Here is a 54696-nt window from a genome sequence, read left to right as displayed (position 1 = left end):
AAAACACACACCCCCTACGACCAAGCAACCGCCTGGTCACACCGACAGAACGATTTTGCCGCTTGACAGCCCAGCTCCAGGGATGTCTGACCCGAACCGGACCCCGGCCTCACCGCCTGGTTCGAGTAGCGGCGAACGGTCGCATCCGCCTCTTCAGGCGCGGGGACCTCGTCCGGAACGGGTTTCCGAGCCGCCCATTTCCACCGGCCGCGGATACCTCGGCTCCCTGGGGGCATGACGGGTCTTATGGCGGGGAACAATGGCCTGCTCGTGGCCCTTACGACCCTGCGACGTCAGCTAGATCACGATCTGTTCCCCCTCGCGATCGGTGACGTCGCTTCGCACCGTCGTGCCCTCAAGGAGCTCAGAGGGCAGCTCGACGACTACCTCCTGCCGCGCGTCGCGGCCATGGACGCTCCGCTGCTGGCCGTCGTCGGAGGCTCGACGGGGGCGGGTAAGTCCACGCTGGTCAACTCCCTGGCCAGCGCGGACGTCACCGAGCCCGGAGTGCTGCGCCCGACGACGCTCGCCCCCACGCTCGTCGCCAACCCGGCCGACGAGGTGTGGTTCACCCGGCAGAACGTCCTTCCCGGCCTGGCCAGGACGACCGGGCGCGGTCGCGGCGAGCCGGGGACCCTGCGGATCGTCACGGCCACCACCCTGCCTCCGGGGCTCGCCCTGCTGGACGCCCCCGACATCGACTCCGTCGTCACGGCCAACCGCGAGATCGCGGCGCAGCTCCTCGCGGCGGCCGACCTCTGGCTGTTCGTCACCACGGCCTCCCGCTACGCCGACGAGGTCCCGTGGGGTTTCCTGCGCAGCGCCCGCGAGCGGAGCACGGCCCTCGCGGTGGTCCTCGACCGGGTGCCGCCGGAGGCGCTGGAGCCTGTTAGCGCGCACCTGCACCGCCTGCTCGACGCCAACGGCCTCGCCGGGACGCCCCTGTTCAGCGTGCCTGAGGTGGTGCTTCCCGAGGAGAACGCCCGCCTGCCCGAGGAGGCCGTACGGGGCGTGCGCGACTGGCTGGCCGCCATCGCGGCGGACGCCCAGGCGCGGGCGCAGGTCGTGCGCAGGACCCTCTCTGGAGCGCTGGAGAGCGTCACCCTCCGGGTGCCGGCGCTCGCGGACGAGGCCGACCGGCAGCGGGCCGGGCTCGCCGACCTGCGCGTCACCGTCGAGTCGGCCTACGGGGCCGCCATGGCGACCTTCGACGACGGAATACGCGACGGCTCGCTGCTGCGCGGCGAGGTGCTGGCCCGCTGGCAGGACTTCATCGGCACCGGTGATTTCATGCGCACGCTGGAGTCGCGCATCGGCTGGCTGCGCGAACGCATCGTCTCGGCGTTCACCGGGCGGCCCGCTCCCGACACCCAGCTCAGGGTGGCCCTGGAGACCGGGGTCGAGGCGCTGATCCGGTCATCGGCCGACGCCGCCGCCGAGCGCACGCTGGAGGCCTGGTCCGGCATGCCGGCGGGCCGCGACGTCATCGAGCGGGCCGGCGCGGTCTCGGCGGGGCGGCTCGGCCGCGCGTCCGCGACCCTTCCCGAACGCGCCTCCTCGGCCGTCCGGGCCTGGCAGGGGTACGTGCTCGACCTGGTCGCCAAGGAAGGGGCCGAGAAGCGCACCACCGCCAGGCTGGCCTCCTTCAGTGTGAACGGCGCCGGCCTGCTGCTCATGCTGATGGTCTTCTCCGCCACCGGGGGGCTCACCGGCATCGAGGTCGGCATCGCGGGAGGCACGAGCGTGCTGAGCCAGAAGCTCCTGGAGGCGGTCTTCGGCGACCAGGCCGTACGGACGCTCACCCAGGCGGCCCGCGAGGATCTCCGGCAACGGGTGCGCGAAGTGCTCGACGCGGAGGCGTCCCGGTTCACCTCGCTGCTCGAAGGCGTCGGACCTCCCGAGGACATGTCAGCCTCTCTCAGGCAGGCGGCGCGGACCGTACGGGACCACCGGGGTGAGATCGACGCCCCCGCCGTGGAAGCCGGGGTGGACGGGCAGTGAAGGTGCTGCGGCGGTCGGGCGCGGTGTCGCTGGACGACAGGCTCACCGCGCTGGCGGAGGCGGCGGACCTCGCCGAGGGCCGCCTCGACGAGGGGGCGGTCGCGGAGGTCCGCGCGGTGGTCGCCCGCGCGGGGGCGCGGCGGAGCCTGTCGGTCGACCACACGGTCGTGGCGCTCGCCGGGGCGACGGGCAGCGGGAAGTCGTCGCTGTTCAACGCGCTGTCGGGCACCACGCTCGCCGGGGTCGGGGTCACCCGGCCGACGACCTCGACGGCTCAGGCGGCGATGTGGGACCCCGAGGGGGCGGGGCCGCTTCTCGATTGGCTGGAGATCCCGCGCCGCCACATCGTCGACGGCGTCGACGGTTCGCTCTCCGGGCTGATCCTGCTGGACCTGCCTGACCACGACTCCATCGAGCTGGCCCATCGCCTGGAGGTCGACCGCCTGGTAGCCGTGGTCGACCTGCTGGTGTGGGTGCTCGACCCGCAGAAGTACGCCGACGCGGCCGTCCACGAGCGGTATCTGCGTGCCCTCGGCAGACACCAGGACGTCATGTTGGTCGTGCTGAACCAGACCGACCGCCTCACCCCGGCGGCGGCCGACCGCTGCGTGGGCGACCTGCGGCGGCTGCTGGACGAGGACGGGCTTTCCGGCGTGCCCGTCGTCGCCACCTCCGTGCCCAAGGACGTGGGGGTCGCCGACCTGCGCGCGACGCTGGCCAAGCGCGTCGCCGACCGGCGCGCATGGGCCGCGCGGCTCGCGGCGGACGCCGGCACGGCCGCCGACGTGCTCGCGGCGGCGTCGTCGGGCGGCCCGGCCGACGAGCCGTCCGCATCGGGGAGCCGCGCGGTGCCGTCCACGGTCGAGCTGGAGAAGCGGGCCCGTGCCGCCGGGGAGGCGCTGTCGGACGAGCTGGCCAGACCGCTGACGGCCGCGCTCGCGGAGGCGGCGGGCGTACCGCTCGTGGTGGAGGCGGTCGCCAAGGCGCACAGGCACCGGTCGGTCGCGGCCACCGGCTGGCCGGTGACCCGGTGGCTGCGGCGCTTCCGGCCCGACCCGCTGCGCCGCCTGCGCCTCGGCGTCCCGCCCGCGGACCGGACGGCGTCCGAAGAGGGCACGTCGCTCCAGCCCGGCGGCGCGGGGCGTACGTCCCTCCCGCCCGCGACGGCCGTCCAGCGGTCCCGGATGGGCACGGCGATCAGGGACGTCGGCTCCGCCGTCTCGGCCGGTCTGCCCGAGCCGTGGGCCGTGGCCGTACGACGCGCGGCGCGGTCGCGGGCGGACGACCTGGCCGAGAGCCTCGACCGCGCGGTGTCGGTGACGTCGGTGAGCAGCGGCAGGCGGCCCCGGTGGTGGCGGGCGGTCGGCCTGCTCCAGTGGCTGCTGTTCGCCACCCTGCTCGCCGGAGTGCTCTGGCTCTCGGGGCTGTTCCTGCTCGAATACCTCCGCTTCCCCGAGCTGCCGACGCCGACGCTCGGCGAGGTCCCCTGGCCCACCGTCCTGCTGGGTGGAGGGGCGCTGGCCGGGCTGCTCGTCGCCCTGTTGTCGCGGGCCGCGGCGGCCCTGGGCGCGAGGCGCAGGGCACGCAGGGCGCGGCGGGCGCTGTGGGCGAGCGTGGACACGGTGGGCAGGGAGATGGTGCTCGACCCGGTGCGGGACGAGCTGTCACGCGTACAGCGCTTCGCCGGCCTGCTCACCACCGGCCGAAGCTGACCTCAGGCTCCGGCGGCGGTCAGGCCCCGGCGGGTGGTCGGGCCCCAGCGGGTGGTCGGGCCCCAGCGGCGGTCAGGACTCGTCGGGGCGGGGCTCTCTCAGGGCCTCGGCGGTCTGGGGCCGCGCGTTTCCGAGCCCGGACAGAGGGTCGGGGACGGCGGTGCCGGGGCCGAGCCTGCGCGGGCCCGACTCCTCCGCGTCGGCGATCGCGTCCTCGGCGGCCTTGGCGGCGATGGCCGCCTCTTCCTTCGCCGAGCTGTGCGTCTCGACGACCTCGCGGGTGGCGGCGGACCGGGGCAGCGACTCGGTGAACGCCCGGGACACCCCTTGCAGCGCGGAGGTGACCTCGCTCGGGATGACCCAGAAGGTGTTGCCGGAGCCCTGGGCGAGCTGCGGGAGGACCTGGAGGTACTGGTAGGCGAGCAGCTGTGGGTCGGGGTCGTTGCGGTGGACCGCCTGGAACACCTCGTCGATGGCCTGCGACTGGCCCTCGGCCTTCAGGATCGCGGCGGTGCGGTCACCCTCGGCCCGGAGGATCGCGCTCTGCTTCTCGCCCTCGGCGGTGAGGATCTGCGACTGGCGGAAGCCCTCGGCGGTGAGGATCGCGGCGCGCTTGTCCCGCTCGGCGCGCATCTGCTTCTCCATCGCCTCCTTGATGCTCTTGGGCGGGTCGATGGCCTTGATCTCCACCCGGTTGACCCGGATGCCCCACTTGCCGGTGGCCTCGTCGAGCACCCCGCGCAACTGGCTGTTGATGGTGTCGCGGGAGGTCAGGGTCTTCTCCAGGTCCATGCCGCCGACGACGTTCCGGAGGGTCGTGACCGTGAGCTGTTCCACGCCCTGGATGAAGTTGGCGATCTCGTACGCCGCCGCGCGAGGGTCGGTGACCTGGAAGTACAGCACGGTGTCGATGTCGACGACGAGGTTGTCCTCGGTGATGACCGGCTGGGGCTTGAAGGACACCACCTGCTCGCGCAGGTCGATGAGCGGCTTCACGCGGTCGACCCACGGGATCAGGAAGTTCAGCCCGGGACCGAGCGTGCGGGAGTAGCGCCCGAGGCGCTCGACGTTTCCCGCCCGCGCCTGTGGGACGATCCGGATCGAGCGCAGGACGGTGAACACCACCAGCAGTGCGATCAGGATTCCGGCGATCAAAGCGGCGTCCATGCTTACTCCCGGGGATACACGAGGGCGGTCGCGCCCTCTATCTGAATGACGTCCACAGTCGCGCCCGCCGGGATCACCAGAGATTCGTCATAGGCGCGGGCCGACCACTCCTCTCCTCCGATGCGTACCCGGCCGTTCAGGCCCGTGACCTCCCGGGTGACGTAGGCGGACTTCCCGACCAGGGCGGCGACGCCGAACCGTTGCACGGGGGGGAGGGCGATATGTCGCTGGGCGATGGGTCGGAGGGCGGCGAGACCGGACACCGAGGCGAGGATGAACACCGCGAGCTGGATGCCGGTCGGCAGGCCGATCGCCGCGACCACAGCGGTCAGAAGCGCGGAGGCGCCGAGCAGTCCGAGCGCGGCGGTGAGCGTGAAAAGCTCCGCCACGCCGAGCACCGCCGCCAGTATCAACCAGAAGATCCATGAGTCCATTTGCCCCGGCCCTCCCTATTAGGAGAAACGCGTTCCAGGCGTCGGTGGTTCCTTGTTCTCCACCGTAGTCCTAAATTTTGGGGTACGGCAGGGCAAGCTCCCGTCGGCGTGAGGGCACCCGAGGGCATCCACACTGCCGTCACGTAGCGGTGCGGGCACACCGGGTGGCCGACCCGGCGGAGGCGGTCAGTCGCGTGAGGGAAGGATCGTGCCCGTCACCTCGCCCAGCGCGACGGAGGTGCCGCCGGGGCCAGGCGCGGTCGCGGTGATCCTCACCGTGTCGCCGTCTTCCAGGAAGGAGCGCGTCTGGCCGTCGGAGAGCTTGATCGTCTCGGTGCCGTTCCAGCTGATCTCGATGAGCGATCCCCGCTGTCCCGCCTCGGCCCCGGAGACCGTGCCGCTGGCGAACAGGTCGCCCGTGCGCAGGCGGGCGCCGTTGACGGTCATGTGGGCGAGCATCTGGTCGGGCGTCCAGTACATCTCCCGGTACGGCGGGCTGGAGATCGGCTCGCCGTTGAGCTCCACGTCGAGGGTGAGATCGAGGCCCCACGGCTCCCGCCTGGCCAGGTAGCTCAGGGGCTCGGGGTCCTGCGCCCTGCCGGGGACGCGGGCCTGTTCGAGGGCCTCCAGCGGCGTGATCCACGCGGAGATCGACGTGGCGAACGACTTCCCGAGGAACGGCCCGAGCGGGACGTACTCCCACGCCTGGATGTCGCGGGCGCTCCAGTCGTTCACCAGCGTCACCCCGAAGACGTGGTCGGCGAGGTCGCCGGCGCTCTCGCCGAACCGGGTCGGCGTCCCGACGACGAACCCCAGCTCGGCCTCGATGTCGAGCTTCACGGACGGCCCGAACACCGGCACGCCGCCGTTCGCGGGAGCCCGCTGGCCCCGGGGACGGGTGATCGGGGTGCCGGAGACGACGACCGTGCCCGACCGGCCGTGGTACCCGACCGGCAGGTGGCGCCAGTTGGGCTTGAGGGGGTTCTCGCCGGGCCGGAACATCTGGCCGAGGTTCGTCGCGTGCTCAAGCGAGCAGTAGAAGTCGACGTAGTCGCCGATCTCGATCGGCATGTGCAGCCGCACCTGCCGCAGGGGGATGAGGTGCGGCTCGGTGGCCGCGCGGTTCGCCGACGCCTCCCTGGCCTCCGCCGAGAGCAGGCGCTGGATGCGGCGCCGGGTGTCCCGCCAGGCCGTACGGCCCCGCGCCATGAAGGCGTTGAGGGTGCCGCCGGCGAACACCTCGTCGTGCAGGACGGGCGCGAGGTCGAGCACGTGGTCGCCGATGCGCGCGCAGGCGCGGGGAGACTCCCCGGGGCGGGAGAACACGCCGTAGGGGAGGTTCGCCACGGTGTAGGCGGACGCGTCGGCTCCGGGTACCCAGCTGGTCATCACGGTCTCCTCCTTGACGAACAGCGTCGGCCTGCGGTGATCGTCGAGGAGGCCGAGCGTGCGCAGGTCGTCGATGGGCGTGCGCGTGTTGCACGAGCCGTAGGAGACGAGCAGCTCCCTGGCCCGGCGCGCGGTCTCGTACGGCACGGCCCGCGCCAGGGCCACCAGCTCGCGCTTGTCCATGATCTCAAGCACCCGGGCCGGGTCACGGCCCTCGACGGCCGCGCACACGGCCATCAGGAGGTTGAGGAAGCCGTGCCGGTAGACGCCGAGGCCCGGGTCGGGGTGGCGGACCGCGTGGTGCAGGCCGGCGGTCGCCTTGAACGGCGTGCCCCGCTCGACGCAGGTGCGGATGAAGGCGCCCAGCTCGTGCGTGGAGGGAAAGAGCTCAGGGGTGAGCCCTCCGCAGCGGACCTTCAGCCCCACCCCGTCCGGCACCTCGTGGAGTTCGGTGGGCGGGACCTCGACGAAGAGCCGTGCGGCGGAGTTCTCCGGACGGACCCGGCCGGCCAGCTCCTGGATGCTCGACCCCGGTGGCAGAGCCGTCTCGACCAGCTCGACGTCGATGCCGGGGAGCTCGCCGAGCCGGTCGAGGCCGGGGAAGCCGGGCGTGTCGATGATGAGCCCCACCCTGATGGGACGGGTCAGCGTCGCGCGCAGCTCGTGCAGGCGGCTCGCCGGGCAGAGAAAGCGGTGGGACAGCACCGGGCTTCCCGCGTCCTCGTCGGTGTAGTGCCGGGCGACCCCGTCGGACATGGGCAGGAGCGCCGGCGGGAACAGCCCGGCGTCGTCGACGAGAGCGGCGAACAGCGGGCTCGGGGCGGGATGGGTCATCGGGCCCACGTCCAGGCGTACCCCGGGTCCTCGCAGGACAGCGCGGCGTCGCCGAGATCGAGCGGCCGGAAGGTGTCGACCATGACGGCCAGCTCGCTGGTGACCGTCACGCCCCGCCGCACGGCGTCGACGGCGGCCTCGACGGCGCCCGGCTGCGGGCCGTGCGTGAAGCCGGCCGGATGCAGGGAGATGGAGCCGACGTCGATGCCCGAGCCCTTGCGCGCGGTGTAGTCGCCGCCCGCGTAGAACATGAACTCGTCGGAGTCGACGTTGTGGTGGTTGTACGGGATCGGCACGGCGTCTGGATGGAAGTCCAGCGGCCGGGGGCAGAACGAGCAGATGACGAAGCCCGGCCCCTCGAAGGTCTGGTGCACCGGCGGCGGCGCGTGGGTGCGCTTCACGATCGGCTCGAAGTCGGCGATGTTGAAGGCGTACGGGTACAGGTAGCCGTCCCAGCCGACCACGTCGAACGGGTGGTGCGCGTAGGTCAGCCGGGTCAGGCCGCCTCGGGTCCTGACCAGGACGGGCGTCTCGGAGTCCTCCACGATCAGCGGCTCGGCGGGCGCCCGCAGGTCGCGCTCGGAGTACGGCGCGTGCTCAAGGAACTGGCCGTACTGCGACAGGTAGCGCTTGGGGGGCCGGATGTGGCCGGACGCCTCGATGGCCAGCGCCCTCACCGTGGTGCCGTCGAGCGGCACCCAGCGGTGGATCGTGCCGGTGGGGATCACGACGTAGTCGCCCTCCCCGGCCTCGATCACCCCGTACGTGGACTCGAAGCGCACCCGGCCGCTCGCGACGTAGACGCATTCGTCGCCCTTGGAGTCGCGGTAGAGCTCGCTCGGCCGGTCGGCCGAAGCGTACGACAATCGGACGTCCGCGTTGCCCGCCAGCGGCTGCCGGCCGGTCACCAGATCGCCTCCCGAGGGAAGATCCTGGGTGCGGAAATGGCGCGGGGACAGGGGGAGGTTCGGCGAGAGAGCGGCTCGCGCGCCCTCGGCGACGGCCTCCGCCTTGACGATCGCGGTGGGCAGGTGGCGGTGGTACAGCAGTGAGGAGTCAGAGGAGAAGCCCTCCTCGCCCATCAGCTCCTCCGCGTACAGCCCGCCATCGGGCTTCTTGAACTGGACATGCCGTTTGCGCGGCACCTCGCCGACCAGGCGGTAGTACGGCATCGGCCCTCCTGTGTACGCATATCGGACAGCACTGTCCTCTATACGTACGACGATCCGCCATCGGGGCAACGATGTCAATCTCACGCCCGCGCGCTCCTGAAGAGGAACGGCGCTCAGGGTGAGCGGGTCACTCCAGGGCCCGCCCCAGCTCGGCGGCGGCGGCGGAGACGCGGGGGCCGAGGATGGCGGCGTCGATGGCGCCGAACGTCACGATGCCCACGGAGGCCTCCAGCCAGGGCAGGCCGGACAGCGGGGCCGCGATGCCGCGCGCGCCCTCCTGGAGCTGTCCCTCGGTGACCAGGTAATCCGTACGTCCCTCGCGCAGGGCCAGGATCGCGAGCCCCGCCGCCCCGCGTGAGAGCGGGTGGCGGGAGCCCTCGCGGTAGGCCACGTGCATGTCGGTCCACGTCGGCTCCACCACGGCGATGGCCAGCCCCTCGTCGCCCTCGGCCGCCGTCAGGTGGGCCGTGGCCCCGGTCTCCTCGGCGAGACGGCGCAGGGCGGGGAGCGCGGCGGCCCGCAGCAGCGGCTGCACGGCTCTGGCCAGCGCGAGGACGCCGAAGCCGAGATGGGCGCGTCCCTCGGCGTCCCGCCGGGCGAAGCCCTCGTTCTGCAGCGTGGTGAGCAGCCGGTAGACGATCGGGCGGCTCAGCTCCAGCTCCTGCGCCAGCTCGGTGGGGGTGCGCCCGCGATGGCCGTCGGCGAGCAGCCGGAGCAGCCTGAGTCCCCGCTCCAGGGTCTGGGCCGACTCGGGGATCCCCTTGTGATCGCGCATCTCCCGATTATGCGAGGTGGCATCCCCTGCGGGAGGTCGCGGGTCGCCTCCCCGCACGGGTGCGGGCTCTGTAACGCCCGGTTGCGCGGGCCGTACGGGAGAAAGAACTTTCGCGTTCGCGCGGCGGTGTCCGGGAGGATCAGGCGAGGTGGAGACGGACAAAAGTGCATTTCTCGGTCAATGAATCCTGGAGAGCCACTGGTCGAGTAAAGATACGCCCGATACAGTCGTTTCGATCGTTTGCGGACGATCACTGATGATTTGGCACCGCCCAAGGAGACGCTTGATGCGAATCAGGAGAGCCCTCGCCCTCAGCGCCGCACTCACCGTGCTCGCGGTGGGCATTCCGGCCGCCTCGGCGTTCTCCGAGGACGGCGCCGACGACTGCAAGAACGTCACCAACGGTGGCTCGCAGTCCGACCCGCAGTGCTTCTGGATGGCTCCGACCCCCCAGGACGCTCTCGACATCGTGCGGTTCTGGGCCAAGGACGACGGAGCCAAGCTCAAGGAGGCCACCGAGTACCCGATCGGCTGGATCGACTGCACGGTGGAGGCCTGCAGCAAGGAGGGCGAGGGCGACGGCCAGGCCCACGGCGAGGGAGACCCCGCGCCCGAGGGCTACCAGGACGACAACACGCCGCCCACCTGTCAGACCGCCGGCGAGACCTGCTCGGTGACCCCCGAGGAGATCGCCGCCGCCGCGCAGACCGCCGCGGGGCAGGCGATCGCCGCCGCCACGGCGAGCGGCATGCGGGTGTGGGTCGACACCGAGCTCCTCGACGACTACAAGGCCGGCACCGCCGCCTTCGCCGCCGCCGTCAGGAAGGCCGGCGCCCTGGCCGCGCAGCCGGGCGTCGTCGGCATCCGGTTCACCTCGCAGCTCGGCTACAACGGCGCGGTGAAGACGCCTGAGGAGATGCGGTCGTTCGTCACGGCCGCCTCCGCCGCGCTGCACCAGGTCGCCCCGGGCAAGAAGCTCGGCGTCCACACCGTGGTACCGGAGTTCGGCTGCGGGAACAGCGACCTGTGCAAGGCCGAGATGACCAAGAAGTACCCGCTGCTCACGCCGCAGAACATCGAGCCGCTGCTCACCTCTGGGTCCGTGGACCAGCTCGCGCTCGACGCGGGCCTTCTCTCGACCGCCTACGCCACCTGGAAGATCACGCCGCAGCAGGCGCAGCGCAACCAGTGGAGCAAGGTCAAGGCCCTGGCGTGGGACACGCTCGCGCAGATCGCGGCCGAGGACGCCGGGCTGGCGGGCAAGGACGCCTCCACGCTCACCGCCGAGCAGGCGGCCACGGTGGCGCAGGAGCGGATCACCACCCCGCTGAAGGACGGCGCCGCGACGGTCAACCTCTGGACCCGCTGGCAGGACGGCACGGGCGCGACGTACCGCGTGATGGGCTCCAAGCTCGCCTCCACGCCCGCCTGGGAGCAACTCGGCAAGCTGGAGCCGCTCCAGCGTCGCCTGACCACCATGTTCAACCCGGCTTCGCCCGAGGTCGGCATCACCGAGGACGTCAAGAAGCTCTCCGAGGTCTTCAGCCAGGTCTACATCACCGACTGAACCTGGTTCGGGGGTACCGCGCTAGGGCTCGTTCCGGAGGACGGAAGGCGGGGCACGCTGTCGATGAGGCGGCGGGTGTAAGCGTGGCTGGGAGAGCCGAGCACGGCGGCGGTGTCGCCCTGCTCGACGATCCGGCCACGTTCCAGCACGGCCGTGTGGTGGCACAACGTCGCCACCACGGCGAGGTCGTGCGACACCATGACGACGGTCAGGCCACGTGTCTCCCGCAGCTCGGCGAGCAGGTCCACGATGCGCACCCGGGTGGAGACGTCCAGGGCGCTGACCGGCTCGTCCGCGAGCAGCACGCGCGGCTCGCAGACGATGGCCCGCGCGATGGCGATGCGCTGGCGCTGGCCGCCGGAGAACTCGTGCGGGTAGCGACGTGCGGCGTCCGCGGGGAGCCCCACAGCGTCCAGGGCGGCGGCGACACGCGCGTTCACGTCTTCCCGCCGGACGGCCTTCTCCCGGCGGGCGGCGTCCGCCAGGGAGCGCAGCGGTTCTGAGACGATCCTGCCCACGCGCTGCCGGGGGTCGAGTGAGGAGTACGGGTCCTGGAAGACGGTCTGCACGCTTCGCCGGAAGGCGCGCATCTGGGTTCGCCGACGAGGTGACAGCTCCGTGCCGTCGAACAGGATCTGCCCGCCGGTCGGCCGCGCCAGCCCGAGGAGCAGGCGCAACAGGGTGGTCTTGCCCGCGCCCGACTCGCCGACGAGCGCCACGCTCCGGCCGGGCGTGACCTCAAGGGAGACGTCCGACAGTACGGGCGCGGCGCCGCGGTAGGCGAAGGCCACGTCGCGCGCCGAAAGGATGGCCGAGGTCAACGTTGGCTCCAATCGAGCGCGCTGTCGAGTCGCCGCGCGCTGCCCACCAGATCACGGGTGTACGGGTGGCGCGGTGTGTTCACGATGTCGAGGACGCGGCCGGACTCCACGGCCACGCCGTCCTTGAGGACGAGCACGTGGTCGGTGACGGCCGACACGACCGCGAGATCGTGGCTGATGAACAGCAACGCCATCCCGCGCGCGGAGACCAGTCCGTCGAGCAGCGCCAGCACCTCGGCCTGGACCGTCACGTCGAGCGCCGTGGTGGGCTCGTCGGCGATCAGGAGAGCGGGTTCGCAGGCGAGGGCCATGGCGATGGCCACCCGCTGGCGCTGCCCGCCGGAGACCTCGTGCGGGAACGCCTTCGCGATGCGCCGCGGGTCGGTCAGACGCACCTCCTCCAGTGCCGTGATGACCGCCTTGCGAAGTGCGGCGCCGCGCAGCCCGCGTACGCGCCGGAGGGGCTCGGCGAGCTGGCGGCCCACCCTCATCAGCGGGTCCAGCGCGGTCAGGGGCTCCTGGAAGACGACGGTCGCGGCCCTGCCGCGCAGGCCGTTCAGGCGCCGCTCCGTCGCGCCCACGACCTCGGCCCGTACGAGCCCCGGAGCGTCGAGCACCGCACTGCCCGACACGGTCATCCCGGCCGGGACCAGTCCCATGATCGCGAGCGCGGTGAGCGACTTGCCCGAACCCGACTCCCCGATCAGGCCGAGGCGGGCGCCCGGCTCCATCGTGAACGACACGCCCGAGACGAGCGCACGCCCGTCCGCCGACCTCACGGTCAGCTCGCTGACGTCGAGAAGACTCATCGGACCCTCCGCCGGGTCGGGACGTACAGGCGCCGAAGGCTCATCGGGTCCTCCGCCGGGTCGGGTCGGCCACGTCTCTGAGGCCGTCGGCGACCAGGTTCACGCCGACGACCAGCACTACCAGGAGCACGCCAGGCGCGATGGCGCCGAGCGGCGCGGTCAGCACGGTGGCCTGGGCCTCCTGCAGCATCCGTCCCCACGAGGCGTTCGGCGGAGGCGCCCCGAGCCCGAGGTACGACAGGCTCGCCTCGGCCAGTACGGCGAGGCCGAGCTGCAGGGCGAGGTTCACCAGCAGGGTCGGCCAGATGTTGGGCAGGACGTGCTCCGCCACCACACGCGGCCACGAGGTTCCGGACGTACGCGATGCGGTGATGAAGTCTTGGGCGAGCACCCGCTTGACGAGCACCCGGGTCAGCCGCGCCACGATCGCCGACATCGCCAGCCCGATCGCCAGGATGGCCGAGCCGAGCGACGCTTCCCGCGCCGCCACCACCAGCATCGCGAGCAGCAGGGTGGGGAAGGCGATCAGGATGTCGAGCAGGGCCGAGATCGTGTCGTCCAGCCACCGGGTGGCGAATCCGGCGAGCAGACCGGCGACGACCCCGAGGAGCCCGCCGAGCGCCACCGAGCCGAGGCCGGCCGTCAGCGCCACCCTGGCGCCGATCATCAGCTGGGTCAGCAGGTCGCGGCCGAGCTTGTCCGTACCGAGCAGGTGGGGCGGGCCGGGAGGCGCGAGCCGTCCGCCCGAGGTGTCCTCCGGGGAGAACGGCACCCAGAACAGTGAGATGACCGCGACGGCGACGATCGTTCCGGCCAGAACGCACCCGGTCACCAGCGTCGCGGACCGGCGGCGCCGCCCGGCCGGCGCAGCGCCGCCGGAGTGCGGGGCTCCGCCAGGATCGGCCGTGTCGCTCGGGCCGGCGGGGTTCGCGTGGGTCATCGGGCGCTCCGTGACAGGGTGCCGCGCAGGCGCGGGTCGATGAGGCGCTGGACGAGGTCGGCGACGAAGCCGATCACCAGCACGCCGAAGGTGCTGACGAACAGGACACCCTGGACGACGGGGTAGTCGTGCTGGGCGATGGCCTTCGCGAGCATGCTGCCGAGCCCCGGCAGGGCGAAGACGCTCTCCACGACGACCGCGCCGAGGAACGTGGTGGCCAGCTCGATCCCCAGGATCGACACGACGGGTACGGCCGCGTTGCGCAGGCCGTGACTCCACATCGCCCTGGTGAACGACGAGCCGAGCGCTCGGAACGTCCGCAGGTAGTCGCTGTCCAGCACGTCCACGGTGGCGGAGCGCACGTACCGGATGAGCGAGGCGGACATGACGAGGGCGATGGTGACGACGGGCAGGGCGAGCGAGGTGAGCGCGTCGGCGGGGTTCGCCCAGTCGTCCTGCGGGAAGCCGCCCGCGGGAAGGATCTGGAAGTACAGCGCGAACGCCGTGATCAGCAGCATTCCCACCCAGAAGACCGGGACGGCGATGCCCAACTGCGACACTCCGTTGAGCAGCGGCCCGTACCAGCGGTTCGACCGGTGGGCCGCGACGAACCCGACCGGCACGGCCACGACGACGGCCAGGAGGAAGGCCAGCAGCGTCAGCGGGACGGTCACCACGAGGCGCGAGGCGATCTCGGGACCCACGGGAAGGGTGCTGATGAACGACGTGCCGAGGTCGAACGTCGCCATCTGCCCGAGCCAGGTGACGAACTGCTCGGGCAGCGGGCGGTCCGACCCGATCCGGTGACGCGCGGCCGCGATCTGCTCAGGGGAGGCCCCGACCGACAGCAGCGAGTTGGCCGGGTCGCCAGGAAGCAGGCGCAGCAGCAGGAACAGCACCGTGCTGGCGAGCAGCAGCGAGACGACCAGGAAGGCCATGCGCCGCAGCAGATAGGTGGTCATGACAAGCCGTTCGGGTCAGGAGAACACGCCCCGCGCCCCGGCGGGCCGTACGCGATGACGCGTCGGGCCCGGCCGGGGCGGGATGGTGCGTTCAGGCCTTCTTGATGCCGTACGCGTAGAACTGGGAGTTCAGGCCGTTCAGCGGGTAGCCGGACAGCTTCGACGACGCGACGACGATCTGCGGGTAGAGGTAGAGCCAGTCGCTGGCGGCGTCGGCGGCGATCCGCTGGTTGACCTTCTTCAGCAACTCGGTCTGCGCCTCGGCCGTGTCCGACTCCTCGGCCTGCTTCACCCACGCGGTGACCTGCGGGTTGTCGTAGCCCCAGTAGAAGTCGGGGTTGCCGTACCAGACGACGTCGCGGTCGTTGACGTGCTCCTGCATCGTGGCGGCGAAGTCGCGGTTCTTGTAGACCTTGGTGTACCACTCGTCGGCCGTGATGACGTTGATCTTCACGGTGATGCCGACCTTGGCCAGCTCCGACTTGATGAACGTCGCCGCCGTGGGGTGCGGGTCGTAGTTCGGGGTGTCGAGCGTGAAGCTGAACCCGCTGGGGTAGCCGGCGTCGGCGAGCTGCTTCTTGGCCAGGTTCACGTCGTACGGGTTGACCTTGGTGAGATCCTCGTACCACGGGTCGGTGGGCGGCACCATCGAGCCGATCAGCGTGCCGTACTCGCCCCAGATGGAGTTGAGCAGCTTCTTGTTGTCGATCGCCGAGGTCACGGCCTTGCGGACGAGCGGCTTGTCGAACGGGGCCTTGCGGTCGTTGAAGGCCAGCAGCAGCTTGGTCGTGGAGTGCCCGTTGGTGACCTTGTAGGCGTCGTTGCCGCTGAACTGCGCCAGCGCGTCAGGGCTTTGCTCGCTGGTCACGACGTCTACCGCGTTGGTAAGCAGGGCGTTGTTCAGCGCCGTGGCGTCGGTGAAGTAGTGGAACACCACCTGCTTGTTGGCGGCCGCCGTGCCCCAGTAGCCGGGGAACCGGTCGAGGCTCAGCGAGTCGCCGCGCTTCCACGTCCCGAGCTTGTACGGGCCGGTGCCGTCCTCGCTCGTCGCGAGGTCCTTCGCCTGGTCGTTGATGATCCAGATGTAGCTGAGGTTGTAGACGAACGAGATCGACTTGCTCGACAGCGTCACGGTGACCGTGTGGTCGTCCGGGGTCTCGATCTTCTTGATGACCGCGAAGCTGCTCTTGCGGGCGGACTGCGAGCCGTCCGCGGTGACCTTCTCGATGCTGTACTTCACATCGGCGGACGTGAGCGGCTCGCCCGAGTGGAACTTCACCCCGTCCTGGAGCGTGAAGGTGTAGGTCAGGCCGTCGGAGCCGACCTTGTAGTCCTTGGCCAGGAGGTTCTCGACCTTGCCGTCGTCGGTGAGCCTGAACAGGCCTTCGTAGACGTTGCCGTTGAACGCTTCGGTCACTCCCTGCCCGCCACCTGCGGTGTTGTCGAGGTTCTGCGGCTCGTAGAGCGATCCGATGCCGATCGTCGCGTCCGTGCTGGACGCGCTCGCCGGCGAGGTGCTCTTCGTCCCCGTGCCGTCATCCGTACCGCCGCAGGCGGTGAGGGCGAGCCCGAGAGCGATGGCGGCGCCGAAGAGCGACGTCGTCTTCCTGTTCACTGTTTCTCCTGGTCGACGGCCTGCGCGGCCGTATATGTGGGGGCGGCCGACGTGGGAGTCCGAATCCTACATTAAAAGGTGGTTTAGTAGGTTTTTGGGGGGTCTGCACCTTGCAACTGGGCCGCGGGCGAATCGATTCCAGATCTCGCACGACGCCGGGCCGCGGGCGAATCGCGTCCTGATCTCGCACAACGCGCGACGGCCCGCACCGCGTCTCCGCGCGGTGCGGGCCGTACTGTGACCATCTGCCGTCGGTCTCGCTCGTCTCCCACGACACGGGGACGGCGTCACGACCTCCGAGCCGGTCGGAGCCGGGGACGTTCTCTGTGAGCTACGAGCCGGTGGGCTTCGGGGACGGTGTCGCGGGCTCGGAGGCGGTGGGCGTCTGCTCCCGCATCTCGCAACTGCTGTCCTTCCCGGCCCCATGCGCCCGCGGCAGCTCGTCGACCACCGAGACCTTCAGCTGCGCGGTCAAAGCCATGACGCTTCCCACCGGCGCGCGCGCGGCCTTCTCGTCGACGACCGTGCCGCGTTCCCCGAGGAACAGGTAGGTCTCCGGGTCGAAGATCAGCATGGTGTCGATACCGTGCTCGGGCCTGCCCAGCGCCGTGCCCTCACGTCCCGCCGAGTCCTTGACGGCGGTGGTCACCGTGACGCCGGGGATCGTCTTGGCCGCTTCGAAGAGCGCCTGCCTCTGCGCGCGCGGCAGGTAGGTCTCCCTCACCAGGTCGCCGACCGCCGTGAAAGCCCCGGCATCGGGGGGGTTGTCGCCGCGAGGCCGCTTGTAGAGGTACTCGCGCATCCCGGCCTCGTCGGACGGCAGGGTGCTGAGGTAGGCGTAGTCGGTCCGGTAGTCGTCGGGCTCACCGGGGCAGCGAGCGGAGAGCTCGTGCCAGCTCTCGCCCCGCCACTGCGTCGCCTCCTTGGGCAGCGGCCAGCCGGGCCACTGCTTGGGCGCCAGCCCGGCGATCCACAGCAAGCCCTTCGAGGTCCCGTCGACCGGCTTCCAGATCTTCCGTTTGGTCCGGTAGAGGTAACGGCTCTGCGTGGTGCCCTCACCCATGCTCTCGGACGTGTACATCGTCTCCGACTCGACCAGGATGTACTGGCCCGGCTTCGGAAGCAGTTCGGCGGCGTCCTGTGAGGGCGTCACCTCGACCGACTCCTCGGACTGGAAGGCCGGGTCGGTCGCGGTGGCCCCCGGCACCGCGACAGGAGCCGGCCGTGACGACAGGGCGATCCCGACGCCGCCCACCAGGGCCACGGTCAGCCCGAATGCCCCGTCGGCGACCGTCCCAGCAGTCGTGACAGGGTGAACGAATGGCGACGAACCGCGAGTACTCATCCCATCTCCATCCCACCGGATTCAAACCGTGGTCGGACACCATTCCGGCCCACAGAGATCTCCTCGCGGCGAAAGCGCTTGTCTACGACCCCTGCGGGTTCACCTGCTCGCAGCCAGTCCCAGAGACCGAGGGTGCCGCGTACGCCGCCCACGCCTTCACCCTTGACGGACTCGCCATCCGATTCCGCGCGGCCAAGACGACCCCCACCAAGGTCGGCCAGTTCGTCACCGTATGGAAGAGGTCCCCGGGCGGGCCCATCCAGCCTTTCGACGCAACCGACCCCGTCGACCTCTTCGTCGTCAGCACCCGCGACCATCACCACTTCGGCCAGTTCGTCTTTCCCATGGACGCGCTCTGCCAACACGGTGTCGTATCAGCAAGCAGTTCCAGTGGGAAACGAGCCTTCCGCGTCTACCCGCCCTGGGTGACCACCACCAACCGCCAAGCCGGCACTGCTCAGGCGTGGCAGCTGGACCACTTCTTGCACCTGCCCCAGGACCGGCCCATCGACGCCGCCCGCGCCCAAGAGCTCTACCACCCATAGGACGGACAACCCAGCCAGGGGTGACACGATCGCTGATCGCCTACGACCTCTGGTCATTCGGAATGACTCGTCTATCTAGGTCGCGGTGGTCAGGGGTTGAGCGCCTGGCGGGCGCGCAGGACGATCTCCAGCTCGAAGCGGATGTCCGGGTCGGCGAGCTGGTCGCCGTACAGCTCCTCCAACTGCCTCAGCCGGTAGCGCACCGTCTGCGGGTGGATGTGGAGACGGGCGGCGACCTCCCCGGCACCCCGGCCGTGGCGGAGCCAGGCGAGCAGGGTCTCCGCCAGCCGGTCCTGCTGGCTCGGCCGCAGATGCGCGAGGGGCGCGAGCCGTACCTCGGACAGGGCCTTCACCAGCTCCTCGTCCTTGAACACGATGAGCGTGGCCATGTGGTCCGAGCAGCGCAGCACCCTTTCCGACCCGGGCAGCACACCGCGCTTGACGAGCTCAAGCGCGTCCATCGCCCACCGCAGTGACGTGGCGGCGTGGAGCAGGGGCACGGGGGGCCCGATGGCCGCCCGCCAGCCGCGCAGTCCCGTCTCCAGCGCTCGCGCCTGGCCCGGTCCCTCGGGGTCGGGGACGATCAGGCAGGGCTGCCTCCGCTCCAGCCCGACCAGCACGTCGGGAGGCAGCGACGGCGCGCGGTAGCCGCCGCGTTCCTCCAGCGCGACGCCGGCCACGGTCCTCGGCGGACGCCAGCCGGCGGTCTTGGCCAGGTCGGCGATGGCGCCGGGGGAGGCGGGCGGCTGGGAGAGCAGCAGGTCGAGCAGGCGGTGGCGGCGGCGCTCGATCTCGCCCGCCGCGTTGGCGCGGGCCTCGTTGAAGCCGTCGGTCGCCGCGTCGGCGAGCTGGTCGAGGAAGACGAAGATCGCCTCGCCCAGGTCGTACAGGGTCTCGGGATCGAGACGGAGCCGCTCGGCCTGCTCCGTCAGGCGGTGCCACGCCACCCGCGCGCCGAGGCGCATGGCGGTCTGGAAGGGTTCGAGGTTGCGGCCCTCGGCGGCCTCGCCGCGGCCGATCGCGCGGAACACCTCGGGGTCCCAGGCGTCGCGGGGCCGCTCGATGCGGCTGAGGAACCGCTGGAGCGCCTCGTCCACGGCGATGCGCAGCACCTTGATGTAGACCTCGTCGGAGGGACGGGCGTACTCGGGCACCCGCCGCTGGATCTCGAAGATCATCTGATCGGCGAGATCGCTCATCACGGGACGGAGCCGTCCCGCCACACCGGCCGGAAAGGCGGCCCAGAGCTCGCTGTCTGATGTGATCGCCAATTGGCCCTCCCGTCGGAGTCCGTCCAATTGTGACGTATTAGACGGGAGGTTAGTAGCGGATGTCGCGACGATGTCACGCATGTCACGACCGTGCGGCCGGGGCCTCCAGGCGCAGTATGCGGGCTATCGCGCGACGGGCGTGCTCGGGGGGGCACACCGTCGGGCACGGCGCGATCGCCGTCCCCGAGGACGACCGGTGGCTGCTGCACTGCGGCGACGCCTACTACTTCCACGACGAGGTCGACCCTGACGACCCGCACGGCCACCCGGGCATGGAAATACTCCAGCAGCTCACCGAGATGGACAGGTCACTGCGGCTCGGCAACGACGCCCGCCTACGCGAACTGGTGCGCCTGCACGGCGACGAGGTGAGCCTCTTCAACGCCCACGACCCGTGGGAACTGGCACGGTACATCGCCTAGGCGCACCTTCCCACGGGCGATCCGGCCCCGCCGGAAGGACTAGCTGGTGGCGCTGAGGTAGCGGGAGAACTCCTCAAGCGAGATGCGCCCGTCGCCATCGATGTCGAGCTTCTCGACCGCTGCCTCGGCGGCCTCGGCGGTAACCGGCTGGCCGAGCGCCTCCATGAGGTGCAGCAGCTCCCCGGCCGAGATCAGCCCGTCCTTGTCGGCGTCGACCAAATCGAAGGTCACCGCGTACTCGCTCATTGCCACTCCTCGTTTGATCAGTCGTCCAGAACCATAGTCGGCTCCCCACCGCCGTTCACCGGTTTTGAGGTAGTTCACCCACCCAACAAGCCCCCTGACCGGCAAGCGCAGCCGCACCCCCTCTGCCCCCACCGCACCATCCGTAACGCGTCACCCTTGTGGCCATCACTGGGGCGAGACATCAGGAGGTCCAGGACGAGCGCGGCCACCTCCTGGGGGCGGGACAGGAACGGGTGGTGCCCGGAGTCCATCTCCACGATCCGGCCGGCCCTGCTGGGACGAGACGGCCTGGGTGGGCAGCAAGTGACTCACCCGTACCTGGTCATGGGTGGGTCGAAGGAGCAAGACCTCAATAGCTCAGTTTCTGGTTGGTTCCCAGACTGAGGGGTCGTGGGCGAAGAGGATTCTTCGGGGGTCGAAGGCGGTCAGGCGGTCCAGCCAGGGTCGGTAGGTGGGGAGGGGCTGGGCCAGGCCGTGGAGGGTGGCCTGGCGGGCCAGGTGGTCGGAGGAGAATTCGGATGCGAAGTCGTGCGCCTGGCCGGCGAGGATGACGGTGCCGTCGCTCTGCCGGACCACCAGCGACTGGTGCCCGGCGGTATGCCCGGGAGTCGGGATGATCCAGATTCCCGGCCAGACCTCGGCCTCGCCGGTGATCTCGTCGTAGACCACACCGGGGAAGTCGACGAGCTCGTTGATCGTGTAGTCGCCTCCGCGAGCGGTGGCCAGCTCCGTGACCTGCACCAGGATCGGCGTGCCGGCCAGTGAGGGGTTACCTCCGCAGTGGTCGAAGTGGAGGTGGCAGTTCACGACCAGGGAGACGTCCGCCAGGGTGACTCCGGCATCGGCCAGGGCGCCATCCAGACCGTTTCGCCTGGGCCGGTAGTGGGCCTCCGTCTCAGGGTCCGCGGCGCCGATACCGGTGTCGAAGAGGATGAGCCCCTCGTCGCGCCGCACCAGATAGGCGAGGACGGGCTCGACCCTCGGCTGCGGGCCCCCTGTCTCCGATGCGGGCCGGACGAAGTACCCAAGGTCGAGCCGGCGCACCGCCGTGTCGTTCCCCATCTGATCATTTTCGCACGGCGTCATGTCATTTCCGCGGTCGCCCGCACCTTGTTGATGCCGGTGTTGAGCGTCGCGGTCAGCGTGCTGGTGGTGGCGCAGGTCGGAGTGGACTACCTGACCAAGGGATGTGAGGCGGCCCGCCGCTCGCGAGGATGCGAGGAGGCGCATTCGCCTGCCCTGGTCCGGCCAGCCCGCCGGGAGACGGATGGGAGGAGATGACGCGACATGGTGGTAGGCGAAGTGAGCAAGTTCGAGCGCTTCTTCCGCGCTGCCGCAGAACTGGACGTCGACAAGGACGACCTGAAGCGCTACCACGGCTTCCTCGACCAGAAGGTCTACGACCTGCTCGTCATCGGCCAGGCTTCGGCGAAGGCGAACCGCCGCGACATCCTGGAGCCCCATGACCTGCCCATCACTAAGGGCCTGCAGGAGATCATGTACGTCTTCCGCGATCTCGATCGGGAGATCGAGGTGAGTCCCATCCTCGATCGGCTGACGGCCAGACCGCCCCTCGACGTGACCCTCAGCGAGGAGACCGAGGAACGGCTGCCCATGGTGGTAGGAGGACTGACGGTGGCACTCGCGCGTGCCTTCAAGATCCTCAATCCGGAGACGAAGAATCCGCAGACCCGGGATTGGGAGCGGGTCGAGCGGATCTTCGAGTTGCTGCTCTAGGCGGACGGCGAGATCGGAAGGGGACTCGTACCGATGGCCACCGAGGACGAGGCGGCGCTACGCGAGGAACTCCGCATGGTGGAGGAGGACCTGACGAGGCTGCGGCAGACGGCGGTGGAGCTGCGTGAGCGCGTCGGGGAGCGCTCCGACTCCCCGACCGACTCGGCCGAGATCTCCACGCTGATCACGATGGCGGAGGAGCAAGAGGCGTTCGCCGAGACGCTGGAAGCCAGGCGCAAGGAACTGCTACGCCGGCTCGGCGAGCGAGAGCAGGCGGGCGGTGAACAGGCAGGGCGGTAGCAGGCCCACGGTGAGCGGGCGGGCGGGCGATGAGCGCAGGGCCCGCAGTACCGCAAGAGTTCGGGTGCGTCAGTGCGTTTCGAGGGGCGCCTTGTGGAACGGCGGAGGGAAGGCCTCGTCCAGGACGTACCGATCATTCGGCGTGAGCCGGATTCCCACGGCCGCGCGGTTCTGGTAGACGTGCCCCGGTGTCCCCATCTTGGGGATGGCGTTGACGTTGTCGTGGCCGATCACCCAGGCGAGCGCCACCTGCGCCGGGGTCGCGTCATGCCGTTCGGCGACGCCGCGCAGCGCGGGATGGTCGAGCAGTTCGCCCTGCTCGATGGGCGAGTAGGCCATGATCGGGATCCGGTACCCCTGGCACCAGGGCAGCAGGTCCCACTCGATGCCCCGCCGCGTGAGGTTGTACAGGACCTGGCCGGTCTGGACCCCGGCGCTGCCGGGAAGCTGCGACAGATCGCGCATGTCGGGTTCGTCGAAGTTGCTCACGCCCCAGTGCCGGATCAGGCCCATGCGCAGGAGCTCGGCGAAGCCCGCGAGGGTCTGCTCCAGCGGGATCGGCCCCCGCCAGTGCAGCAGGTAGAGATCGAGATGGTCGGTCCCCAGGCGGCTCAGGCTGCCCTGGCAGGCGGCGATCGTGCCCTCGTAGGCGGCGTGGTGCGGCAGTGCTCGGCCATGCGCCAGGTGCCCTGCCCGAGGACCGGGATCGCCTCGCCGGATGGAAGCGGGACCGTGCACATGGTCGTCAGCAGCATGGCGGGAGTCGTACAGCAGGTAAACCGTCCCGGACGACCCCAGCGCGGCCGAGTCGATGACGCCGTACCCGCTGCCGCAGACCTGCTCGGGGGTGTACGGGTTGGTGGGCGCGCCGCCGGTTGCGCCTTCACGGTCACGGTCTCACCGCCGCGCGTCACGGCGCGGACGCCCCCGGCCGGCATGTCGTAGACGGTGTCGGCGTAGAGCCGGGCCGTCCCGGGGTTCGTGGCGCCGCCGTACTTCGCCATGGCGGTGTACCACTTGCCGATGTCCTTACGTCCGGTCGCGCTCAGGCGGTTCGGCGCTCGCGGGTTGGCCGAGCAGGCACAGGGGTGGCGAGGCGGCCTCGACCCGGGTCGGCTCAGGCCCGTACGGCGCGAGGCTCAGGCCCGTACGGCGCGAGGCTCAGGCCCGTACGGCCCGAGGCTCAGGCCCGTACGGCCCGAGCCCGGGACGTGCCGGACGGCTCAGGCCGGTACGGCACGCGTGGGACGCCGGGGGAAGCGGTGGGCGGCGACGGCCGCCGCGAAGGACGCGATGAACCCCTCCAGGTCCTCTCCCGCCGAGATGAGGACCCCCTGGTCGTGATCGAAGGTGACGTGGGCCGGCTCCAGCAGCTCGGCACCGGTGCCGAGCGCGCCGACGGCCTTGCCGTGCTTGTATGCCTCGGCCACGAAGTGGACCGCGTCCCCGTCTTCGGCGAGAGCCCGTACGCTCTCCTCGCCGCCCGGCACCACCACGGCGTCGAACAGCACGGACGCCGTGGTCGGCAGCGCCCTGGTAACCGCGACCAGCCCGCCGCCGGTCCCCTGTACGGCCCCGCCGTGCGCGGCGAGGGTCTCGCAGAAGGCGCCCCTGGCCGTGAGGTCCGCCATGAGGGCCTCGACGTGGGTGGCGTCCACACCGTCCGCCACCAGGAGCGCGATCTTGCGGGTGGCGATGGTGTCCGCCGGCTCGTCGTCCATGCTGAGCGCCGGGGAGCGGAGGCCGTGGTTGGGGGCGAGCGGCTGGCCCGGAGCGTCCACCCCGATGCCCGCGGCGACCCGTACGGCCAGGTCGTGGTCCACCTCGTTGAGGTTGCGGACGACGCCTTCCTGGATGTGGCGGGCGTCGACCTTGCCGAGCTCGAAGCGGAAGGCCGCGACGATGTGCTCGCGCTCCCAGTCGGACATGCTGTTCCAGAACAGGGTGGCCTGGCTGTAGTGGTCGCTGAAGCTCTCGCTGCGCTTGCGGATCTTGTATCCGTCGACCCGCTCCTGGTAGTGGGTGTAGCCCTTGTCACCCGCCGGCTCCGGCCAGCCGTCGTCCAGGGAGTTCGGGTGGTAGGCCGCCGGGCCCTTGTTGATCTGCGTCTGGTGGTAGCCCTCGCGGTGGTGGTTGTGCACCTCGACGATCGGCCGGTTGACCGGGATCTGCGGGAAGTTCGGGCCGCCCAGCCTGATCAGCTGCGTGTCGAGGTAGGAGAAGATGCGTCCCTGCAGCAGCGGATCGTTGGTGAAGTCGATTCCGGGCACGACGTTGGCGAGGTGGAAGGCGATCTGCTCGGTCTCGGCGAAGAAGTTGTCGGGGTTGCGGTCGAGCACGAGCCGCCCGACGGGACGGACCGGCACCTGCTCCTCGGGGATGATCTTGGTCGCGTCGAGGATGTCGAAGTCGAAGGAGAACTCGTCCTCCTCCGGTACGAGCTGGAGGCCGAATTCCCACTCGGGGTAGGCGCCACGCTCGATCGACTCCCACAGGTCCCGGCGGTTGAAGTCGGGGTCCTTGCCGGCGACCTTCTGGGCCTCGTCCCAGACGAGCGAGTGCTTGCCGAGCTTGGGCTTCCAGTGGAACTTCACGAAGGTCGCCCGGCCGTCCTCGTTGACCAGCCGGAAGGTGTGCACGCCGAAGCCCTGCATCATGCGGAAGCTCCGGGGGATCGCCCGGTCGGACATCAGCCACATCATCATGTGGGTCGTCTCGGGCTGGAGCTGTACGAAGTCCCAGAGCGTGTCGTGCGCCGAGGACGCCTGCGGGATCTCGTTGTGCTGCTCCGGCTTCACCGCGTGCACGAAGTCGGGGAACTTGATGGCGTCCTGGATGAAGAACACCGGGAAGTTGTTGCCGACCAGGTCGAAGTTGCCCTGCCGCGTGTAGAACTTCGTCGCGAAGCCCCTCACGTCCCGCACCGTGTCCGAAGAGCCGCGCGATCCGGCGACGGTGGAGAAACGGACGAACACCGGCGTGCGCAACCCGGGCGTGGTCAGGAACTCCGCCCGGGTGAGGGAGGCCAGCGAGCCGTCATAGGGCTCGAAGTACCCGTAGGCCCCGGAGCCCCTCGCGTGTACCACCCGCTCGGGGATCCGCTCGTGGTCGAAGTGGGTGATCTTCTCGCGGAAGTGGAAGTCCTCCATCAGCGTCGGGCCGCGCTCGCCCGCCTTCAGCGAGTTGTCGGTGTCGTCGACCGGAACGCCCTGGTCGGTAGTAAGGAAGGAGCCCCGCTGGTCGACGCGGTAGGCGTCGAGCCGCCGGTCCTTGTCGGTCCGGTCGTCGCTGGTCATGGTCGTATCCCCCGGGTCGAGCAGTGGGCAGGGCCTTCACGGCCCAATGTGGTGTGGTCTTGACGATCTCGTCGCGGTACGCGCCATGGAGGAGATCCACATGGCGGCTGGTCGGGGACTCGCCGTCTCGGAAAGGTCAGACGCGGGCGAGGGCCCGGCCCTCGGGACGCAGACGATTGAGCGCGAGCACCAGGGCGGTGCCGTACACCGTGTGCCCCGCGGCCATGACCGTCTGACGTCCCGGCCTGTCGCGGTGGATCGGCGGGAGGATCCCCAGGCCGGGCACCCATCCCTGGTAGCTGACGGCCCAGATCGCGAGGCCGTACACGACGCCCAGCGGCAGCCGGGGCCGGCGGCCGTCCACGACGACGGCGAACAGCGCGCCGCAGACGGCGCCGAAGCCGAAGTGCGCGACCGCGCCCAGCACGGCCTCACCGGACTTGGGCCGGTGCTTTGGGCCGGGGAGCACCGCCCGGGCGATGCGCTTGGGCGGATGCTCCCCCATCAACCCGGCCCGGTCGCCGGCGACCATCACGGCACTCATGGCGGCCGTCGCGAGCACGCCGCTGACGGCGCCCTTGACGAGGTTGCGCATCATTGCCGCTACGTGCCCTGGCTCGGATGCGGGAAAACCGATGATCGATTAAGGGTTCCCCCGTGCGAGAGCACGCGGCCCGGCGGGTTCGTCAGGGCATCGCCGAGTCGGAGTCCTGGGCGGACACGGCGAGCACGCCGTCGATCTCGGCGAGCGCGGCGGTCAGCTCAGAGATCGGGCCGGGACCGTGAACGGTCAGCCACAGGGAGACGGTCGCCTGGTCCTGGTGATCGGCCCGCTGGTCGACGGACAGCTGGGTGACGTGGAACCCCCGGCTCGTACACTCCGCCAGCACCCGCCGCAGCACCCCCCGGCCGTCGAGGTAGGTCAGGTGGAGCCGCGAGGGGGCGTACTTCGAGCGCGGAAGCCTGGCGGCCAGCGGGGTGAGGACGAACACCGCCGCGAAGTGCCCCACCGTCACGATGGCGGCCAGCAGCCACAGCCCCGCCCCCGCCGCCATCCCGACGGCGGCGGTGAGCCAGATCGTCGCGGCGGTGGTGAGCCCGCGCACCGCGTCCTGCCGGACGAAGATCAGACCGGCGCCGATGAAGCCGATGCCGGACACGATCTGGGCGGCCACCCGGGACGGGTCGAGGACGACGTGGTCCCCGATGACGTCACCGAAGCCGTATTTCGACACGAGCATGATGAGGGCGGCGGCGAAGCCCACCAGAGTGTGGGTGCGCAGCCCGGCGCTCTTCTGCCGGATCTCCCTTTCGAGGCCGATCGCGGCCGAGAGCAGGAACGCCAGCGCGAGCTCTCCGACCTGCTTCCAGCCCTGCCCGGCGAGGTCACCCAGATATGCGAGCGCCATCGACCCAGATTAGATCACCCATGGCTCCGGCAGTGGACCCCAGACGACGCCGGGCCCACACCGGGCCTGCTCAGGGCCTGCACCGGGCCTACTCGGGGGCCTCCGCCGCCGCGAGGGCGTCGGCGAGCACGCGGGGGGCCTCGGCGAGCGACGGGCCGTACCACGTGAGGTGCCGCCCGCTGACCAGGGCGGCAGGGACGCCGGGGAAGAACCCGGGGCCGTCGTCGGGCGTGAACCGGTACGGCTCGTCCGGCAGCACGACGAGATCGGGACGGGCCGCCAGCAGCTCGGGCAGCGGGATGCGGGGATAGCGCTCGGCGTGGGCGGCGTAGATGTTGCGTACGCCCAGGCGCTGGAGCACGTCGCCGGTGAAGGTGTCCCGTCCCACGACCATCCACGGCTTGCGCCAGACCGCGATCACGGCACGGCGTTCGCCTCGCGTGAGGTCGGCGGACCACGCCCGCCCGGCGGCGGAGAGCCACTCCGGCTCGGGCAGTCCCATGGCGGTGACGAGCATCCGCCGGAGCGAGGCGAGCGCGTCGTCGAGCGTTCGGACGACCGTGACCCATACGGGCACGCCGGCCGCCCGGAGCGCGTCCAGATCAAGGACGCGGTTCTCCTCCTCGTTGGCCAGCACGAGATCGGGGCCGAGGGCCACGATGGCGTCCACGTCGGGGTTCTTGGTGCCGCGCACCCGCGTGACGTCGAGGCCGGCCGGGTGGGAGCACCAGTCGGTGGCCCCGGCCAGCAGGCCAGGCGCCGTGGCCGCGACCGACTCCGTCAGGGAGGGCACCAGCGACACCACCCGGCGCACCTCGCCCGGAAGCCGGACGGGAAGGCCGAGATCATCGTGAACGATCCGGGACGGCCGCATCACCGGGCGCCTCCCGCCTGCCGCGTCGTGCGCGCCCACTGGTTCTCGCGGACCGCCGGAGCCAGCAGGGCGCAGTCGTCGCACATCCCGCCGCCGGGTACGCGGTAGTACAGGCAGCAACTGGTGCGGACGAAGAAATGGTGGCCCGGCGCGGGCTCCGCGGGCTCACCCGTGCCCGCCAGCGCGCCGCGCCGCAGCAGCTCGCCGACCAGCCGCGCCGCGCGGGGCCCGAGGTCCGGCCGCGCGGCAGGAAGGGTACGGAGCGTTCCGGCCAGCGCGGAGGCGGCGTTGCCCCACAGCAGGGCGGGTGCGATCTTCGTGACGCGCTGGAAGGCTCCCGCCAGCGGGTAGAGCAGCTCGGCCACGACGGCCTGGTAGACCGCCGCGGCGACCTCGCTCATCTCACCGTCCCGTACGGTCGTCCAGCCGGCCGTGCGGGGCGTCCACAGGGGGAGCGGTCCGGTCGGGGCCGCCCGCCAGCGTAGGTGCGCCGACGCGGCGACGGGGACCAGGCCGTGGGCGGCGACGGCCCCGACGACCGGAGACCACAGCCGCGCGGCCAGCCCCTGGAACAGGATCGAGGCCGCGACCCGGCGCTCGCCGGTGCCGAGCCGCCGTTCGAAGTCGGTGACCCTCGCCCGCAGCGCCCCGACGTCGGAGGAGAGCTCGCCGAGTGGCCGCCAGGACGGGTCGTCCTCACAGCCGGGCTCGGTGGAGACCGCGAAGTACGGCCCGATGGCCGACACGTCGGCCAGGGCCGCGACGACCAGATCCGGATCGGCCGTCACGCCGGGACCCCCGCGTCCACCGCCCACATAGCGCCTCCCGCCACTCGGAACCTGTCGAATGCCAGCGTAAGGCGACGCGGTCAGAGGGACTCCATGGCCTCCGCCAGGGGAACGCCGTCCGTCCGGGCCGCGGCGACACGGGCGGGTATGGCCGCCAGGCCCTCGATCTGGACGTTCAGCTCACGGGTGCTCAGCGCGTCGAGCACCGCGATCGAGTTCGTGGGGTAGTCGCCGTCGGGGTACCACCGGGCGAACGCCTCGTGACGTGCCCTGCGGCTGCCCTCCAGGTGCTCGGAGCCCGTGACCATCGTGAACAGCCGCACCAGGTTCTCGGGCCCGGCGCCGATCGACGCGAGGAGGGTCTCGATGTTGACGAAGATCTGCCGGCTCTGGGTCTCCGCGTCCACGCCCGCGAGGGTGCCGTCCGGCAGCAGCCCGAACTGGCCGGCGATCAGCACCAGCTCATGGTCGGACGGCACAGAGACCAGGTGGCTGTACTGGGAGAGCGGCGGGGCCACGCCGGGCGGATTCCAGCGACGGATCATCGGTCCCCCCTTTCCCGGCAGGCATGCCGCTGATCTCCCGGCCCTGGTGACGCCGTCGATCGTCAATGGTATTCACGCGCCTCGCCGATCACGGGACGGCGCGCGCGGCGGGCCGGATTGGGCCTTGCCGACGCCAGGAGCCAGGGTTACGATCCGGCCAACTCTTAGGAAACTTTCCTAAAGAAAAGAGCTCCTACATGCGCCGATTCGCTGCTGTGCTGCTGATGCTGGTCATGTCGACCTTCCTGTCAGCTCCCGCCGACGCCGCCGTCCGACTGACCGCGGCGTTCACCCTGACCGGCGGTCAGGGCAAGTTCGTGGTGAGCAATCCCGGGAGCACGCCGGTCACCGGATGGTCGATCCAGTTCGACCTCCCCGCCGGGGTGACCGTCAGCAACGCCCAGAACGCCACCACGACACAGAGCGGGACCCGGGTCACGCTCACGCCCGCGTACTACATCGCCACCGTGCGGGCGAACGGGAACACCGACCCGTACAGCCCCACCTTCACGCTCAGCTCGCCCGTACAGCCGACGAGCTGCACCATCAACGGGGCGAACTGCGACGGCAGCGGCGACCCGCCGCCACCGGCGGCCCCGGTGACCGCCACGTACTCGGCCAGTGGCACTCAGGCCAAATTCGTGGTCAGCAACAACACCGATACCGCGCTGAACGGCTGGTCGATCACCTTCGACCTCCCGGCGGGCGTCACCGCGAGCGGTGCGCAGAACGCCACCCTGAGCCAGAGCGGGCGCCAGGTGACGCTGAGCCCGCTCTACTACAACACGACGGTGGTGGCGCACGGATCGACCGAGCCCTACAGCCCCGCGTTCACGCTCAGCTCGGCGGCGGCCGAGCCCGCGAGCTGCCGCGTCAACGACGTCAGGTGCGACGGATCGCCGGACTCGCCCCCGGGCGCCCCCGGAAACCTGCGTTCACCGGTCAAGACCACCAAGACCGTGTCGCTGGCGTGGGACGCCGCCACCGCGGGGAGCCTGCCGATCACCGGCTACCAGGTCTACAAGGGCGCCGACCTCGCCACCACGGTCACCACGACCAACGCGACGGTCACCGGCCTGACCCCGAAGACCGAGTACGCGTTCACCGTCAGGACCAGGGACCGCAAGGGCAACCTGTCGCCGGCGAGCGCGGCGCTGAAGGTGACGACCGGCGACCCCGCCGACGACACCCAGGCGCCGACCACGCCCGCGAACCTGCGCGGTACCGGCACGGGCTCCGCGAGTGTGTCGCTCGCGTGGGACGCCTCCACCGACAACAAGGGCGTCGCGGGATACGACGTCTACACGGGCACGACGCCGGTGACGTCCGTGACCGGCACCACCGCGACGGTCACCGGCCTGTCGCCGTCCACCGAGTACACCTTCACCGTGCGGGCGCGCGACCTTTACGACAACGTCTCGGCGCCGAGCGCCGCGCTGAAGGTGAGCACGGCCGACATCATCGGCAGCGGGTACGCCAGGGTGGGGTACTTCGTGCAGTGGGGCATCTACGGGCGGCAGTACTTCGTCCGCAACCTCGACACGACCGGCGCCGCCGCCAAGCTGACCCACCTCAACTACGCCTTCGGCAACATCGACCCGGTCAATTTGACGTGCCTCAACGGGGTGACCAAGGGCACCACGGCGAACCCGCAGGACCCGAACCAGGGTGACGGCGCGGGCGACGCGGACGCCGACTACGGCAGGCCGATGAGCGCGGCGCAGTCGGTGGACGGCGTCGCCGACACCGGCTGGGAGAACCTGCGGGGCAACTACAACCAGCTCCGCAAGCTCAAGGCCAAGTACCCGCAGCTCAAGGTGCTGATCTCGCTGGGCGGCTGGACCTACTCGAAGTACTTCTCCGACGTGGCGGCCACGGACGCGTCGCGGCGCAAGTTCGTGAGCTCCTGCGTCGACATGTACATCAAGGGAAACCTGCCGGTCTACAACGCCGCGGGCGGGCCCGGCAGCGCGGCAGGGATCTTCGACGGGATCGACCTCGACTGGGAGTGGCCGGGCGCCGAGGGCCACCCCGGCAACCACGTGAGCCCGAACGACAAGGCGAACAACACGCTGCTCATCGCCGAGTTCCGCAGGCAGCTCGACGCGCTGACCCAGGAGACCGGCAAGCGCTACCAGCTCACAGCCTTCACCCCGGCCGACCCCGCGAAGATCGCCGCCGGCTGGGACCTGCCCCAGGTGGCCAAGTCGCTGGACATCTTCAACATCCAGGGGTACGACTTCCACGGAGCCGGGAGCGACAACTCCTGGGAGCCCAACAGGACGGGCCACCAGGGCAACCTGTACGCCGACACCGACGACCCGTACTCCTTCCACTTCAGCGTCGAGAACGCGGTGAACCTCTACCTGCAGGCCGGGGTCAACCCCCGAAAGCTGACCATCGGCCTCGCGTACTACGGGCGCGGCTGGCAGGGGGTCGCCGACGGCGGGAAGCTGGGCGAGTGGCAGGCGGCCAGCGGCGCGGCGCCCGGCCAGTTCGCGGAGGAGGCGGGTACCCGCGGGTACGCCAACCTGGTGGCGGGCGTGCCGGGATGCACGGTTCAGCACGACACGCAGTCGGTGGCGACGTACTGCTTCACCGGCAACGGCGGCCAGTGGTGGAGCTTCGACGACACGTGGTCGATCGCCCGCAAGACCGCCTGGCTGCGGACCAAGGGCCTGCTCGGCGCGATGATCTGGGAGATGTCCGGCGATCCCGGCACGCTGACCACAGCACTCGACGCGGGCCTCAAATAGCGGCGACCATGCGGCCCTGAACAGCCGGAATCGTCCACGACGCCGCCCCGGAAACGGCCGGAACCGTCCCCGGGGTCGTCCACCAGGCCGGGGCCGTTCACGACGCCGGGCCGTCCACGGCGAGCGGACGCGCCTGCCGCACCGCAGGCGCGTCCGAACGCCAATGTGATGACCGGGTCGTATGTTACCAACAGGTCAGGAACTTGTAATGTGAGGTTGTAAATCAGACCAAGCTGGCTGACATTCTGATCGTCAGATTCGCTTCGGGGGAGCCCCCAGGAGTCCAGCTTGGAATTCCGCAGCCGTACCCTCACTCTCCTGCTCCTCGCCGCGGTCGCGTTCGCGTCCGTCCCGGCCTCGGCCATCGCGGCGGCCCCGCCGGTCCCCGGCTCCATGGCCTCGATGGGCGACTCCATCACCCGCGGGTTCAACGCCTGCGGCTTCTACGTCGACTGCCCGTCGCGGTCCTGGTCCACGGGGTCGTACGACAGTGTGAAGAGCCACTACCTGCGCATCCGCACCGTCAACCCCTCCCTGGTGGCCTACAACGACGCCAAGTCGGGAGCCAAGGTCGCGGACATGCCGGGCCAGGCCCAGCAGGCCGTCTCCCAGGGGGCCGAGTACGTGACGATCCTGATCGGGGCCAACGACGCATGCGCGTCGTCGGAGTCCGCCATGACCTCGGTGGCCGACTTCGAGTCCAGCTTCCGCACGACGATGCGGACGCTCACCACGGGACTCCCCGGTTCGTCGATCTTCGTCGCCAGCGTTCCCGACATCAAGCGGCTGTGGCAGGTCGGAAAGGACAGCTCCTCGGCCCGTACGGCGTGGGCGGCGCTCGGCATCTGCCAGTCGATGCTCGCGCGCCCCCGGTCCACCGACGCGGCCGACAACGACCGCCGCGACCGGGTGCGCCAGCGCGTCGCCGACTACAACGCGGTGCTCGCCAGGGTGTGCGGCGAGCAGGCGGGGTGCCGCTACGACGGAGGCGCCGTGTTCGGCTACCCGTTCGCCCTCTCCGACATCAGCACCTGGGACTACTTCCACCCCAACACCACCGGCCAGCATGTGCTGGCCGAGGTGACCTACTCCACCGGCTTCGGCTGGTGAACGCGCCTGCCCGCGGGGCACCCGTGCTCATGCCCGGCCGAGCCGGAAGCGGATGAGTTGGCCCGGCCGGGCCTGCGCCGCGCGGTCGACGTCGCGCGTGCGGACCACCGCGATCACCGGGTAGCCGCCCGTCACCGGATGGTCGGCAAGGAAGAGCGTCGGGTTGCCGGAGGGCGGCACCTGGAGGGCTCCGGGGACCATCCCCTCGGGCGGCAGCTCGCCTTCCCGCACCCGCTCAAGGCGCGGCCCGCGCAGCCGCATGCCCACCCGGTCGCTGTCGCCGGTCACCTCGTACGGCTCCGAGCACAGTTTCTTCAGTGCCTCCTCGCTGAACCAGTCATCGCGCGGGCCGGGCAGGATCTCCAGGACCGGCTCGCGCGGATGGAGTTCGAACACCGGCGCGAGGTCGACGACGGGGAACCCGATGGGCGGCGGCCCGACCGGCAGGAGCGAGCCGGGTGCCGGGCGCCCGGGGCCGAGCCCAGCCATGACGTCCGTGGCCCGCGACCCCAGCACCTCGGGCACGTCCAGCCCGCCGCGGACCGCGACGTACGTGCGCAGCCCGCGCCTCGGCACGCCGAGCCGCAGCGTCGCCCCGTCGGGGAGGCGTTCGACGGCCTGGTGGCCGATGCCCCGCGTGCGACCGGCGGCGTCGGTGATCGTGGCCGGGCAGACCGCCCCCGCGAGCGCGACGAGCAGGTTCCCTCGGGCCCGCACCTTCAGCCCGCCCAGGGTGACCTCCAGCGCCGCCGCGCCTTCGGGGTTGGCCAGCAGGCGGTTGGCCAGCCGCAGCGCGCCCCGGTCCGCGGCCCCGGACCGGCCCACGCCGAGGTCGCCACGGCCAGGACGCCCGAGGTCCTGCACGGTCGCCATCGGCCCGGTGGCCAGCACCTCCAGAACCCTGCGCTCAAACACGCCGCACCTCCGTGACACAGGCCCGCTCACCGTGGGAAGGCCGCCGCTCACGCACGGAGCACCTCGGTGAACCGTACGCGCATGCCCGGCCGCAGCAGGGCGGGAGGGTCGGCACCGACGTCCCACACCGGGACGTCGGTGCGGCCGATGAGCTGCCACCCGCCCGGCGACTCGCGCGGATAGACCGCGCTGAACCCGGCCGCCAGCGCCACCGATCCGGCGGGCACCCGCACGCGCGACTCGTCCCGGCGCGGCACGTGCAGCCGGGAGTCGCCGCCGGCGAGGTAGCCGAAGCCGGGGGCGAACCCGGAGAACCCGACCGTCCACATCGTCCCGGTGTGCGCCTGCACCACCGCGCGCTCGGAGAGCCCGGTCAGCGACGCCACGTCGGCCAGGTCGGCGCCGTCGTACACGACGGGGATCGTCACCTCGCCCGCCACCGGCCGGTGCCCGCCGGCGCGGCGGGCGGAAAGGACGGCGGACTCCACCGTGTCGTGACGGGCGGGCCGTTCGAAGCGGACCAGCAGGGTGCGGGCCGCCGGGAGGATGTCGGTGACCCCGCTCGGCGGGTCGGCGGCGAGCGCGTCGTACAGCGCGAGCACCTCTCCCACGCCGCCCACCTCCACCAGCAGCGCCCGGTCGCCGCACCGGCGGAACATCGGGTTCATCGGTCCCCCTTCCCGCGCGGCGCCGGCGCGCCCGTGAACGGCGCCACCTCGACGCCGGCGGCCGCGAGCGTGGCGCGCACTTCCCTGGCCATGGCCACCGCGCCCGGGCTGTCGCCGTGGACGCAGATCGACTCGGCCCGTACGGACAGCGGCGTGCCGTCGGCGGCCTCGATCGGCTCGCCCCGCGCCAATCGCAGGCACCGCGCGGCCACCTCCGCGGGGTCGTGCAGCACCGCCCCCGGCCGGCCGCGCGGCACGAGCGTGCCCTGCGGGGTGTAGGCGCGGTCCGCGAAGCACTCGGCGACCGTGGTCAGCCCCGCCCGCTCGGCCCGGCGCAGCCACTCCGAGCCCGGCAGCCCGAGGACCGGAAGGCCCGGATCGTACGCGCGGACGGCGGCCACGACGGCGCCCGCCTGCTCCTCGTGGTGCACGATCGCGTTGTAGAGCGCGCCGTGCGGCTTGACGTAGGCGACCCTGGTGCCCGCCATGCGCGCGAAGGCGTCCAGGGCGCCGATCTGGTAGACGATCTCGTCGGCGAGCGCCTCGGGAGGCACGTCGATGAAGCGGCGCCCGAAGCCCGCCAGGTCGCGATAGCCCACCTGGGCGCCGATCGTCACCCCACGCGCCACCGCCGTCTCACACGTGCGGCGCATGACCGTCGGGTCTCCCGCGTGGAATCCGCAGGCGACGTTGGCGCTGGTGACGACCGACAGCAACGCCTCGTCGTCGCCGAGCTCCCACTGGCCGAACCCCTCTCCCAGGTCGGAGTTGAGGTCGATCGTTCTGATCACGCGAGACACGATGAACTCCTGATTTCCGAGATCTCCGAGTTTCCGTCAAGCCGGGCTCAGGACGGCCGCCGGGACGGGTCTCCGGCCGGCCGGGCGGCGCTCCCGATCGTCTCGTGGCTCCCGGTGAAGCCGATATATTCAACATAAGGATCGTTCAACGATATGACAATAGTCTCATGTTAGGATTCCGTTCTGTCGCTGCGACGAAGGGGTTGAGCGGGTCGTGACCGATGGCGGCGCGCGGGCGGCCGAGCTGCTCCAGCAAGATCGCGTTCTGCTCGGGCGCACCAGCACGGCCGAGCGCGTGGCGGCCATCCTGCGCCAGCGCATCACCGAGGGCGTGTTCGAGCCCGGCGCCCGCCTGTCGGAGGAGTCGATCGGCGCGGCCCTCGGCGTCTCGCGCAACACCCTGCGGGAGGCGTTCCGCCTCCTGTCCCACGAGCGGCTGCTGGTCCACGAGCTCAACCGCGGCGTCTTCGTCCGCCGACTCACCGCCGATGACGTGGCCGACCTTTACCGCCTCCGCCGCCTCATCGAGTGCGCCGCGATCCGTCAGGGGCTCGCGCTTTCCGGCGAGCAGGGGGTCACGCCTTCCGGCGAGGTGCTCGCCGCCCTTCGCGACGCGGTCCACGGCGCTGAGCGGGCGGCGGCCGAGCTCCGCTGGGAGGACGTCGGCACCGCGAACATGCTCTTCCACCAGGCCATCGTCGAGCTGGCCGGCAGCTCCCGGCTCGACGAGATGATGCGGCAGGTGCTCGCCGAGCTGCGCCTCAGCTTCCTCGCGATGAGCAATCCCCGCGCCTTCCACGAGCCCTATCTGGGGCGCAACCGCGACATCCTCAAGCTGATCGAAGCCGGGGACGCCCCGGGCGCCGAGCGGCTTCTCGGCGACTACCTCTCCGACGCGGAGCGGCAGCTCGCCCAGGCGCACTCCTAGACCGCGAGGTGTCGCGACCCCGGCCCAGGGGTAACCGGAACAATGTGGGCATATGGCATAAAAGGGATGACATGGTCGTGCACACCGCGCGGCCGTACAACGCCGAGCCACCGCCGGGCGCCCTGGCCGGCGAGCCCATCACGCCGATCGCCACCTTCTACTGCCGCAACCACGGCCCCATCCCCGACCTGGACGCCGCCGCCTGGCGGCTCACGGTGGACGGCCTGGTCGACCGGCCGCTGACGCTGTCCCTGGACGAGCTGCGCGCGTCCTTCCCCGAACGGACCGTCGTGGCCACCCTGCAGTGCGCGGGCAACCGCCGCGCCGGGTTCCTCACGGTACGGGACATCCCCGGAGAGGAGCGGTGGGGACCGGGGGCCACCTCCACCGCGAGCTGGACGGGGGTGAGCCTGGCCGACGTGCTGGCCTCCGCCGGCCTGCGGCCCGAGGCCGCGCACGTTGCCTTCGCCGCCCCCGACGTCTCCGAGCAGAAGGGTCCGCCCGAGCCGTACGGCGGGTCCATCACCGTCGCCAAGGCCACCGCCGGAGAGGTGCTGCTGGCCTGGGCGATGAACGGCCGGCCGCTGCCCCGGGCCCACGGCGCCCCCGTCCGCGCGGTCGTACCCGGCTGGATCGGGGCCCGCAGCGTCAAATGGCTCCAGCGCGTCACCGCCCAGGCCGAGCCCTCCTGCAACTACTTCCAGGCCGTCGCCTACCGGATCCTGCCCGCGGAGGCGGACCCCGACCGGGCCAAACCCGGCGACGGCATCTCCCTGAGCTCGGTCGCCCTCAACTGCGCCATCCTGCGACCGGGCCAGGGCGACCGGCTCCATCCCGGTCCGGTCGAGGTCACCGGCTACGCGTACGCGGGGGACGACCGCGCCGTGGCCCGCATGGATGTCTCCCTCGACGAGGGCCGCACCTGGCTGCAGGCGAGCCTGGACCCGCCCGACGGCCCCTGGGCCTGGCAGCACTGGCGCATCACGGTCGACCTTCCCGAAGGAGAGGCCGCGATCACCGCGCGGGCCTGGGACACCACCGGCGCGACCCAGCCCGAGTACCCCGGCCACCTGTGGAACCCCAAGGGATACGCCAACAACTCCTGGGACCGCGTCGCCGTCTCCTGCCGGCCGTGAACCCCCGCGCTGTAGCATCGGCCCGTGCGAGTCGCCCCCGGCGTTGCGCTGGTCACACTGGTCCTGTCCGGCATCACCGTTCCCGCTGGTGCCGCGTCCGCCGCGGCACCGTCGAGCGCGAGCGGCACTCCGGCCGCGGCGCAAAGCCCAAGGTGATCTCCTCCACCCTCAGGTAGCCGCCGCATCCGCCCGGTGGCGAGGGAGGGGGCGGCGTCAAGGTCAGGCCGGATCCGGCCATTCGCCTGACTGTGAAATTCATGATCCTCGAACACCGGGTGAAAATCCGCTTTCACACCCCCCGGGTAGGGAGTGCCTGAATCTTGGTCACGCCGGGCACTAGGGGGGCCCTATAGGGGCCGCCGGAGAGTTTCCCCGATATCTCTCGCCCATGATTCTTCCGGGTAATCAACCGCCCATGAACGCGAAAGCGGCCGGAGCGTCACGCTCCGGCCGCACGTAGCTTTCCCCACTTTCGGCTGGGGCTCAGCCCCAGGGGGTGTTGCCGTACATCACGGACACCGGCGGGGTCGCCGAGGCCGGGACCAGCGTGGAGGTCGCGGTGGGCACGATGGTGACGGGGGCGGTCTCGGCCGTCGCGGCGGTGCTGAGGGCCGCGGCGCCGCCAGCGGCGATGATCGTGACGACGATGATCCGGGCGGCGGTGGCCTTGATGTACTCCATCATTTCAGCTGACCCCTCGTCTGTGGCCTGTGGCTCACGTCCGTGCCGTTTTCCTGCTCGCAAAAACGAAGCTATTAGGGGTCGCTATCCGCTCGTTATCGATACGCTTCTCGCCCACCACGGGCCCTCGATAGCGCTTTTTCGGCCACGTCCGCCAGGGCCTGAGGGCACGGTTTCGGGAGCGGTCGCATGGGGCTCCGGGTCATGTCGGCACCAGGGTTGACCTGCTTAAACTCGGCTGATGATCTCGCGATAAATGCTCAAATAGCCGGACACCATCCGGTCAGCCCCCATCCGACGCTCGGCCTGGGCGCCCCGGGCGGTCGGTCGTCAGGCCAGAAAAGCCGGTGGTGTACCCCTAGCGCCCGATAGGGGTGCGGGGGTGCGCCGGACGGCCGGCCCCAACGGAGCGACCCTCACGAGGGGTGGGCCGCCCGCCGTTCCGCCGGCCTTACAGTGAGACGCCTCCGCTGGACTTGTACGGACAGAGCCAGGCGAAGACCACGCTGCCGAAGTTCACCAGCATGGTGTGCGGGGCCCGATTGGCCGTTTCCGTGACCTGGAGCCGGATCACCGCGCCCTCCTGCATCCAGGCCGCGACATCGTCCTCGGTGGGCCGGGCACCGTGCAGGCGCAGCATCTGGTCATGGGCCTGGCCCGCCATTCGAAGATGCAACTCGCACGTGGGCTCGGTGTCCGCCATGATTCCCCGTCCAAACGAGATAGACCCTGCGGAGTGTCGGCGTCCCTCTCAGCGTACTCCGGCCACTGCTACGGGCCCTGATCGGTCATCTGGAATGGAGATGAGTCCTGCTGAGGTCGGCTGTTTCGCCATGCGCCCTCTCAGGAGGACGATCGGTTCATCGAGACGGTTCTCAATGAGAAAGAACCTGTCTCCGTGCCGTATGGATTTCCTGCGGCCCCCCGTACGGCGAGCCCGTAGGAGTGGGCATGGACAGGACGGAACGCTCCGACCCGATCGTCGAGTTCGGCGAGGGCCGCCTGAGGATCTTCTGGCTCAGGGCCAGGCAGAGCCTGCGGCTCGAAGGCGACGTCGACCACACCACCCTCCCCGTCCTCGCTGACGCTCTGGCGTCGGCGACGAGGGACGGCGGCGCCTTGTACGTCGACCTCGGCGGTGTGGGGTTCGTCGACGTCGGCGGGTTGCGCGCCCTGGTCGCCGCCGCCTCCCGGCTCCAAGGCGGCCGTGGCCTGACGTTGCTCTCCGCGCCCCCGTATGTTCGCCGCCTGCTCGTCCTCACCGGCTGGGACCACGCGCCGGGCCTGCGTCCGCACGGCGCGGTCAGGGCGAGACGAGGAGAAGGGCCGCAGGCCGCCGCCTCCGCCGGGCCCGCCGCCGAAGCCCCTCCCGTACGGCTGAGCCTGTCGCCCGCCGGTGGCCACCTGCGAGGCCGTGGACGGGGTGAGTCCGCCGAGGCCGTACTGGCGGGATCAGAGGCTTCTCATGGGGTCACGAGCGCCGGTTCGGCCTGACGGGGGGTTCACAAGACGGGGGCTGACGGCGAAGGTGGCCGCGAGGCCGCTGGCCGTCAGCAACCGGCGCAGGTACCGCGTCGGGGCGAGCAGGAGTAGCGTCCCGCCGCGCCGCATGGCCATGCGCCTGATGAAGACCAGGACGCCCAGCCCGCTGGAGTCGACGAATGTGACCCCGGACAGGTCGACGAGAAGCCTGCGTCCCGGCCGGTCCAAGGCGGCCAGGAGGTACTCGCGGAGCGCGTACGTCGTGAAGATGTCGACTTTTCCGGATACTCGGCAGACGGTCCGGTCGGACAGCACGTGGGTGGACAGGTCCATGAGGACCTCCTATCGGGTGGACGCGGCCGACGGCTCGCAGGCCCTGCTCCCAGTGAAGCCCATCTCCGGCCGCGGGGAAACGATCAATACGAGAAGCGGCCATCACGAGAACCGATGACCGCCGCCGGGGAGATCAGTCGGCGGACAGGTCGGCGGTCGCCAGCCATCCGAGCCGGTCTGCCAGATGCCTGGCGCTCTCGATCACCGCCGTGATGTGGGCGGACGGATCGCCGGACCGCCACAGGAGCGACCAGGGATAGCGCGCGGCCGGTTCGGTCAGAGGCTTCCAGATCGTGCCGGGCCGGTTGGACGTGCGCGAGGAGGAGGGGACGCAGAGGACACACCGCCCCTGGAGCACGAGGTCGGCCGCCGCGCGGTTGCTCTCGACGGTGCCCTCGTAGACCGTGGGCGCGAACCCGGCCGAGCGGCACAGTTCTACGACGAACTGGTTGAACTCCGGTGTCCGGGTGTCCTCCCCGAGAAGCAGGGCCTCGTCGGCGAGCGCGGCGACGGGCACGCCCTCCTGGCCGGCGAAGCGGTGGCTTTCGGGGATCAGCACGCCCAGCGGGTCGAGCCTGACCAGCTCGGAGGCCACGCCGGGGGGCGTCAGGGACGCCCGGCCGATGCCGATGTCCAGGCGGCCGTCGGCCAGTTGCCGGTACTGCTCGGGCGTGCCGATCTCCACCTGGTGGATCGTCAGCCCCGGATGGCGCTGCTGGACCGCACGCAGGATCTGCGGCATCGAGTCGTAGCCGGCGTCGATGATGCCCGCCCGCAGGGTGGGCGCGGAGGCGGCGGCGGTACGGGCCGCCTGCGCGGCGCGGCCGACATTGTCGAGGATCTGCCGGGCCTCCACCAGGAACGCGGCGCCGGCGGCCGTGAGCTCGACGTGGTGGGTGCTGCGGTCGAGCAGCCGCACCTCCAGCTCGCGCTCCAGACGCTGCACCTGCTGGCTCAGCGCCGACTGCACGATGTGCTCGCGCGCGGCGGCCCGGCCGAAATGGAGCTCCTCGGCCAGGGTGACGAAGTAGCGGAGTTGACGTAATTCCATGCCCGTCACCCCCTTCCGGCCGGGAGCGCCGATGCGGACCGTCTTCTCCAACCATACGCGTCGGCCGTGCGTGATCGGGTGGACGGCGGGCTCACCGATCCGCCGCCCGAGCAGTGAGAGCTGGAACAGGCCCCCCTACGGGTGCGTCGAGTGCCGGACGCCCCCTTGACCGTCGTAGATCGCTGCCTCAAAGTCGTGTCGTAGGTGGCCACCTATCACGCACATGTCCCCGATTTCACGCTTTCGCGAGGATGTGCCATGACGCTTACCGATGCCGCCGAGAGCCGTCACGAACCCCTGCCCTCCACTGTTCCCAGCCGCCGAGCCCGCCTCGTCCTCCTCAGTGTCCTCGCCGGCGCGGTCGCCGCCTCCCTGTGGTCGTTCCACTTCGTGGACAGCGTGATCGGGGACAACGTCGCCAACACGCTGCTCGGTCACGATGCCAAGGGCACCGCGATCACGGGGGTCGTGGCGGGAGCCGTCTTCGCGTTCGTCTCCGGACTCGCCGGGACGTTCACCGCCTGCAACGTCGCCGCCTTCGGCGCCGTGGTGCCGCTCGTACGGCAGGGCGAATCGTGGCGGAGCCGCCTCCGCGAGACGTTGCGCCCGCTCAGCAGGCTCGCACTCGGCATGATCGTGGTCAGCGGGCTGTACGGCGCGATCGGCGCCCTCTTCGGAGAACGGCTACCGCAGCTCTCCACCGCCACCGTGGGCGACGGGCTGCCCGTACGGCTGCTCCAGGCCAGCGTGGTCTTCGGGATCATCGGGCTCGCGTTCATCTGGCTCGGCCTGGCCGCGCTCCGGCTCCTGCCCGACCCGCTGGCGCGGCTGGAACAGCGCTTCCCGAACGCCCGGCTGGTGGTCCTCGGCGCGCTGGTCGGCGGGTTCCTCATCGGCCGGCCGTACCCGCTGTTCCACAAGCTGTTCACCTACGCCGCCGAGACCCACAACCCCTTCTACGGCGCGGCCGTGTTCATCCTGCAGTCCCTCGGCAACGTCGTGGTCATGGCGGTGCTGTTCGCCCTGCTCATGCTGGCGGCCAAGGGCCGGTTCGCGCGGTGGCTGACGGCCAGGCCGGCCCGTCTGGCCACGGTGACCGCCGTGGCGTTCATCGTCGCGGGGACGTTCACCTTCCTGTACTGGGACGTGCGGCTGCCCGCAATGTTCGGCTACGGCTGGTACCCCACGGCTTCCTGGTAGTCGGCCCGAACCTGTCGGCGCCCTTCGCCTGTGCGAGGGCGCCGACAGCCATGTGGGCGAACCCCATCCGCGCGTCGCCCACCCCGTACGGCAGCCACAGCGCGCCCCCAAATCGGCACACGTCGGCCCCGTCTGGCTATGCCGCGCGCCGAAGACAAAAATCGCCTTGACAAATAAGTTTGTCGGTGGGACGGTATTCACATGTTCGAAGTGGCGCGGATCGGAGACCGGAAGCGGTCGCGGTCCGGCGCGGAGAACGGCGAACCGATCAACGAAGATCAACGGCCGGACGGGGCGACGGCGCCACGAAGCCGCGCGTCCACCCCATCGGCCGGATAGCAGGGCAAGGCGCAGTCCGCCTGCGTCACGACCCGCTGTGTCGCGGACCACCGATCACGAAGGAATGTGCGATGAATGCGAACCTCGAGACCGGCCCGGGTTCACGGGCCGGGCGGCGCGAATGGATCGGGCTGGCGGTGCTGGCTCTGCCCACCCTGCTGTTGTCGCTGGACATCAGCGTGCTGTACCTGGCCCTGCCGCACCTGAGCGCAAGCCTCGGCGCCGACTCCACCCAGCAGCTGTGGATCCTGGACATCTACTCGTTCATGCTGGCCGGGTTCCTGGTCACCATGGGCACCCTGGGAGACCGCATCGGCCGCCGCAAGCTCCTGCTCATCGGCGCGGGCGCCTTCGGCGTCGCCTCCATCCTGGCCGCGTACTCGGTCAACCCGCAGATGCTCATCGCCTCCCGCGCCCTGCTCGGCGTCGCAGGCGCCACCTTGATGCCCTCCACCATGGCCCTGATCCGCAACATGTTCAAAGACCCCAAGGAGATGGGCTCGGCCATCGGGGTGTGGTTCGCCTGCTTCATGGGCGGCATGACCCTCGGACCCCTGGTCGGCGGCCTGCTGCTGGAGCACTTCTGGTGGGGCTCGGCGTTCCTGCTCGGCGTCCCTGTCATGATCATGCTGCTCGTCGTCGGCCCCCGCCTGCTGCCCGAGTACCGTGACCCCAACCCCGGACGCCTCGACCTCGCCAGCGTCGCCCTGTCCCTGGCCGCGATCCTGCCCGCCATCTACGGCCTCAAGGAGCTCGCCCGTACCGGCGCCCACCCCGCCCCCCTGGTCGCCCTGGCCGCCGGCATCGCCATCGGCATCGTGTTCACCCTGCGCCAGCGCACCCTGCAAAGCCCCCTGCTGGACGTGCGGCTGTTCGCCAACCGGTTCTTCAGCTCCGCCATGGGCGTCGGGCTCCTGGCCGGCATCGTCATGGCCGGCACCACCCTGCTGTCCAGCCTCTACCTGCAAACGGTCCAGGGCCTCGGCCCGATGAACGCCGGCCTGTGGCTCCTTCCCCAGAACATCGCCATGGTCGTCGGCTCCATGGCCGCCCCCGCCCTGGCCCGCGCCATCCGCCCCGCCTACGTCATCGCCGCCGGTCTGATCGTGGCCGCGGCCGGCCTGATCATCCACACCCAGGTCCCCGTCACCGGTGGCCTGCCCTACCTCATCACCGGCCTGGTCCTCGCCTCCTTCGGCATCGCCTTCCCCATGTCCCTGACCATGAACCTCGTCATGGGCGCCGTACCCCCGCACAAGGCCGGCTCGGTCGCCTCCATCAGCCAGACCAGCGGCGAGTTCGGCGTCGCCATGGGTGTCGCCGCCCTGGGCAGCCTGGCCACCTTCGTCTACCGCACCGACCTCGCCGGCGACCTGCCCGCGAACCTGCCCGCCACCGCCGCCCACACCGCCACAGAGAGCATCACCGCCGCCCTGGCCACCGCCCAGAACCTCACCGGGCGACTCGCCACCGACCTGGTCACCACGGCCCAGACCGCCTACACCACCGGCCTCAACACCGTCGCCGCCGTCGGCGCCGCCATCTTCATCGCCCTGGCCGTCATCTCCGCCACCATCCTGCGCAACACCAACCAGCCCACCACCCCCGACCAGCCCACCGACGAGGAGCCCCCCTCCGTCACCGACCAGACCGCACCCGCCCACCAGCCCACCCCGGCCGCCGCGACCACCACCCACAACGACCACGCTCCCGCCAAGGACGACCACCCCGTCCTGACCGCCATCGACTGATCCCCCTCACCCCCCAACAGGAGCCGGGCAGCCACGGAACCACCCGTGGCGGCCCGGCTCCTTCCGTGTGCGCGGCAGACCTTTGACAAAAATCTGGTTTACGTACAAAATTGTTTTTGCGATGAGAGACATCCTGTACCTGGAGCAGATCGAGCAGGCCGAAGCCCTGCTCAAGCCGCAGCGCATAGAGGTGTTGCGGCAGCTCGCCGAGCCGCGCACGTGCGGTGAGGTGGCGGCACGGCTGGAGCAGACGCCGCAGCGCGTCTACTACCACGTCAAGCGCCTGGTGGAGGCGAGCCTGGTGGAGCAGGTGTCCGAGCGCCGGGTGCGCGGCATCAACGAGGGCATCTATCAGGCCGGCGCCCGTTCGTACTGGCTGTCGCCGGGCCTGGTCGGCCGCATCGGCCTGCGCGCGACGCGGGACGAGCTGAGCCTCGGCTACCTCCTTGACCTGATGGAGGAGGTCCAGGCCGACATCGCCGGGCTCGACCGCGCCCGGCCCGAGTTGCCCTCTGTGGGGGTGTCGGGGGAGATCCGCGTGCCGCCCGAGCGCCGCCAGGAGTTCCTCAACGATCTGCGGAGCACGCTGCAAGACCTTTTCACCCGCTACGGCGGCGCCGAAGGCGACGCGTTCAAGCTGGCCGTGGCCTGTTACCCCAAGGGAGAGCCCCGTGAGTGAACCGATGACGCTGCGCGCCCGGGTGGCCGTGCCACTCAAGGAGGTCCATTACGCGCTGACCGACCCCCAGGCGCTGCGTACCTGGCTGGCCGAGCACGCCGAGGTCGACCTGCCCCACCGGTACGAGTTCTGGGGACGCTACACCCCCGACGGCGAGCGGGGCCGGCAGCGCCTGCTCCACGTCGACGACACCACGCTGCGGTTCTCCTGGCTGCTGGGCGGTGAGGAAACCACCACGGAGATCCGCCTTTCGGAGGAGAGTTCCGGATCGACCATCCTGACGCTGTCCCAGAGCCACTTCGACTTGCAGGACGCGATGACCGGCAGGACCATTCGAGGCGTCCTGCAGACGTTCTGGTACCTGGCCACCGCCAACCTCGTCGATTATCTGGAAGGCCGAGAGCTCACGCCGAAGTGCGACTTCACCTCTTCAGAGCTACGAGGGTGGTCGTCCATCGACGCCCCACGCGAGGCGGTGTTCGGCTCGCTCGTCGACTCCGAGCAGGTCACCAGGTGGTTCGGCTACCGCGTCGAGATCGAGCCGTACGTCGGCGGGCGCTTCGCCATGGGAGGCTTCGAGGCCGGTCAAGCCGCGAAGATCATCGACCTCGATCCCGGGCGCAGGCTGTCCACCGACTGGGCGGAGACCGGCATCACGACCTGGGAGCTGGAGGACTCCGGCGGAGGGACGCGGCTCACCTTCATCCAGAGCGGGTTCGACACCGAGCGCCCTCCCTACGCGGGCTGGATGGGCTGGCTCAGCGGGATGGCCGAGCTGCGCCGCTACCACGAGCTGAGCGACTGGAGCCCGATCTGGCTCGACAATGACGCTCCCGAAGGGGCCGCGGCGACCGGCTGACCGCCGCCCCGCAGGGCGGATCCCCCGGCGAGCGCCGGGGGATCCGCTGAGCTGTGTGCAGGTCAGGGGCGCTTGGTCTCCAGCTCCACGGTCTCCTCGACGGTGATCGGTTGGGCCGTACGGAGCGAGGGGTCGAGCGGGCGCAGGTAGGTCTGCCGCACGCCGGGCACCCGGTCCTCGATGACGAAGGTGGCCCTGGTGTACGCCTCGGACCCGGGCGTCTGGACGTGCGGCAGCACCCGGAAGTCGGCGGTCATGAGGTCGCGCTCGATCTTCGTCATCACGTAGCCCCGCTGGTTGTTGTAGAACTTCAGGTGCGGGTTGATGGCGAGGTACGGGTGCGCGGCCGGGTCGGAGTCCGCTCCGTTGCCGCCGGTGCTGATCGAGGTGGCGACCAGCTCCGATCCGACCGAGGGCCCGGTCGGGTCGTCGTAGTCGAGTTTCAGGTCACTGGCCCAGTGCGCGTGGACGTCGCCGGTGAGCACGACGGGGTTGCGCACCTTCGCGTCCACCCATCCCTGGGTGATCCGCTGACGGGAGGCGACGTAGCCGTCCCAGGCGTCCTGGCTGGTCACCTTGGCGGGCCCGGCGTTGTTGTCGCGCTGGGCGAAGAAGACCTGCTGGCCGATGATGTCCCACTGGGCGCGGGACTCGCGGAAGCCGTTCAGCAGCCACTCCTCCTGCGCGGCCCCGGTGATCGAGCGGGCCGGGTCCACGGCCGCCGGGCAGTCGTCGTAGCCGTCGCCGCACCCCTGGTCGTCGCGGTACTGCCGGGTGTCGAGCATGTGGAAGGTGGCCAGCCGCCCCCACCGGATCCGCCGGTAGAGCTGCATGTCGATGCCGCGCGGGATGGAGGCGCGGCGCAGGGGCATGTTCTCGTAGTACGCGCGGAAGGCGGCCTCGCGGCGGGCGAGGAAGTTCGGCTCGGGCTTCTCGGGCACCTCGTCGGCCCAGTTGTTGTCCACCTCGTGGTCGTCCCAGACGACCAGCCAGGGCGCCGCGGCGTGCGCGGCCTGCAGGTCGGGGTCGGCCTTGTACTGCGCGTGCCGCTGCCGGTAGCCGGCCAGCGTCTCGGTCTCGGGGCCCTCGTGGTCGCGGACGTTGCCGCCGGGGATGGTGTAGGTGTTCTTGGTGTACTCGTACTGGTAGTCGCCCAGGTGCAGGACGAGGTCCGGGCGGTCCTCCGCCAGGCGCCGGTACGAGGTGAAGTACCCGTGCTCATACTGGGCGCACGAGACGAAGGCCATGGCCAGCGCCCCGACGTAGGACTGCGGGTGCGGCGCGGTCCTGGTCCGGCCCGCGGGCGAGACGTATGGTCCGACGCGGAAGCGGTACCAGTACTCGCGGTCGGGGGACAGGCCGTCCACCTCCACGTGGACGCTGTGACCCCATTCGGGCGCGGCCACCGCCACACCCGCGCGCACCACGCGCCGGCACCGCGCGTCGGCGTACACCTGCCACAGCACGGGGAACGGGCGCGAGGGCATGCCGCCGAGGCCGTCCTCGGCGAGCGGTTGCGGGGCCAGGCGTGTCCAGATGACGAAGCCGGTGGGGTCGGGATCGCCGGAGGCGACGCCGAGCGTGAACGGGTCGGTGCGCAGGCCCCTTCCGGCCAGGCTCTGCGCGGTCTCGGCGGCGGGGTCGGGTTCGGCGAGTGCGGTGGTCGCGGGGATGGTGGCGACAGCGCCGGCGGCCAGTCCTGTCACGAGGAACGATCTTCGGTCGAGGTGCGACACGGGAGCTCCCAAGGCGATCAACGGTGTGGGACGCTCGTAGCCTCGCCAACGATCATGACTCCTCGGTTAACACCACAAGTCATGAAAAAGGCGACATATTCCATCTAGGACGCCCATTCCGGCAATTTCCTACCATCGCGCTTGTAATGCACCGCCGTCACCTGCGGAGCAAGGGCGCGGACCCAGGTAAACGCACGTTACCGGTGTTCTCCGGTCGGTATCGCGCGCCTGGCCGCACGGCATGTTTCTCGATATGACCTGCAGTTCTTTACTGATATGTCTGGGCACGGAGCGGCGGTAGGTCTGGGCATGGAGCGGCGGCCGGCTCCCGCTCATGACGAGGATCCGGCCGCCGGGGACGGCTTCCCTGCCAGGAAGAAGCTCGGGCTAGCCCTTGTAGGGCCATTTCCGCTCGTTGGTGTCCCCCGGGCCCCATCCCGACGCCATTTCGCGGATCTCGTTGCGGGAGGCCAGAGGTTCGTACGAGCGGCTACCGCTCGCGATGTCTCGCAGCTTGGACGACGGCTGACGTGCTTCCATCGGTGTTACCCCCTCTGCTGGGGCGGGAAATCGGAACGTGCGATGGCACCTTGAACGCCGGGGAACGTGCCCCACGAGACCGCCCTAAACATGCCGGCGTGTTATGTGGGCCGCGTCACACGAACTCGGATGGCCGGATGGCGATTAACGGCTGTCGTCCGAAAAATCCATCGCCTGGTGAAGAGCGGAGGACTGGTCCACACCTCGTGGCCGTCCGCCCAGGCAAAGTCCGCGCCGCCGAGGTGACCTCCCGTACGCCCCAGGGTGTCCTGCCCGCTCAGGTCATCGAGCGGGTGGGTCCGCATCCCTTGGACCGGGCAAAAATGCAGGTACGGATCCGGTGTAAAACGTACGGATCGACATTGCTGTTAACTCAGAATCATTTGATCGTGTGCTCATAATCATTGCCGCTGTCTGACTGTTCTCCGCCCTTATCCGTGTTCAGCCATTGGGTACTCTCTGAGCGGTCACATTCAGTAATCATCGCTGAGCGGAAGGTCTGTGAGTGGACATCTGCGGCGATGATTCGTACAGGGAGAAGTCACACATGATTCGCCGTCTTCTGGTCATTTCGGCATGCGCCGGCATGGCCGTCATCGCTCCCGCCGCCATGGCCTCCGCCGACGCGGCCAAGCCAGCGAAGATCGCCAAGAGCGCCAAGGCCGACTGCTGCCCCTGTGGCCCGGCCGTCGTTCCCACCGCGATCGTTCCCGCGGTCGTCGGTGCCGGGTGCGGCCTCGGCGGGGGCTACGGCCTCGGCGGGGGCTACGGCCTCGGCTACGGCGCCGGGTACGGCCTCGGGTACGGCCTCGGGTACGGCGGCGGCTACGGTCTCGGGTACGGCGCCGGTTACGGCGGCGGCTACGGCTACGGCGCCGGTTACGGCAGCGGGTACGGCGGCGGCGTCGGGTACGGAGTCGGCGTGGGCGGCGGCGGCGGCCGCGGCCTCGGCCTCGGCCTCGGCCTGGGTCTTGGCCTCGGCCTCTGACTCGCGTCATAGCGAGAAAGGCGGCGCTCCCCGGACTTCGGCCCGTGGCAGCGTCGCCTTTTCGCGTGTCAGCCGGTACGGCCGGCCGGGTGGCCGACGGTACCGGCGTCAAGAATGCTCGATCACCTAAGGGCTAGCGCCCAAGGGGTCCGTTGGTAAGCGGTCCCGTTCCCAGATTCGGGCTCGGTGCCTGGGCGCCGAGCCCGGGGATCTGACCGGCGATCACCGGTGCCGGGCCGCCCAGCCCAGCCTGGACGGGCTCCTGGTGCAGAGGACGCGGGCCGGGGTGGGGCCCAGGGTGAGGGCCGGGACGCGGGTGCGGGTACGGATGCGGGTATGGGTACGGGCGCGGACGCGGGTACGGGTAGGTGTACGGATACGGATATTGATACGGGTACGGGTACGGGTTGACCACGTAGTTCGGCGGGTACGGCCAGCCGCTGGGGGTTCCGCCGTTGATGGGGACGCAGTCGTACTGCGGGCAGGGCGTCGTGAAGCACTGCTTGGGCGAGTACACGCAGGTGTAACCCGGCGGACACGTCACGTCGCCGCATCCGACTCGCGAGCACGCGAGCTCCGACGCGGAACTCGTGGACGTAGTGGCGGCCTCGGCCTGTGTCGCCGAGCCGGTCGATGTGAAGTGAGCCGCGTCAGCCGACGCGGCCGATCCATAGAACGACAGCCCGGCCACGATGGCCGTGGCGACAAACGCTATTCGGATCTTCATGAACCTCGAATTCCCTTCTTGAGCTCCCGGCTGAATCCACCGGAGATTCCGTAGATTCCGTGAATTCATGGGACATCTCGTGCACAGGCCTCTCGACCTACCGAGATCATCGCATTCAGGGGCCGCTTTTCACCGGTGGCGACGGCATCGCCGAGGTCAGGAAACAGTCAGGACGGCGGCGCGAACACACGTCCGCGCCGCCGTCCTGATCGTTTCCGATGAATCCGCTCGACTACCACTCGCTTTCGCGAAACACGGTCGTTATTGTTGACCTATTGGCGTGGATTCGCCGATTTATCATGAACATTGTGATCTTTAAATAATTTGTCGGTCTAGGGCGATTTCCGGGCGAGGCCGCGACGAACAGCCGCCTGGCCCCGACCCGGTCCGACAGCCGGCCCCCGACCACGAGGAACCCCGCGAACAGGACCGCGTAGGCGCTGACGACGCGGGAGTCGAGTCCGCCCGGCTCGGTTTCGCACTGCCCGCAGGCAGGAAGCACTGAGCACTGCCAATGACGGGCGTCGCCGACGTAGGGTTTGAAAGCGAACTGGGAGGTGCGGCCGGTGGTCCGCCTTCCGCGGGGTGGCGTCAGGTCCGAGCCGCGGTAGGGGGTCTCTCGTGCCACGCCGCCTGCTCGGCGGCGCCGACAGCGCCGATAGCGTGAGGGGAACGACTCGGATGGGTTTGGAGGTCGAGAGCCGGCCGTCCGATTCACCGTACATAGAGCGGGTGTGGCGGAGCAGCAGCCATGACGTCGACCGGATGACGTCGATCGCGACGGCGCATTGGGACCTGGTCTTCTGGGAGCACCGCGGTCAGGTGAACGTGGTCGTTCAGGGGCCGGAGTCGAGGGCGAGCGCGGCCCCCGTCCCCGAAGACGCGACGTTCTTGGGGATCACGTTCTCACTCGGCACCTCGATCCCGCACCTTCCGATCAATCGGCTCGTCGACGGCTTCGCGGAGATCCCCGATGCCACGCGCAGATCGTTCTGGCTGAAGGGTTCGGCCTGGCGCCTTCCCGACTACGACAATGCCGAGGTGTTCGTACGGCGGCTGGTGCGTGAGGGCGTTCTGGTCTGTGACCCGATCGTCGCCGCCGTGCTCGGCGGCGCGTCGCCGGACGTGTCCGAACGCACCATCCAGCGGCGCTTCGTGGCGGCGACCGGACTCACCCGCGGCGCGATCCGGCAGATCAATCGTGCCAGGCAGGCGACGGTCCTGATCCAGGAGGGTGTGCCGGCCCACGACCTGGTCCATCGGCTCGGATACTTCGACCAACCGCACCTGGCGCGGTCGCTGACCCGTTTTATCGGGCGGAACGTCACGCAGTTGAGCGGTCGCGATCCGTCGGAGCCACTGTCGCTTCTGTACAAGACCTGAGCGCTTGTCCGCGCCTAACCTCCCAGTCGCAGCCATCATGCCCGGCTCCGGCCAGGCACCGCCCTGCGACAGTTCGACGGAGTTCCGGCTGGAGCGCTGGAGTTCGATGCCGTACGGAGAACGCCGATCGGCTCGCCCGCTCCTCCACTGCCGGTCTTCAACGAGGAGGTCATCATGAGGAAGCTGATCGTGTCCGAGTTCGTCTCACTTGACGGAGTGATGCAGGCTCCGGGGGGAGAGCCGGGTTTCCGGCACGCCGGCTGGGTGCTGGAGCGCTTCGCCCCCGAGCATGACACCTACCGTTACAAGGAACTGCTTGAGACCTCTGCCCTGCTGCTCGGGCGTGTCACCTACGAGGGGTTCGCCGCCGCCTGGCCCGGGGTGACGGGCGAGTTCGCCGACCGCATGAACGAGCTGCCCAAGTACGTGGTGTCCAGCACGCTGCGCGAGCCGCTGAACTGGAACGCCACCCTCCTCAAGGGCGACCTGACCAGCGAGGTCGAGGCGCTCAAACGCCAGGATGGCGACCGCCACCTCTTCGTCCACGGCAGCCGCTCGCTCGCCCAGGAGCTCTTGAAACGGGGCCTCGTGGACGAGCTGCGGCTCATGGTCTTCCCCGTCGTCCTCGGATCGGGTGCGCGCCTGTTCCCCGAATCGCCCGACCAGACGGCGCTGGAGCTGGCCGAGAGCCGCGCTCTCGACTCCGGCGTGATCGCGCTGACCTACGTCCCCAAGTAACCCTGAGAAAGCCTGGAGATCAGCCATGAACACCATCACCTCCAAGGACGGCACCCCCATCGCCTTCGAACGGCACGGTGAGGGGACGCCGTTGATCCTCGTGTACGGCGCCACCGGACACCGGGAGTTCATCTCGCTCGGAGCCCAGCTCGGCGGCCTGCTCGGCGCGACCCACACGGTCTACGCGTACGACCGCAGGGGTCGCGGAGGTAGCGGCGACACCGTCCCCTTCAGCGTGGAGCGCGAGATCGAGGACCTGGCGGCGCTCATCGCCGAGTCGGGCGGAACGGCCAACGTCTGCGGCTTCTCCTCGGGCGCGGTGCTGGCCATGGACGCTGCCGCCGCCGGGCTGCCCATCACCCGGCTGGCCCTGTACGAGCCCCCGTTCGTGGTCGACGACGCCCGCCCGGCCGTGCCCGGCGACTACCTGGAACGCCTTGACGCGTACCTGGCCGAGGGACGGCGTGGCGAGGCCCTGGAGCTGTTCTTCACCGGGCCGTGCGGCATCCCCGCGGAGTTCGTCGCCGGGATGAAGGCCGCTCCGATCTGGCCCGAGCTGCAGAAAGTCGCCCCCACCCTCGCCTACGACGGCCGCTTCATGGCGGACACGATGACCGGCCGCCCCCTCCCGCGCGACCGCTGGTCCTCCATCTCCGTCCCCACTCTCGTGATGTACGGCGGGGCGACCGAACCCTGGCTGGTGAACGCCGCCCGCGCGGTCTCCGACCTTCTCTCCTCGGCGAGCCTGATGGAACTGTCCGACCAGACCCACGATGTCGCCGCCGAAGCCCTGGCCCCCGCACTGACGGCCTTCTTGGCCGACGGAGAGCGCGCCTGAGCCCACAGAGCCGGTCAGGAGGCGGTGCAGGTGAGGGACGGTGTGGCGGCGGTGCCGTTGGCGGTGAAGCCGAAGGTGGTGGCGGCGTTGCCGGAGAGCTTGCCGTTCCAGGATTCGTTGCGGACGGTGACGTTCGCTCCGGAGCCGGAGCGGATGCCGCTCCACAGCTGGGTGATGGCCTGGGATCCGGGCCAGCTCCAGTTGACCGTCCAGCCGTTGATGGCGCTGTCGCCGGCGGTGACGGTGACGGTGGACTGGAAGCCGCCGGACCAGGAGTTCACCGTCTGGATCGTGGCCGCGCATCCACCGGGTACGGGCGTCGCGGTGGGCGTCGGCGTCGGGGTGATGGTCGGGGTGGGCGTCGGGGTCGGGGTCGGGGTCGGAGTGGGGCCGGTTGGCGTGGGGGTCGGGCTGGAGTCGTTGAGGACCGGAGTCTGCCAGTCTCTCCACTCGGACAAATTGCCCTGAGCCTTGGACGAGATCCTGATCGCGCCGGGAGCGTTGCCCGTCTTCAGCAAGAACTTCTGGATGGTCTGCTGCAGAGGGGTCCGCCATTCGGGCCTGTTGGCGCAGTGGTTGCCGTCCTGGATGTCGGACCAGTAGGTGATGTTGTCTCCCGCGCCGAGCGCCTTGTAGACCTCCGCGCCGCCCAGGGCCGCCACGCTGGCGGACTTGGGACCCAGGTTGGCGATGTGGGGATTGTCCATGATGAACAGTCCTCGTGGTGCGACCATGGCGACCATTTCATGGGTGTCCACCGGCAGTCTGGTGGGGCTGCCCGTGAAGGAGCCGAACGCGTCGCCCAGCCATGGTTGCTCTCCGTAGGCACTGCTCAGGCTCTGGGCCCCTTCCCCGGGAATCCCGCGGAAGATGGGGACACCGGCGCTACCCGACTCGATGGGCATGGTCAAAGCGATGCGCTGGTCGAACGCCCCGATCACGAAGGCGCCCTTTCCGAATCGCGAGCACCCGGTGACGCCGGTCGCGTCGGCCTTGAGGATGGTGCCGTTGGACTGTTCGATGACGTCGATGATCCGGCTGACGCCCCAGGCCCAGGCCATGAGCAGCCCGGTGCTGCTGGAGGAGCCGTAGATGCTGTAGAACGCGCCTTGCTTGTTGTTGCGTGGCGTGCCCTCTTTGCCGACCGCGTAGGGGTCGTAGTTGATGACGGCGGCACCGGCCGCTCTGATGGCGGCGGTGTCGGCGCCGAATCCGCCGAGCACGACCACGGCCGGGAAGGGACCGGTGCCACTGGGCAGTTGGACGCTCGCCGAGAAGCTGGAGCTCTTGCCGTTGTTCGACACGTTCACCGTGATATTGGTGCTGGAGACGGTGCCGGTGACACTCGCCGGCTTCGCGGGTTTCTCGCCGTAGACGAACTTCTCCGCCAGCTTCTTGATCTCTTCCCGCCGGCACCGCCAGTCGGACTTGGTGGAGATGCGTGTGCCGTCCAGCTTCTTGAAGGGATCGGGAAGCTTGGCGTTGGTGGGCAGGGATCCTTGGTCGGGCAGGCCGGGCACCGCGCAGTTGGCACCGTCGTCTTCGACACCGGCCGCAAGAGGCGCGGCGGCCTCGGCGACCACTACCGATACCGCTCCAGTGGCCGCGAGCGTCGCCGCCGCCACCAGCGCGACGACCGTCGAACGGATCTCAGAGCGGCCCAATCTGTTGATCATCAGGGCTCTCCTTCCGGGCAGCGTGATGGAAACGCCGATCGATGATTCACGGACGCCGAGTACGTCAGGCGTCGAGCAAGATCGTGCAGAGCGCCCGATACCGCTCCGACGCTCGGCTCTTTTCTCCGGCCACCGCTTGTCGACCGCACCCAGTGTGAGAAACCCAATGAAATGTGTCAACGATTGAGCTGAAACATTTCGGAGTCAAAGGCGCTCTGATTAGCCTTGACTAGGGAATATGCACAAGGCGGGGATTTGAAAGTTTCGCCTCTTCGCAGTCGAAGGGCGACTACCCTGTCTGTTCCGGCTCTCGTCCCGAAACTTTTTCGCGTGACGCGCTGGTCTGTGCTTCGGCAGCGGTGAGGCGCTCGCCGCCGGCCATCCTGGTGAGGGCCGTGTGATGGAC

The 54696-nt window shown here is 70.2% G+C and carries 52 protein-coding genes (1 of these 52 running past the window's edge); 20 read left to right on the top strand and 32 right to left on the bottom strand.

The features are described 5' to 3' along the window. Positions 1-246 precede the first annotated feature (246 nt). Together ACGFIV_RS28920 and ACGFIV_RS28915 are read left to right on the top strand one after the other, a co-directional pair. Complete coding sequence (locus ACGFIV_RS28920; RefSeq protein WP_392838224.1) at positions 247-2001, top strand: ABC transporter; 1755 nt, start codon at positions 247-249, stop codon at positions 1999-2001. Continuing rightward, positions 1998-3713 carry a GTPase gene (locus tag ACGFIV_RS28915; protein ID WP_358550104.1) on the top strand — a complete coding sequence of 572 codons (1716 nt, stop codon included), beginning with the start codon at positions 1998-2000 and terminating at the stop codon, positions 3711-3713. The genes ACGFIV_RS28920 and ACGFIV_RS28915 overlap by 4 nt, the downstream gene beginning before the upstream one ends. A gap of 72 nt (positions 3714-3785) precedes the next feature. On the opposite strand, the gene ACGFIV_RS28910 is transcribed toward ACGFIV_RS28915, so the two are convergent. The 5 genes from ACGFIV_RS28910 to ACGFIV_RS28890 all read right to left on the bottom strand — a co-directional run bounded on the left by ACGFIV_RS28910 (position 3786) and on the right by ACGFIV_RS28890 (position 9484). Continuing rightward, positions 3786-4880: an SPFH domain-containing protein gene (locus ACGFIV_RS28910; RefSeq protein ID WP_358550106.1), complete on the bottom strand. Its 1095-nt coding sequence runs from the start codon at positions 4878-4880 to the stop codon at positions 3786-3788. Positions 4881-4882: 2 nt separating this feature from the next. Then, positions 4883-5314, bottom strand: coding sequence for an NfeD family protein (locus tag ACGFIV_RS28905; RefSeq protein ID WP_358550108.1), 432 nt, complete (start codon positions 5312-5314; stop codon positions 4883-4885). Positions 5315-5500: 186 nt separating this feature from the next. Beyond that, a complete protein-coding gene (gene fahA / locus ACGFIV_RS28900) occupies positions 5501-6703 on the bottom strand; it encodes a fumarylacetoacetase (RefSeq protein WP_358550182.1) in 1203 nt (400 codons plus the stop codon). Positions 6704-7533: 830 nt separating this feature from the next. Next, entirely contained in the window at positions 7534-8709 is a 1176-nt protein-coding gene (locus ACGFIV_RS28895; RefSeq protein ID WP_392838223.1) for a homogentisate 1,2-dioxygenase, read from the bottom strand. Between the two features lie 127 nt (positions 8710-8836). Further along, a complete protein-coding gene (locus ACGFIV_RS28890; protein WP_358550112.1) occupies positions 8837-9484 on the bottom strand; it encodes a helix-turn-helix domain-containing protein in 648 nt (215 codons plus the stop codon). Between the two features lie 286 nt (positions 9485-9770). Between ACGFIV_RS28890 and ACGFIV_RS28885 the strand changes: the two genes are divergently transcribed. Continuing rightward, the gene (locus tag ACGFIV_RS28885; protein WP_358550114.1) at positions 9771-11051 is read left to right on the top strand and encodes a hypothetical protein; all 1281 of its coding nucleotides are present in this window, start codon (positions 9771-9773) and stop codon (positions 11049-11051) included. On the opposite strand, the gene ACGFIV_RS28880 is transcribed toward ACGFIV_RS28885, so the two are convergent. The 6 genes from ACGFIV_RS28880 to ACGFIV_RS28855 form a co-directional block, all read right to left on the bottom strand. Beyond that, on the bottom strand, positions 11036-11872 hold the full coding sequence (locus ACGFIV_RS28880; protein WP_358550116.1) for an ABC transporter ATP-binding protein: 837 nt from the start codon (positions 11870-11872) through the stop codon (positions 11036-11038). The two genes, ACGFIV_RS28885 and ACGFIV_RS28880, sit on opposite strands and share 16 nt — an antisense overlap. Further along, a complete protein-coding gene (locus ACGFIV_RS28875; RefSeq protein ID WP_392838222.1) occupies positions 11869-12681 on the bottom strand; it encodes an ATP-binding cassette domain-containing protein in 813 nt (270 codons plus the stop codon). Before ACGFIV_RS28875 ends, ACGFIV_RS28880 begins: the two co-directional genes overlap by 4 nt. A 40-nt stretch (positions 12682-12721) precedes the next feature. Next, the gene (locus tag ACGFIV_RS28870; protein WP_358550120.1) at positions 12722-13621 is read right to left on the bottom strand and encodes an ABC transporter permease; all 900 of its coding nucleotides are present in this window, start codon (positions 13619-13621) and stop codon (positions 12722-12724) included. Then, positions 13618-14583 (bottom strand): ABC transporter permease, encoded by a 966-nt coding sequence (locus ACGFIV_RS28865; protein ID WP_392838221.1) that lies wholly within the window; start codon positions 14581-14583, stop codon positions 13618-13620. The genes ACGFIV_RS28870 and ACGFIV_RS28865 overlap by 4 nt, the downstream gene beginning before the upstream one ends. A gap of 91 nt (positions 14584-14674) precedes the next feature. Beyond that, positions 14675-16198, bottom strand: coding sequence for an ABC transporter substrate-binding protein (locus ACGFIV_RS28860; protein WP_358550124.1), 1524 nt, complete (start codon positions 16196-16198; stop codon positions 14675-14677). Between the two features lie 331 nt (positions 16199-16529). Beyond that, a complete protein-coding gene (locus ACGFIV_RS28855) occupies positions 16530-17543 on the bottom strand; it encodes a CU044_5270 family protein (protein ID WP_358550126.1) in 1014 nt (337 codons plus the stop codon). Here ACGFIV_RS28855 and ACGFIV_RS28850 point away from each other — a divergent pair. Then, the gene (locus ACGFIV_RS28850; RefSeq protein ID WP_358550128.1) at positions 17519-18088 is read left to right on the top strand and encodes a MepB family protein; all 570 of its coding nucleotides are present in this window, start codon (positions 17519-17521) and stop codon (positions 18086-18088) included. The genes ACGFIV_RS28855 and ACGFIV_RS28850 overlap by 25 nt on opposite strands. 89 nt (positions 18089-18177) lie before the next feature. On the opposite strand, the gene ACGFIV_RS28845 is transcribed toward ACGFIV_RS28850, so the two are convergent. Beyond that, positions 18178-19359 (bottom strand): PucR family transcriptional regulator, encoded by a 1182-nt coding sequence (locus ACGFIV_RS28845; protein WP_392838220.1) that lies wholly within the window; start codon positions 19357-19359, stop codon positions 18178-18180. Between the two features lie 116 nt (positions 19360-19475). Here ACGFIV_RS28845 and ACGFIV_RS28840 point away from each other — a divergent pair, with 116 nt between their 5' ends. Continuing rightward, the gene (locus ACGFIV_RS28840) at positions 19476-19781 is read left to right on the top strand and encodes a hypothetical protein (RefSeq protein ID WP_358550132.1); all 306 of its coding nucleotides are present in this window, start codon (positions 19476-19478) and stop codon (positions 19779-19781) included. Positions 19782-19820: 39 nt separating this feature from the next. On the opposite strand, the gene ACGFIV_RS28835 is transcribed toward ACGFIV_RS28840, so the two are convergent. Together ACGFIV_RS28835 and ACGFIV_RS28830 are read right to left on the bottom strand one after the other, a co-directional pair. Then, a complete protein-coding gene (locus ACGFIV_RS28835) occupies positions 19821-20027 on the bottom strand; it encodes an EF-hand domain-containing protein (RefSeq protein WP_358550134.1) in 207 nt (68 codons plus the stop codon). Between the two features lie 357 nt (positions 20028-20384). After that, on the bottom strand, positions 20385-21089 hold the full coding sequence (locus ACGFIV_RS28830; protein WP_392838219.1) for an N-acyl homoserine lactonase family protein: 705 nt from the start codon (positions 21087-21089) through the stop codon (positions 20385-20387). A gap of 225 nt (positions 21090-21314) precedes the next feature. Between ACGFIV_RS28830 and ACGFIV_RS28825 the strand changes: the two genes are divergently transcribed. Both ACGFIV_RS28825 and ACGFIV_RS28820 read left to right on the top strand, forming a co-directional pair. Then, positions 21315-21764 (top strand): DUF1931 family protein, encoded by a 450-nt coding sequence (locus ACGFIV_RS28825; protein ID WP_358550138.1) that lies wholly within the window; start codon positions 21315-21317, stop codon positions 21762-21764. 33 nt (positions 21765-21797) lie between these two features. Beyond that, positions 21798-22064, top strand: a complete 267-nt coding sequence (locus ACGFIV_RS28820) for a hypothetical protein (protein WP_358550140.1) — start codon at positions 21798-21800, stop codon at positions 22062-22064. 69 nt (positions 22065-22133) lie between these two features. On the opposite strand, the gene ACGFIV_RS28815 is transcribed toward ACGFIV_RS28820, so the two are convergent. From ACGFIV_RS28815 to ACGFIV_RS28785, 7 genes are all read right to left on the bottom strand, one after another. Next, positions 22134-22802 carry an aldo/keto reductase gene (locus ACGFIV_RS28815; protein ID WP_392838218.1) on the bottom strand — a complete coding sequence of 223 codons (669 nt, stop codon included), beginning with the start codon at positions 22800-22802 and terminating at the stop codon, positions 22134-22136. Between the two features lie 485 nt (positions 22803-23287). After that, positions 23288-25360 carry a catalase gene (locus ACGFIV_RS28810; protein WP_392838217.1) on the bottom strand — a complete coding sequence of 691 codons (2073 nt, stop codon included), beginning with the start codon at positions 25358-25360 and terminating at the stop codon, positions 23288-23290. A gap of 136 nt (positions 25361-25496) precedes the next feature. Then, positions 25497-25958 (bottom strand): DUF6789 family protein, encoded by a 462-nt coding sequence (locus ACGFIV_RS28805; RefSeq protein WP_358550144.1) that lies wholly within the window; start codon positions 25956-25958, stop codon positions 25497-25499. Between the two features lie 88 nt (positions 25959-26046). After that, a complete protein-coding gene (locus ACGFIV_RS28800; protein ID WP_358550146.1) occupies positions 26047-26769 on the bottom strand; it encodes an MgtC/SapB family protein in 723 nt (240 codons plus the stop codon). Between the two features lie 88 nt (positions 26770-26857). Next, the gene (locus tag ACGFIV_RS28795; RefSeq protein WP_358550148.1) at positions 26858-27643 is read right to left on the bottom strand and encodes a helical backbone metal receptor; all 786 of its coding nucleotides are present in this window, start codon (positions 27641-27643) and stop codon (positions 26858-26860) included. After that, positions 27643-28431, bottom strand: coding sequence for a (2Fe-2S)-binding protein (locus tag ACGFIV_RS28790; protein WP_358550151.1), 789 nt, complete (start codon positions 28429-28431; stop codon positions 27643-27645). Before ACGFIV_RS28790 ends, ACGFIV_RS28795 begins: the two co-directional genes overlap by 1 nt. Positions 28432-28511: 80 nt before the next feature. Continuing rightward, entirely contained in the window at positions 28512-28976 is a 465-nt protein-coding gene (locus tag ACGFIV_RS28785) for a RidA family protein (RefSeq protein WP_358550153.1), read from the bottom strand. A 197-nt stretch (positions 28977-29173) separates the two neighbouring features. On the opposite strand from ACGFIV_RS28785, the gene ACGFIV_RS28780 reads away from it, so the two are divergent. Then, the gene (locus ACGFIV_RS28780; protein ID WP_392838216.1) at positions 29174-31732 is read left to right on the top strand and encodes a glycosyl hydrolase family 18 protein; all 2559 of its coding nucleotides are present in this window, start codon (positions 29174-29176) and stop codon (positions 31730-31732) included. 288 nt (positions 31733-32020) lie between these two features. Next, positions 32021-32842, top strand: coding sequence for an SGNH/GDSL hydrolase family protein (locus ACGFIV_RS28775; RefSeq protein WP_358550157.1), 822 nt, complete (start codon positions 32021-32023; stop codon positions 32840-32842). 27 nt (positions 32843-32869) lie between these two features. Here the strand turns inward: ACGFIV_RS28775 and ACGFIV_RS28770 are convergent, their stop codons facing one another. Genes ACGFIV_RS28770 through ACGFIV_RS28760 form a run of 3 tightly spaced genes read right to left on the bottom strand, consistent with a single transcriptional unit; the run spans position 32870 to position 35213 of the window. After that, positions 32870-33757, bottom strand: a complete 888-nt coding sequence (locus ACGFIV_RS28770; RefSeq protein ID WP_392838215.1) for a biotin-dependent carboxyltransferase family protein — start codon at positions 33755-33757, stop codon at positions 32870-32872. Positions 33758-33804: 47 nt separating this feature from the next. Then, positions 33805-34425 carry an allophanate hydrolase subunit 1 gene (locus ACGFIV_RS28765; protein ID WP_358550161.1) on the bottom strand — a complete coding sequence of 207 codons (621 nt, stop codon included), beginning with the start codon at positions 34423-34425 and terminating at the stop codon, positions 33805-33807. Beyond that, positions 34422-35213 carry a 5-oxoprolinase subunit PxpA gene (locus ACGFIV_RS28760; protein ID WP_358550184.1) on the bottom strand — a complete coding sequence of 264 codons (792 nt, stop codon included), beginning with the start codon at positions 35211-35213 and terminating at the stop codon, positions 34422-34424. Before ACGFIV_RS28760 ends, ACGFIV_RS28765 begins: the two co-directional genes overlap by 4 nt. Positions 35214-35439: 226 nt before the next feature. On the opposite strand from ACGFIV_RS28760, the gene ACGFIV_RS28755 reads away from it, so the two are divergent. Together ACGFIV_RS28755 and ACGFIV_RS28750 are read left to right on the top strand one after the other, a co-directional pair. Then, positions 35440-36153, top strand: coding sequence for a GntR family transcriptional regulator (locus ACGFIV_RS28755; RefSeq protein WP_358550163.1), 714 nt, complete (start codon positions 35440-35442; stop codon positions 36151-36153). Between the two features lie 71 nt (positions 36154-36224). Beyond that, a complete protein-coding gene (locus ACGFIV_RS28750) occupies positions 36225-37289 on the top strand; it encodes a sulfite oxidase (RefSeq protein WP_358550165.1) in 1065 nt (354 codons plus the stop codon). 483 nt (positions 37290-37772) lie between these two features. Here ACGFIV_RS28750 and ACGFIV_RS28745 read toward each other — a convergent pair whose 3' ends face one another. After that, positions 37773-37973, bottom strand: coding sequence for a hypothetical protein (locus ACGFIV_RS28745; RefSeq protein WP_358550167.1), 201 nt, complete (start codon positions 37971-37973; stop codon positions 37773-37775). Positions 37974-38421: 448 nt separating this feature from the next. Next, entirely contained in the window at positions 38422-38673 is a 252-nt protein-coding gene (locus tag ACGFIV_RS28740; protein ID WP_358550169.1) for a hypothetical protein, read from the bottom strand. 248 nt (positions 38674-38921) lie between these two features. On the opposite strand from ACGFIV_RS28740, the gene ACGFIV_RS28735 reads away from it, so the two are divergent. Next, complete coding sequence (locus tag ACGFIV_RS28735) at positions 38922-39464, top strand: STAS domain-containing protein (protein ID WP_358550171.1); 543 nt, start codon at positions 38922-38924, stop codon at positions 39462-39464. Here the strand turns inward: ACGFIV_RS28735 and ACGFIV_RS28730 are convergent. Continuing rightward, entirely contained in the window at positions 39423-39785 is a 363-nt protein-coding gene (locus tag ACGFIV_RS28730; RefSeq protein WP_358550173.1) for an STAS domain-containing protein, read from the bottom strand. The two genes, ACGFIV_RS28735 and ACGFIV_RS28730, sit on opposite strands and share 42 nt — an antisense overlap. 133 nt (positions 39786-39918) lie before the next feature. Then, on the bottom strand, positions 39919-40836 hold the full coding sequence (locus ACGFIV_RS28725; protein ID WP_358550175.1) for a LysR substrate-binding domain-containing protein: 918 nt from the start codon (positions 40834-40836) through the stop codon (positions 39919-39921). A 258-nt stretch (positions 40837-41094) separates the two neighbouring features. Here ACGFIV_RS28725 and ACGFIV_RS28720 point away from each other — a divergent pair, with 258 nt between their 5' ends. The 4 genes from ACGFIV_RS28720 (at position 41095) to ACGFIV_RS28705 (ending at position 45664) form a co-directional block, all read left to right on the top strand. After that, on the top strand, positions 41095-42036 hold the full coding sequence (locus ACGFIV_RS28720; protein ID WP_392838214.1) for a sulfite exporter TauE/SafE family protein: 942 nt from the start codon (positions 41095-41097) through the stop codon (positions 42034-42036). 410 nt (positions 42037-42446) lie between these two features. Next, positions 42447-44126, top strand: coding sequence for an MFS transporter (locus ACGFIV_RS28715; RefSeq protein WP_392838213.1), 1680 nt, complete (start codon positions 42447-42449; stop codon positions 44124-44126). A 121-nt stretch (positions 44127-44247) separates the two neighbouring features. Next, positions 44248-44805 carry a helix-turn-helix domain-containing protein gene (locus ACGFIV_RS28710; protein WP_358558714.1) on the top strand — a complete coding sequence of 186 codons (558 nt, stop codon included), beginning with the start codon at positions 44248-44250 and terminating at the stop codon, positions 44803-44805. After that, positions 44798-45664, top strand: coding sequence for an SRPBCC family protein (locus ACGFIV_RS28705; protein ID WP_358558713.1), 867 nt, complete (start codon positions 44798-44800; stop codon positions 45662-45664). Before ACGFIV_RS28710 ends, ACGFIV_RS28705 begins: the two co-directional genes overlap by 8 nt. Positions 45665-45726: 62 nt before the next feature. Here ACGFIV_RS28705 and ACGFIV_RS28700 read toward each other — a convergent pair whose 3' ends face one another. Then, positions 45727-47400 carry an alkaline phosphatase D family protein gene (locus ACGFIV_RS28700; protein WP_392838212.1) on the bottom strand — a complete coding sequence of 558 codons (1674 nt, stop codon included), beginning with the start codon at positions 47398-47400 and terminating at the stop codon, positions 45727-45729. Positions 47401-47787: 387 nt separating this feature from the next. Further along, the gene (locus ACGFIV_RS28695; protein WP_358558709.1) at positions 47788-47940 is read right to left on the bottom strand and encodes a hypothetical protein; all 153 of its coding nucleotides are present in this window, start codon (positions 47938-47940) and stop codon (positions 47788-47790) included. 547 nt (positions 47941-48487) lie between these two features. Here ACGFIV_RS28695 and ACGFIV_RS28690 point away from each other — a divergent pair. The 4 genes from ACGFIV_RS28690 (at position 48488) to ACGFIV_RS28675 (ending at position 52614) form a co-directional block, all read left to right on the top strand. Continuing rightward, positions 48488-48928 carry a hypothetical protein gene (locus ACGFIV_RS28690; RefSeq protein ID WP_392838211.1) on the top strand — a complete coding sequence of 147 codons (441 nt, stop codon included), beginning with the start codon at positions 48488-48490 and terminating at the stop codon, positions 48926-48928. A gap of 1492 nt (positions 48929-50420) precedes the next feature. Continuing rightward, positions 50421-51038 (top strand): helix-turn-helix domain-containing protein, encoded by a 618-nt coding sequence (locus tag ACGFIV_RS28685; RefSeq protein WP_358558705.1) that lies wholly within the window; start codon positions 50421-50423, stop codon positions 51036-51038. A 174-nt stretch (positions 51039-51212) separates the two neighbouring features. Then, positions 51213-51776, top strand: coding sequence for a dihydrofolate reductase family protein (locus tag ACGFIV_RS28680; RefSeq protein ID WP_358558703.1), 564 nt, complete (start codon positions 51213-51215; stop codon positions 51774-51776). Positions 51777-51801: 25 nt separating this feature from the next. Then, complete coding sequence (locus ACGFIV_RS28675; protein WP_392838210.1) at positions 51802-52614, top strand: alpha/beta fold hydrolase; 813 nt, start codon at positions 51802-51804, stop codon at positions 52612-52614. A 14-nt stretch (positions 52615-52628) separates the two neighbouring features. On the opposite strand, the gene ACGFIV_RS28670 is transcribed toward ACGFIV_RS28675, so the two are convergent. Beyond that, positions 52629-54290, bottom strand: coding sequence for a cellulose binding domain-containing protein (locus tag ACGFIV_RS28670; RefSeq protein WP_358558700.1), 1662 nt, complete (start codon positions 54288-54290; stop codon positions 52629-52631). 289 nt (positions 54291-54579) lie between these two features. Beyond that, a protein-coding gene (locus tag ACGFIV_RS28665; protein WP_392838209.1) for a tyrosine-type recombinase/integrase crosses the window boundary here: on the bottom strand, positions 54580-54696 show its 3' portion. 975 nt of this gene lie beyond the right edge of the window; 117 of the gene's 1092 nt are visible here — the last part of the coding sequence; its start codon lies beyond the right edge, outside the window; its stop codon occupies positions 54580-54582.

It is taken from the genome of Sphaerisporangium sp. NPDC049003, from assembly GCF_043197795.1.
In the GTDB taxonomy this organism is placed as follows: domain Bacteria; phylum Actinomycetota; class Actinomycetes; order Streptosporangiales; family Streptosporangiaceae; genus Sphaerisporangium.
Note: the sequence above shows the minus strand (reverse complement) of the source record. Positions and strands in the feature narration are given on the sequence as shown.

Bases quoted from the DNA above. Each gene is read 5' to 3' on its own strand.
- ACGFIV_RS28810 (WP_392838217.1), bottom strand. From the start codon at position 25,360: ATGACCAGCGACGACCGGACCGACAAGGACCGGCGGCTCGACGCCTAC.
- ACGFIV_RS28905 (WP_358550108.1), bottom strand. From the start codon at position 5,314: ATGGACTCATGGATCTTCTGGTTGATACTGGCGGCGGTGCTCGGCGTG.
- ACGFIV_RS28865 (WP_392838221.1), bottom strand. From the start codon at position 14,583: ATGACCACCTATCTGCTGCGGCGCATGGCCTTCCTGGTCGTCTCGCTG.
- ACGFIV_RS28690 (WP_392838211.1), top strand. From the start codon at position 48,488: ATGATTCGCCGTCTTCTGGTCATTTCGGCATGCGCCGGCATGGCCGTC.
- ACGFIV_RS28835 (WP_358550134.1), bottom strand. From the start codon at position 20,027: ATGAGCGAGTACGCGGTGACCTTCGATTTGGTCGACGCCGACAAGGAC.
- ACGFIV_RS28675 (WP_392838210.1), top strand. From the start codon at position 51,802: ATGAACACCATCACCTCCAAGGACGGCACCCCCATCGCCTTCGAACGG.
- ACGFIV_RS28890 (WP_358550112.1), bottom strand. From the start codon at position 9,484: ATGCGCGATCACAAGGGGATCCCCGAGTCGGCCCAGACCCTGGAGCGG.
- ACGFIV_RS28670 (WP_358558700.1), bottom strand. From the start codon at position 54,290: ATGATCAACAGATTGGGCCGCTCTGAGATCCGTTCGACGGTCGTCGCG.
- ACGFIV_RS28715 (WP_392838213.1), top strand. From the start codon at position 42,447: ATGAATGCGAACCTCGAGACCGGCCCGGGTTCACGGGCCGGGCGGCGC.
- ACGFIV_RS28745 (WP_358550167.1), bottom strand. From the start codon at position 37,973: ATGATGGAGTACATCAAGGCCACCGCCGCCCGGATCATCGTCGTCACG.
- ACGFIV_RS28785 (WP_358550153.1), bottom strand. From the start codon at position 28,976: ATGATCCGTCGCTGGAATCCGCCCGGCGTGGCCCCGCCGCTCTCCCAG.
- ACGFIV_RS28685 (WP_358558705.1), top strand. From the start codon at position 50,421: ATGACGTCGATCGCGACGGCGCATTGGGACCTGGTCTTCTGGGAGCAC.
- ACGFIV_RS28735 (WP_358550171.1), top strand. From the start codon at position 38,922: ATGGACAGGACGGAACGCTCCGACCCGATCGTCGAGTTCGGCGAGGGC.
- ACGFIV_RS28920 (WP_392838224.1), top strand. From the start codon at position 247: ATGGCGGGGAACAATGGCCTGCTCGTGGCCCTTACGACCCTGCGACGT.
- ACGFIV_RS28895 (WP_392838223.1), bottom strand. From the start codon at position 8,709: ATGCCGTACTACCGCCTGGTCGGCGAGGTGCCGCGCAAACGGCATGTC.
- ACGFIV_RS28870 (WP_358550120.1), bottom strand. From the start codon at position 13,621: ATGACCCACGCGAACCCCGCCGGCCCGAGCGACACGGCCGATCCTGGC.
- ACGFIV_RS28720 (WP_392838214.1), top strand. From the start codon at position 41,095: ATGACGCTTACCGATGCCGCCGAGAGCCGTCACGAACCCCTGCCCTCC.
- ACGFIV_RS28695 (WP_358558709.1), bottom strand. From the start codon at position 47,940: ATGGAAGCACGTCAGCCGTCGTCCAAGCTGCGAGACATCGCGAGCGGT.
- ACGFIV_RS28740 (WP_358550169.1), bottom strand. From the start codon at position 38,673: ATGGCGGACACCGAGCCCACGTGCGAGTTGCATCTTCGAATGGCGGGC.
- ACGFIV_RS28910 (WP_358550106.1), bottom strand. From the start codon at position 4,880: ATGGACGCCGCTTTGATCGCCGGAATCCTGATCGCACTGCTGGTGGTG.
- ACGFIV_RS28885 (WP_358550114.1), top strand. From the start codon at position 9,771: ATGCGAATCAGGAGAGCCCTCGCCCTCAGCGCCGCACTCACCGTGCTC.
- ACGFIV_RS28830 (WP_392838219.1), bottom strand. From the start codon at position 21,089: ATGGGGAACGACACGGCGGTGCGCCGGCTCGACCTTGGGTACTTCGTC.
- ACGFIV_RS28875 (WP_392838222.1), bottom strand. From the start codon at position 12,681: ATGAGTCTTCTCGACGTCAGCGAGCTGACCGTGAGGTCGGCGGACGGG.
- ACGFIV_RS28805 (WP_358550144.1), bottom strand. From the start codon at position 25,958: ATGATGCGCAACCTCGTCAAGGGCGCCGTCAGCGGCGTGCTCGCGACG.
- ACGFIV_RS28765 (WP_358550161.1), bottom strand. From the start codon at position 34,425: ATGAACCCGATGTTCCGCCGGTGCGGCGACCGGGCGCTGCTGGTGGAG.
- ACGFIV_RS28780 (WP_392838216.1), top strand. From the start codon at position 29,174: ATGCGCCGATTCGCTGCTGTGCTGCTGATGCTGGTCATGTCGACCTTC.
- ACGFIV_RS28795 (WP_358550148.1), bottom strand. From the start codon at position 27,643: ATGCGGCCGTCCCGGATCGTTCACGATGATCTCGGCCTTCCCGTCCGG.
- ACGFIV_RS28820 (WP_358550140.1), top strand. From the start codon at position 21,798: ATGGCCACCGAGGACGAGGCGGCGCTACGCGAGGAACTCCGCATGGTG.
- ACGFIV_RS28840 (WP_358550132.1), top strand. From the start codon at position 19,476: ATGCGGGCTATCGCGCGACGGGCGTGCTCGGGGGGGCACACCGTCGGG.
- ACGFIV_RS28725 (WP_358550175.1), bottom strand. From the start codon at position 40,836: ATGGAATTACGTCAACTCCGCTACTTCGTCACCCTGGCCGAGGAGCTC.
- ACGFIV_RS28750 (WP_358550165.1), top strand. From the start codon at position 36,225: ATGGTCGTGCACACCGCGCGGCCGTACAACGCCGAGCCACCGCCGGGC.
- ACGFIV_RS28825 (WP_358550138.1), top strand. From the start codon at position 21,315: ATGGTGGTAGGCGAAGTGAGCAAGTTCGAGCGCTTCTTCCGCGCTGCC.
- ACGFIV_RS28850 (WP_358550128.1), top strand. From the start codon at position 17,519: ATGGCGACGAACCGCGAGTACTCATCCCATCTCCATCCCACCGGATTC.
- ACGFIV_RS28710 (WP_358558714.1), top strand. From the start codon at position 44,248: ATGAGAGACATCCTGTACCTGGAGCAGATCGAGCAGGCCGAAGCCCTG.
- ACGFIV_RS28680 (WP_358558703.1), top strand. From the start codon at position 51,213: ATGAGGAAGCTGATCGTGTCCGAGTTCGTCTCACTTGACGGAGTGATG.
- fahA (WP_358550182.1), bottom strand. From the start codon at position 6,703: ATGACCAGCTGGGTACCCGGAGCCGACGCGTCCGCCTACACCGTGGCG.
- ACGFIV_RS28855 (WP_358550126.1), bottom strand. From the start codon at position 17,543: ATGAGTACTCGCGGTTCGTCGCCATTCGTTCACCCTGTCACGACTGCT.
- ACGFIV_RS28800 (WP_358550146.1), bottom strand. From the start codon at position 26,769: ATGGCGCTCGCATATCTGGGTGACCTCGCCGGGCAGGGCTGGAAGCAG.
- ACGFIV_RS28730 (WP_358550173.1), bottom strand. From the start codon at position 39,785: ATGGACCTGTCCACCCACGTGCTGTCCGACCGGACCGTCTGCCGAGTA.